Genomic DNA, 46,137 nt, shown 5'->3' with positions numbered 1-46,137 from the left:
CCCCAAAATCGACGGGTAGAAATCTACCGCCCCGGACAAGAAGTCGAAGTTTTGGACAATCCAATAGAACTTCCCGGTGACGATGTATTGCCGGGATTTGTTTTGAGATTAAGTCGGGTTTGGGGATGAGAATTAACTGGCTTTCTAGCAGAGCGATCGCACCCCGATATGCACAAAAATCAAAATTTGTCAACCCCCACCCCGATTTTTGTAAAGTTCTGTAAACCAAACTCGTGCGTCGAAAGCGATGGCAAGACGCGGGGATATGGCTAATTTTGGGAAACTCGATCCGCCTCTCGGCTGCTATTTGGAATGGCGATAACTCGAAGTGCGATCGCGCCTTTTCCTGTTTTGGCGGGGATTTTGGCTTTTGTCGCGGGGGGAAATTCTGGAGGTGCCGGGAATCGCCGGGGCGGGGTGCGATCGCCGACCGACCGATTTCAGATACACCATTGGCAGTGTGAAAATACTACCACAGCCCTCAAAGCCTGTCAACTCGTTTTTAAATAAAAGTAATTCTCAATAAAATTTGAGATTGTGAAGTTTTGTTAAACTTTTGTGTTCGTAAATTTAAAACATTTTTCTTAAAATGATTAGTTTTATTTATATTCAATGTCTTTGGAGACTCGGAAAATTTCACCACAGAGGCACAGAGGACACGGAGAGGTTATTTGTTCTTAGCAACAGGGGGGCGGGCGGATCTGATATTATCTGTTGAGGAAAGTTCCGTCTTTGGGTACTCTCCAAACAGGAAAGCCAATTGGCACCGTCCCAAATTGAGCGACCAGCGATGATCGAAGTCGAGAACTTGTGCAAGGTTTACGGAACCACCCCCGCCCTTCAGGATGTTTCATTTTCCGTGAAAGCGGGGGAAATTTTGGGATTTTTGGGGCCGAATGGGGCCGGGAAGACCACGACGCTGCGGATATTGTCCGGCTACCTGCCCGCGACTTATGGAACTGCCCGCATCGCCGGATATGAAGTGCACGAACAATCGATGGCGGTGCGGGAGCGGATCGGGTACTTGCCGGAGACGCCGCCGCTTTACCCCGACATGACCGTTGAGGGGTTCCTGCATTTTGTCGCCCGGATCAAGCGGGTGGCGGCGGGCGATCGCAAAACCCGGGTGGAGGCGGCGATGCGGCGCTGCGGCATATTGGACCGGCGAAAAAGTTTGATCCGCAAGCTGTCGAAGGGATATCGGCAGCGGGTGGGAATCGCCCAGGCGATCGTCCACGATCCCCCGGTGATCGTCCTCGACGAGCCCACGGTGGGGCTGGACCCGCGGCAGATTATCGAGGTGCGGAACCTGATCAAAAGTCTGGCGGGGGACCATACCATTATCCTCTCGACCCACATCCTGCCGGAAGTGAGCATGACCTGTTCCCAGGTAGCGATCGTCAACCGGGGGCGGATCGTGGCGACGGGAACTCCCGATAACTTGATGGAACAGTTGACTTCGGGCGGGGGGTACGAGATCGAAGTTGCCGGACCGGTAGCCGAAGATGCGGTGCGATCGCTCTCGGAGGTGCCGGGGGTGCGATCGGTGGAACTGTTGTCGGAGTCGGCGGAAGAACCGCGGCAGCGGATACAGGTCATTTGCGAATCCCAACAGGAGCCCGGTCCGGAGTTGATCGCCGCCTGCGTCGCCCAGGGATTCAAAATTTACGAGATGCGGCGCACCCGGGCGAGTTTGGAGGATGTGTTCCTGACCCTCACCGCCCAACAGGAAGCCACCCTCGCCGCCTCCCCCCCCGAGGAGGAATCCGAGACGGCGGAATCAGTTCCCGTGGCGGAAGAGACTCCCGCCGAAGAATCCGAACCCGATGAGGAGAAAGAAACAACTTGAATTCGGAACAATGCCAAGAAACCGGGTTTCTAAGATCGATTCGGGTTTTCATGGCAGATGCGGGTAGAAACCCGGTTTCTCAACCCCACCGAACACACCCCACATCCCACACCCTATAAAAAATGCTTGTAATTTTCAGCAATATCCTCGCCATTTACCGCAAAGAACTGCAAGGTTATTTTGCCTCACCCCTCGCTTACACGATCGCGGGCATTTTTTGGCTGCTGACGGGATATTTTTTCGTCGCCATCCTCCTCGGACCCGAAGGGCTCATCCAACAAGTCGCCTACCGCGATCAGTTGGGACTGACAGATCCCATCGATCTGCCCTACGAATTCCTACAGGTCTTTTTGAGATTAATGGGTACCATGTCCCTGTTCGTGCTCCCGATGCTGTCGATGGGGCTCTATGCGGAGGAACGCAAACGCGGTACCCTGGAACTGCTGGCGACTTCCCCGATTACCAACTGGGGGGTGGCGACGGGGAAATTGTTGGGCGTCCTGACATTTTATATAACAATGGTATTGCCGCTGATGGCGTTGCAGGCGATCGCCCTGAGTGTGGCGACTCCTCCCATGTCCCCGGCGATTTTACTCGTCTCCCACCTGGGGTTAATTTTACTCGCCGCCGGGGTCCTCTCCTTGGGAATGTTCATTTCTTCCCTCACCGACAGCACCCTACTTTCGGCGATTCTCACCTTCGCTGTGGTGCTATTTTTGTGGGTGATGGATCTGATCGGTAGCGTGGTGGGGGGAGTGGTCGGGTCAGCCCTGACTCACCTATCCTTAATTTCCAATTACACCAATTTGGTGCAGGGGGTTATCGATCTGAGCAGTTTGGTGCTATTCGCGAGTTATGTCATTTTGGGGGTATTTTTAACCGCCCAGTCCATCGATGCGTTCCGCTTCCAGCGTTCCTAAGCAGCCGTCCTATGAAAAAAATTGCAAACAGTTGGAAGATCTTAAAATATCTGTTTTGGCTCGGTCCGATGTTGGCGATCGCGGGATTGTCGGCGGGGGTGGTGTCGGGAGTTTGGCAACCCGTGCCCCTGGCGCTGATTATCGCCGGGGCGGTGATCATCGGTCTGTGGTTTGTGCTACAAAATTACCTGCGATCGCAAACTTCGACACCGCTTCGCGATCGCACCCGGTCCGCCGAGGCGGGCACCAACGCCCTCACCGCCACGGTGTCGGTACTGGTGATTTTGGGACTGGTCAATTTTCTCGCCGTCCGCAACCCGGTCCGCATCGATTTGACAGAAAACCAGCAATTCACCCTCGCCCCCCAGACCCAGACGATTTTGGAGAATCTGAACCAACCTGTTAAAGTTTGGATTTTCGATCGCACTCAAAACCCCGAAACCAAAGCCCTCCTCGATCGCTACCGACAACAGGCGTCCGGCAATTTCATGTACGAATTTGTCGATCCGCAGTTGCAACCGGGGGTGGCGGAACAGTTCGGCATCCGGGACTTCGGGGAAATTTATCTGGAGGCGAACGATCGCCGCCAGTCAGTCCCCGTCGAAGGGTTGGAACCCCTGACGGAAGCCAAGCTGACCAACAGCATCGAACAAATTTTCAGCGATCGCACCCCCAAAGTTTACTTCCTGCAGGGGCACGGCGAACGTCCCCTCGGCGAGGGACAGGGGGGCCTGCAAGAGGCGATCGCGAGTTTGGAGGACAAAAACTTCATCGTCGAACCCCTCAACCTGGCAGAGGCGACGGAGGTCCCGGAGGATGCGGACGCGATCGCGATCGCCGGTCCGAGGCAGGAACTCTTCGAGGGGGAAGTCGAGGCATTAACCGCATATCTCAATAACGGCGGCAGCCTGTTTTTGATGATCGACCCGGACACGGACCCCGGCTTGGATAGCTTGCTCGAAGAGTGGGGCGTGAAATTGGACGATCGGGTTGCGATCGACGCCACCGGCAGCGGCCGGTTGGTGGGTTTGGGTCCGACGGTCCCCATCGTCCGCGAATACGGCGACCATCCCATCACCCGCGATTTCGGCAATAATATTTCCATCTATCCTTCCGCACGGCCGGTGGAAACTCGCCCGGTGGAGGGGGTGACGGAGAGCCCGCTGATTTGGACGGACCCGCAAAGCTGGGCGGAAGCTAATCTGGTGGAAGGACGGTTGGAATTCGACCCCCAAGCCGATCGCCAAGGTCCCCTTTCTTTGGGGGTGGCATTGACGCGATCGGTTGCAGAAACGGACACTTCCGAAACTCCGGAAGCCACAGAAACGGAAAATCCAGAAACTCCAGAAGCCGCCGCAACGGAAACTCCGGAATCAGAAACCGCCGACGAAGGGGAAACTTCGGAAACGGAAGAAACTCCGGAAGAAGCGAAATTGGTGGTATTGGGAAATTCTCAATTTGCCACAAACGGCTGGTTCGATCAGCAACTCAACCGGGATGTGTTTATCAATTCCATCACCTGGCTGAGTACGGATCAAGAAACCCTGTCCATCGGCGTCAAACCCGCCACCAGCCGCCGCATCCTGATGACTCCCCCGCTGAGTCGCTTCCTACAGTTGATGGCGATCTTTATTTTCCCCCTGGTTGCATTTGCGATCGCCGGCTTCCTCTGGTGGCGTCGGCGGTAATTGGGGAATCGGGAATCGGGAGTCGGGAATCGGAAATGGGTTATTTTTGACTTTCCCTACACCCTACACCCTACACCCTACACCCTACACCCTACACCCTACACCCTAATTAACAATGTTCAATTTCTCGGAGGTTTGCGTATGAAATTTCAGCGTTCGACGTTAATATTGGCGATCGCCGCCATCATTCTGGCGGGGGGAGTCTACATCTTTGAAATCCGGGGAAAAGCACGACAGGAAGAAATTCAGGCGAAACAGGATCAAATCTTTGATGTCTCCAAAGATGACATCCAATCTCTGACTATCCAAACCGAAGATAAAACCCTAAAAATCGAACGGGTGGGAGAAGACGAAACCGACGCGAAATCCCCCTGGAAATTGATCGAACCCGTCCAATCTCCGGCGAACTTGGCGAGGGTGGACGGGGTGTTAAACCAACTGGTGACGAGTCAAAGTAATCCATCCGATCCCGATTCCGGAGTCCGCAGTCTGACCCTCTCCAAATCCGAGTTATCCGATTACGGCTTAGAAGACTCCAAAAACATCATAGATATCCAACTAAAGGATAACACAAAACATCGATTAATTTTGGGAACATCCGACTTCACCGGCAATTCAATTTACGCGATCGCCGATCCCCCCGAAACCTTCCCCGAACAGGTTGCAATTTTGGTCATTTCCGAGGGTGCGATCGACGCCATCAGTCCCCCCTTAGAAGAGTGGCAACTCGCCGAAGAACCGGAAGAAACCCCCGAACCGGAAGCGGAACAACCCCAAGAATCATCTCCCTCTCCGACACCAGAAACCCCTCAATAAAATTCTCTCTGTGTTCTCTGTGCCTCTGTGGTAAAATTTCCCCATGTCCGCTTATACCGAAATATATGCGATCGTCCGCCAAATCCCCCCCGGAAAAGTCGCCACCTACGGACAAATTGCGGAACTGGCAAACCTAGCCGGAAAAGCCCGCGTAGTGGGATACGCCCTGCACAAAGTCGATTGGGAAACATCCGATATCCCCTGGCATCGCGTCATCAACGCCAAAGGCGAAATTTCCCATTCCCCATTCCGGCGGGGAACCGACTATTTGCAGCGATCGCTATTGGAATCGGAAGGCATCGCATTCAACGCCGAAAACCGAATTTCCCTGAGTCGCTACCGCTGGCAATCGTAACAATAAATCGGCGATCGGTGTTGGGATGGGAGCCCCAGAGTAAGAGGCGCCCAAGCGCTACAACTGATATTAAAACCATCGCTTCCGAAAAACCAGGGGAAACAGAAAGAACCCCAAAACGACGATCGCACTGAGGATAAACGACCAGCGATCGCCCCCCCGCAACGCCCGACTCCCGGCGATACCCAGCCAAGTGTAGGTCAGCGTACCCGGAATGATACCGAAAAACGTGCCGATCGCGTAGGGTTTGAGTCCGACGGGGGTCAAACCGAAGAGAAAATTGGCGAGGTTGAAGGGAAAAATCGGGGCCAGACGCACCGCCAACACGAATTGTAGCGGATTTTTGGCGATCGCCCGGTTGAACCGAATTAACGCCCGGTGGCGCCCGAATTTCCGTTCCGCCCAGTCCCGCATCAGATAGCGGGTTATCCAAAATGCCGCGATCGCCCCCAGCGTCGCCCCCACCACGGACCCAATCGCCCCCCAGGCGAAGCCGAACGCCAACCCCCCCGCCACCGTCAGGGGGACGCCGGGAACCCCCGCCACCGTCAACAGGACGTACACCGCCACGAACCAGACGATCGCCCAATTTCCCAGACTCTCCAACTGTCCCGCCAACGCCGCCCCGGTGAAACGGCCCCGCCAGGGACTCCCGTACACCAGCCACAGGAGGGCGATCGTGGCGAGGAGGAGCCAAAACCGACGTTTTGTCAAAATTCGCCAGAGCGCGTCTCCCAGCGCCATTAAAAGGCCGCTGATGCCCGATTTCCCTCCGATGTCTCTCCTCATCTCCCGACCTCCCCGACCTGCCGTTTACGACTCGCCGGACTCGGCGATTTTTTGGTCCAACGCTTGGCGGGCGATTTTGGTGACGTAGACGGTGACGGCAACCGTCGCCACCAGTCCCACCCCGTACAGGACCCACTCGGCGGGAGTGCGCGATCGCTCCCCGGTGCCCAATGTTGCCAAACTCCCCGCCAGAGAACCGATATAGACGTACATCACCGTCCCCGGCATCATGCCAATCCAGGAGGCGAAGAAATAGTCCCCCAGGGAAACTTGAGTCAAACCGAAGGCGTAGTTGAGTAAATTGAAGGGAAAGACGGGGGACAGGCGGGTGAGCCCGACGATTTTCCACCCTTCTTTGGCAACCGCATCGTCGATGGCTTTAAACCGTTCGTTTCCCGCGATTTTTTTCGCCACCCAATCCCGGGCAAAATATCGCCCCACCAAAAAGGCGGCGGTGGCGCCCAATGTGGAGGCGATGGAAACGTAAATCGAACCCCAAACCACGCCGAACAGAAATCCGGCGCCGAGGGTGAGGATCGAACCGGGGAGAAATAAAACCGTGGCGAGAATGTAAATGGCGATCAACACTCCCGGACCCCAGGCACCCAAACTGTCGATCCAGTCCAGGGCATTTTTGAGCAGATCTTGTATTCCGAGTAATTTTCCGAGCACGATTAAAACGGCGACTCCGATCGCAATTCCGACAAATTTGATGGCTTTCGATAAGCGCATTTTGGGTTTGATTGAAGGTGAGGCTTTCATGGCAGTCAAAATTAAATTAACGAACCGCCGCAACTCGACCCGCACCCCGCCGTGCAGCCGTAGCAGTAAGCTTCGGTGTGGACGGTTTGAATGAGATCTAAGCTGCCGGCATCCAACAGTTTTTTGACGGTCAAAGTTTCCCCCTCGGGGGTTTTGGCGGGTCGGTTTTCCATTTGGTTGAAATCGCAGTCGTAGACGTTGCCCAGATAGTCGATAGACAGCTCGTTCCGACACATCAAATTTTCGACGGTATCGGAATTGTAGTTTTGTTCGAGAAATTCCAGATAGGGGCGGTGGAGGTTCTGCCGTTCCAAAAATTGTTTGGTGCGGCCGATGGGGAGATTTGTGATCGTCAACAAATTGTTAAATTCGATGTCGAATTGATCCCGCAGGTAGACTTTATAATCCTCCTCCAATTGTTCTTGTCGGGGGGGGAGTGAAAAGTTGTTGGAAGTCGGCAAAGTGGGGTTGTAGACGAGATCTAAAATCAGGTTTTCGTCCCGTCCGTAGCCGAGTTGATTGAGTTTTTGGAGGGCGGCGATCGAGTCGTTGTAAACCCCCGAACCCCTCATGCGATCGACGTTATCTTCCAAGTAACAAGGGAGGGATGCGACGATGCGGAGTTGGTGGCGGGCGCAATAGTCGGGGATCTCTTCAAATCCGGCTACGAAATAGATCGTCAAATTCGATCGCACGATGACTTCTTTATGGTGCGATCGCGCCGCCTCCACCAAGGGTTTGAAACCGAAGTTCATTTCCGGCGCGCCCCCGGTCAAATCGACGGTTTTAATTTGCGGAAATCGGCGGATCAATTCGATCAGTTGGTCGCCAATTTCGGGGGTCAACTCCTCCGTCCGCTGCGGCCCCGCTTCCACGTGACAGTGGGTGCAGGCGAGGTTGCACCGCTTCCCCAGGTTGATCTGCAAAACGGTGACGGGACGTTTGGTTAAAGGAGAGCCGATTTTTCGGTGAAAGGGTGTAATGCTGGTTTGAATCATCGTTAAAATTGCGATCGTGTATTATCATTATCAATGATTGTATCAACTTACCTCCGAAAACCTCCCGCCGTCCGAGTCGAATCGGGGAAAATCTCTTTCCCGACTTTCGCCCTCTCCCGTCTATCCAAACTCAGCCAACTGAAATTCTCCTGAGAAGAGACTGAGGAGTTGCTGATGGTTGAGGACGGGGCAGAGGGCGACGGATGTCCGGTTCTTCGACATCGACCTGAAATGCAGTTGCACCTTGTTATTGTGCGGAATCGATCGCTTGTGAGAAGCCCAAATGCGCGTTTTACATCCCGAATCAAAACCGGTTACGCTGTGGGAATTTTTGCTAGTTTTGGCAATTTTATATAATTTCATCGTCGTCCCTTTCCGCATCGCCTTTCACGGAGTCTTGCATCGTTGGTGGATTGGGTTCGATTGTCTGGCGGACTTTATTTTTATTTTCGATATATTTTTGCGATTTCGGATCGCTTACATCGACCAAGGCGAGTGTATTACCGACCGAATACAAATTTCCAGACGTTACCGAAACGGAGATTTAAAATTGAGTTTGATTTCCAGCATTCCCCTGGATTTACTCGCTCAAATTCTTTTGCCCACCTTCTCCATCATGGCCCTGGGAATGTTGAGAATTCCCCGCCTGCTGAGGCTTCCACAATTTTTTAAGATCTTCCGGCGGTGGGAAACCAATGTCAGAGTCAACCCCGCGATCGTCCGCATGAGCGAGTTGGTTTTGATCATTTTTCTAATCGATCACTGGGTCGCCTGCATCTGGTTTTTGATCGGCAGTTCGGCGTTGATGTACGGGGATTCTTGGCTGTCCAATTCCAACTTGGAATCCGCATCGATCACCACCCAATACATGAAATCATTGTACTGGTCAATCACCACCCTGACCACCGTCGGATACGGCGACATCACCCCCACCAGCAATCTGGAAATTGCCTTCACTTTGGTGGTGATGATTTTGGGGGTGTCGATGTATGCGTTTATCATCGGCAACGTCGCCTCGGTGGTCAGCAATTTGGACGCGAGTCAGACCCGATTTCGGGAGAAACTCGACCAAGTGCAGTCCTATATGCGCGATCGCAAAATTCCCCCCAAGCTGCAATCCCGAGTCCGCGACTACTATCAATATCTGTGGGAATGCCACCGAGACACGTCCTTAGATCTCGGTTTTCTCGACGAAATTCCCAACTCCCTCAAAACCGAAATTTATCTGCATCTCTATTGCGAATTGTTGGAAAAAGTTCCCCTATTTAAAGATGCCGACCCCTGTTGTATCGAAGCCTTGGTCGTCAAATTGAAACCCCGCATCCTGCCCCCCGAGGATTACATCATCCGGGAAGAACAAATCGGACATGAGATGTATTTCATCAAGCGGGGGGAGGTGCAGGCCTTTTCCGAGAAGACCGGGAAGGTCTACCGCACCATGTCCGCCGGGACATTTTTCGGCGAAATCGCCCTCCTCTACTCCAGCCGTCGCACCGCCTCGGTGAAAACCCTGACTTACTGCGAATTGTTCGTGCTTTTAAAAGAAGATTTCGACAACGTTTTGGAAAACTACCCTCGCTTTGCTGAAAAGGTCAAGGAAATTGCCGAACAGCGGTACAACTCGAAATAATATCAGATCCAGTTATTGACCAAACAGACTGCGATCGGGTGTAGGGAGGGATTAAGGGAAAGGGGGAAAGGGTGAAAGAAAATTTTCCCGATCGCTGCGGCTACGGATGTTGTGTGGTTAATGATCAGGATTTGATAGAATTACTGCAGGTTTTCTAGGGGTGGATTGCCCGGTTGGGCGTTGATATCGAAACGATTTAAAATGTACAAAACTGCGGCGGCCACAAATAGTCCGACGACCAAACCGACGACGGTCAAAAACAGAAAAGAACGGCGGATTTGTTTGACGACCCGGGGATCTTGTTCCTGAAAGTATTCGTCTTCGATTTCCGAGTCGGAGGGGGCGTTGAGATTTTCCAGGCCGTTGGGGGATTGATAGTCGCGGCGGGAGTTGGGATTATTGTCGGGAAATGGATTCATGGAGTTTCGGGATGAGTTGGTTCTGCGAGTGATTTCATTTTAGCCAATTTTTCGCCTCGGGAAATCGACCGGAAGGCCGGAATTTTTGGAAAAAAAGGCCGCGATTCCCCGAACGCGATCGCATCCGGGCCAACCGGTGATGAAGGTCCAGAGTCTCCGAATCGGTGAGTGGTTGGATGGTTCCATCATCGTCAGATTTTCCGATGCAAGCTGTGACGGCCCGACGAAATTTCCGTGAATCTGGCGATGGATTCGGGTGCGAGCGGTTGGCGTTCCGAGGCGATCGCTTCATCCCCGCAAAAAAAATCCCCCCGGTCGCGGGGAGATTCAAAAATGAATTGAGAAAAACCCGAAATCTTACTCGCCGATTTTCGGGGCGACCATCGAAACGAAGGGGCGATCGCTTTTCGCGACCGGCGTCTCCTTCACCAGGGTCGGCATGGACTGCCGCATCAACGCCGTCAGTTGAGTCGTCGTCGAGTCATACATCTGCGTCACCACCTTCGGATAGAGCCCGATCCCGATCACCGGGACCAACAAACTGGCGATTACGAACACCTCCCGAGGTTCCGCGTCCACCAACTTCTCGTGGGAGACGAGTTCCTTGTTTTCCGGGCCGTAGAGGATTTCCCGCAGCATCGACAGCAGGTAAATCGGCGTCAGGATCACGCCCACCGCGGCCAGGAACACCACCAACACCTTAAACGTGGCGTTGTAGGCGTCGCTGGTGGCGATGCCGATGAACACCATCAACTCGGCCACGAAGCCACTCATCCCCGGCAGGGCCAGGGACGCCATGCTGCAGGTTGTCCACATGGCGAAGACCTTCTTCATCTTCTGGCCGACACCGCCCATCTCGTCGAGCATCAGGGTGTGGGTGCGGTCGTAGGTGCAGCCCACCAGGAAAAACAGACTCGCCCCGATCAGGCCGTGGGAGATCATCTGCAACATCGCGCCGCTGACGCCAATTTCCGTGAACGATCCCATGCCGATGAGCACGAAACCCATGTGGGAAATCGACGAGTAGGCGATTTTCCGCTTCAGGTTCCGCTGGGCGAAAGATGTCAACGCCGCGTAAACGATGTTGATCACCCCCAAAATCACCAAAATGGGGGCGAAGGTAGCGTGGGCATCCGGCAGCATCCCCACGTTCATCCGCAGCAGGGCGTAACCCCCCATTTTCAGAAGGATGCCCGCCAGCAACATATGGGCGGGGGCGGTAGCTTCGCCGTGGGCGTCCGGCAGCCAGGTGTGGAGGGGGAAGATGGGCAACTTCACCCCGTAGGCGATCAGGAAACCGCCGTAGAGCAGCAGTTGCAGCTTGATGGGAAAATCTTTGAGGGCGATCGTCGCCATGTCGAAGGTGACGACATCGCCGTAGAAGGCCATCGTCAGGGCACCGACCAAAATGAACAGCGATCCCCCCGCCGTGTACAGGATGAATTTCGTCGCCGCGTAGAGGCGCTTTTTACCGCCCCAAATGGATAGGATCAGGTAGACCGGGACCAGTTCCAATTCCCACACCAGGAAGAACAGCAGCATATCCTGGACTGCGAACACCGCGATCTGGCCGCCGTACATCACCAGCATCAGGAAGTAGAACAGTTTCGGCTTCAACGTCACCGGCCAGGCGGCTAAAATCGCCAGGGTGGTGATGAATCCGGTCAGGATGATCAGGGGCATCGACAGACCGTCGGCCCCCAGAGACCAACTCAGGCCCACTTGGGGGACCCAGGAATAGCGCTCCACCAACTGCAGGCCGGGGGTGCCGAGTTCGTAGCCGGTGCAGAAAGCGTAAATGATGATCGCAAAGTCGATCAGCCCCACGATCAGGGCGAACCAGCGCACGGTCCGGCCGTCCTTGTCGGGGATCAGCGGGACCAGCAGCGCGGCGACAATTGGAAACAGAATAATGATTGTCAGCCAAGGAAAATTAGCCATTGTCATCTATGTGATTGTCTTGTGTCCGTTGACAAGAGCCGGTTGGCGCGGGTCGGGGGCGAAGGGCGATCGCCGGTGCGATCGCGACCCTTGCCTGTGGGGGAATTAAGCTATATCTGGGACAAAAGGGAAAAACCGATTCCCCCCCGGTTCCAGAACGACCCGCGTCGGGCGATTAGCTGATGCCGGAGAAGACGACAAATCCCAGCACCGCCACGAAGACGATCAGGGCGTAGAACTGGGCGCGGCCGTTCTCTAAGTATTTCAGGCCTTCCCCCGTCACCAGCGTCACCAAACCCGTCAGGTTGACGGCGCCATCGACCACGCGATAGTCCACCTCCATCACCTGGCGGGCGAGACGGCGAGAGCCTTTGACGAATAGGAAATCGTTGATGTCGTCGAGATACCACTTGTTGAGGGAGAACTTGTAGAGGGGTTCGATCCGTTTGGCGATCGCCGCCGGGTCGATTTTCCGGGTCAGGTACATCATCGATGCCAGGGTGATGCCGATCAGGGCGATGCCCACCGAATTCCCCCCCATGATCAGAAATTCCGTCAACTCGAACTCGGACAACTGTTCCATCACCTCGGCTGTAGACTCGCCGGGGGCGTGGACGAACATCTCGAAATAGTTGCCGAAGGGGGTGCCGACGAGTCCGATGAACACCGAGGGGACGGCGAGGGCCATCAGGGCGAACGTCATCGTCCAGGGGGACTCGTGGGGGGTGTCGCTGTGGCCGTGGCCGTGGCTGTGACCGTGGTCTTCCCCTTCGAGTTCCTCGGGATTCATGGCGCCGGGGCCGAAGGCGTAGTTCGGGCCTTCAGCTTCGGCGAGTAACGCCTTCTGAATCGTCGTGTCAGCGCCCCGGAATTGGCCCTCGAAGGTGGTGAAATACATCCGGAACATATAAAAAGCCGTCATCCCGGCGGTGAGCCAGCCCACCAGCCACAGGGCGGGGTTGGCGGCGAAGGCGCTGCCGAGAATTTCGTCCTTGGACCAGAAGCCGGCGAAGGGGGGGATGCCAGAAATCGCCAAAGTCCCGATCAGAAAGCAGGTGCTCGTGATCGGCATATATTTCCGCAGTCCGCCCATCAGCCTCATGTCCTGGGCGAGGACGGGGTCGTGTCCCACCACCCCCTCCATGCCGTGGATGACGGAACCGGAACACAGAAACAGCATCGCCTTGAAGTAGGCGTGGGTCATCAGGTGGAACAGTCCGGCGCTGTAGGCCCCCACGCCCATCGCCATCACCATGTAGCCCAGTTGGGAGATGGTGGAGTAGGCGAGGCCTTTTTTGATGTCGTTTTGGGTGATGGCAATGGTGGCGCCCAAAAAGGCCGTGAAACAGCCCGTCCAGGCGATCGTGTCCATCGCCACGGGCAGGCCCTCGAAGACGGGGTACATCCTGGCGATCAGGAAGACACCGGCGGCCACCATCGTCGCCGCGTGGATGAGGGCGGAGATGGGTGTGGGGCCTTCCATCGCGTCCGGGAGCCAGACGTGGAGGGGGAACTGGGCGGATTTGGCCACCGGGCCGAGGAAGACCAGGACGGCGAACAGAGCCGCCAGGGGACCGGCGATGGAGCCGCTCTCCACGAGCTGTTCGAGGCGATCGCCCATGAGGCCGAAGTCGAAGGTGTTGGTGGCCCAGTAGAGTCCCAACATCCCCAACAGCAGGCCGAAGTCCCCGACGCGGTTGACGATGAAGGCCTTTTGGCAGGCGTCGGCGGAGGGTTTGCGATCGTACCAGAATCCGATCAGCAGGTAGGAACACATCCCCACCAGTTCCCAAAAAATATAGACCTGGATCAGGTTCGGACAGAGTACCAGACCCAGCATGGAGGAGCTAAATAGGCTCAGATAGGCATAAAAGCGAACATATCCCGGATCGTGAGCCATGTAGCCGTCGGTGTAGACCATCACCAACAGCGCGATCGTCGTCACGATCGCCAACATGACGGCGGTGAGGTGATCCACGGTGTAGCCCATGCTGATTTTGAAGTCGCCGGCCGCCGCCCACTCGATCATGCGGGTGTAGGGTTCGTGGCCGTTGATTTGACTCCAGAGCAGGGCGAAGGACAAAACCATCGACAGGCCGAGCAGGGAAATCAAAAAAATCGCGCTTCCCTGTCTGATGCGGTTCGTGGCTTTGTTGAACGTGATCAGCCCTATGCCCACCACCATTGCCCCGATTAAGGGCAACACTGGAATCAACCCGGCATATTGATAAAGGGGTTCCATAACTGATGAGAGCTTTATACTTCTTAACAAATGAGTCAAACGATCCCAATTGTGACACAGAGTCCGGCGCTTCTGATTAAAGTTCCATCTTTTTACAGACTTTTGGCCCGCGACGGGGGGGAGAAGGGGACTCGGGAGTCGGTATTAGGGAGTCGGGAGGCGACCGGAGGCGACCCCTGGAGCTCCAGGGAGCTTCCCCCACGCCCGCACACCCTAATTGACTTTCAGGTATTCGGGGGCCTCGATCGCCCGGACGTCGCCGCCGTTTTGGTAGTCGAGCATGAACGCATTGAGCGATCGCAACAGATCTTCGCGGCCGTGGAACTGTTCGAGTCGGTTCAGAACCCGTCCGTCGTCAAACAGGATCAAGGTGGGCAGCGTTTGCAGCCGGTAGGTGCTGGCCAATTTCAAACTTTGGTCGGCATTGATCCCCACCAACTTCACCTGACCTTTCCACTGGGCCTGAAATTGTCGCAGTTGGGGGACGATGAGTTTGCACAGCCCGCACCACGGCGCCCAGAAGTGAACCAGAACGGGCGTAGAAGCCCCCAAGACCTGTTTGGAAAACTGCTGCTCGCTGACCGATAAAAGCATGATGTGATTTTATTAACGAAGAATTTTATACCTTGGGATCATGCTACCAGCCTACGTTACCCGTGACACGAATTAATAGCGGATGAGCTTTCCAAAGCAGGAGGATGAAAATGGCGACCCCGAGGTAGGCGGGGCGCAAAAATTCCCCCAGGACGAAGGTTTGTCGCCCCTGGAGGATGGCCAAAAACGGAATCACCGAAGTTCGGGCTTTGAGGCGTTCAAAGGAGTCCCCAAACCGGGCCCGCAGCCGCCGGTCGCCGTGCCAGACGCCGAACAGGTGGTGCAGCACCAAACCCACGGATGTGAGCAATGTGAACGTCGTGCCGATCCAGAGGGTGTGAGCGACGCACCAGATCACCTGTCCGACCATTTGGGGGTGGCGGGTGATGCGGATGATGCCGGTTTCGTGCAGGTGGACTTCCGGCTTGGCGATCGCGGCAATTTCGAGCAAATTGAACGTGGAGGGATACAAAAATAAAAACGAGATCGCCGAGAGCACCCAGACGATGGGTTGGATGGCCGGGATGCCCTGGATCTGCCAAAGTTGCAGGCCGTCGTAGCGGTGGTTGAAAAAGTAAATAATCAGGGCTACCGCCAGGGACAGGCTGACGAGGGCGAAGAAAATGCGGTAGAGTCGGGCGCCGAAAACCTTTTCCAGCACGGGTCTGAGGGCGGCCAGACCGCTGTGGGCGATCGCGAAACACAGTAACAACCCCGCCATAATAAAATGGCTAGGACTCAGCCATTGATAAGACATTTTGACCTCTTCACCAGATAATGAAAGTTAACTCAAATACAGATCATCCCGCAGTATGCTGAAAGAAAGCGATCCCCGCTTGTTCGAGGGGCTTCTTTGCAGCCGATGAGGTTAAGCACCATGTCAGATCTTCCGTTCACGCTAGATCAATTACGCATCCTCCAAGCGATCGCGAGCGAAGGAAGCTTCAAGCGAGCAGCCGATCGCCTGTACGTTTCCCAACCGGCTGTCAGCTTGCAGGTGCAGAACCTAGAGCGACAGTTGAACGTGCCCCTGTTCGACCGGGGGGGGCGCCGCGCCCAACTAACGGAGGCCGGCCACCTGCTCCTCGGCTACGGCGAGAAAGTCCTCGCCCTGTGCCAGGAAACCTGCCGCGCCTTGGAAGACCTGCAAAATCTCCGGGGGGGGACGCTGATCGTCGGGGCGTCCCAAACCACCGGCACCTACCTCCTGCCCCCCATGATCGGGATGTTCCGGGCGAAATACCCGGACGTGGCCGTGCAACTCCACGTCCACTCCACCCGGCGCACCGCCTGGAGTGTGGTCAACGGACAGCTCGACCTGGCGATCGTCGGCGGTGAAGTCTCCTCGGAACTGGCCGGGTCCTTGGAGGTGCTCCCCTACGCTGAAGACGAACTGGCTTTGATCGTGGCGGTTTCCCATCCCCTCGCCGGGCGGGAGGTGATCGAACACGAGGATCTCTACGAGTTGCAGTTCATCAGCCTCGACGCCCAATCCACCATCCGCAAGGTGATCGACCAGGTACTCGGCCGCTCCGGGATCGACACCACCCGCCTCAAAATCGAGATGGAACTGAGTTCCATCGAAGCCATCAAGAACGCCGTCCAGTCGGGGTTGGGGGTGGCTTTCGTCTCCACCTCGGCGATCGAGAAGGAGTTGGCGATGGAAGTGCTGCGGACTCCCAAAATTGACCGGGTGACGATCAAGCGGATGCTCTCGGTCATCTACAACCCCAACCGCTACCGGTCGAAGGCGGCCGAAGCCTTTATGGAAGAGATTTTACCTCACTTCGCCAATCCGAAACCAGAGGCCCTCCCCGTGGAGATCGAGGCTTCGGAAGTCGGCGACCCCGCCTCAGAAGAGGTTCCCCTGTAGTCGGAATAGCCGTTCGACCTCTGTCCCCTATCGACGATTTTGTTTCCAACTCATGTCAGACGTTCCATTCACCTTAGATCAACTGCGAATTCTCAAGGCCATCGCCGCCGAGGGAAGTTTCAAACGGGCCGCGGACAGCCTCTATGTCTCCCAACCCGCCATCAGCCTGCAGGTCCAAAATTTGGAGCGACAACTCGACGTCCCCCTGTTCGATCGCGGCGGGAGGCGGGCCACCCTCACCGAGGCCGGACACCTGCTGCTGAGTTACGGCGAAAAGATCCTGTCCCTGTGCCAGGAAACCTGTCGGGCGATCGAAGATCTGCAAAACCTCCAGGGGGGGACGCTGATCGTCGGGGCTTCCCAAACCACGGGAACTTATTTGATGCCGCGCATGATCGGTCGGTTCCGGCAAAAGTATCCCGATGTCGCCGTGCAACTCCACGTCCACTCCACCCGCCGCACCGCCTGGAGCGTTGCCAACGGCCAGATCGACCTGGCCCTGATCGGGGGCGAGCTCCCGCCGGAACTGCAAGATTCTTTGACGGTGGAACCCTACATCGAAGACGAATTGGCTTTGATCTTGCCCAAATTTCACCCCCTGGCCGGCCGGGAGCAAATCGACCGGGAAGACCTCTACCAATTGCAGTTCATCGCCCTTGACTCCCAGTCCACCATCCGCAAGGTGATCGACCAAGTTCTGAGTCGCTACGATATCGATCCGCGGCGGTTGAAAATCGAAATGGAACTCAACTCGATCGAGGCGATCAAAAATACCGTGCAGTCCGGACTCGGGGCGGCGTTCGTCTCCACTTCGGCGATCGAAAAAGAACTCCAGATGGGGATGCTCCACCGGGCTAGAATTGAAGGGATGACGGTGAAGCGGATGTTGTCGGTGATCGTCAATCCCAACCGCTATCAATCCAAGGCGGCCGAAGCCTTCAGTCGCGACATTTTGCCCCGCTTTTCCAGTGCGGATGTCGGGCGGCATTCCGAAAATCCCAACCCGACGGCATCGGATCATTCCTTGCTGCCGACCCACCCATCCCCGGAGTCCTAGACGGTGCCCCGTCGGGTTTGTCGGTCAGAGAATCCCCACAAATGGATTTTGGCGATCGCTATTTTTGGATAAAATTCGGACAGCGCGATATCAAATCTTGCAACAAAAGACGGCAGACAAACTAGAGTTGGCTGGCAGAGCGGGGAGTGTCAAAAACGGCCTTTGAGATCCACTGACCCTATTCCCAAGTCGGATGAAAATTTACTGCACCCGCCCAAATTGTCCCCGGCCCGACAATTCCTACGCCGATCTCGACGATCGCACAACCTTGAAGACGGTCCAACAAAAATACTGTAGCGCCTGCGGGATGCCGCTGATTTTGGACGGGCGCTACCTGTGCGATCGCCTGCTGGGGCGGGGTGGCTTCGGAGCGGCATTTTTGGCCTGCGATCGCCGGTCGCCCACGATGCGGGCCTGCGTGGTGAAGCAGTTTCTCCCCGCCGGGGACCTCGACCCCCAACAACTGGCCACCGCCCAGGGGTTATTTGAACGGGAAGCCCTGGTCCTCGACCGCCTCGGCCACCAACATCCCCTCCTCCCCGACCTGCTGGCCTATTTTCCCCTGGAAGCCCCGGGCTGGCAATCTTCGATCCCCCAACAGTTTTTTTACATTGTCCAGGAATACATCGACGGCCGGGATCTGGAGGCGGAATTGGTCGATCGCGGGCCGTTTTCGGAAGCCGAAGTGGTGGAAGTCCTCGCAGAAATTCTCAAAATTCTGGAGTTCGTCCACGGCCAGGACGTGATCCACCGGGATATCAAACCCTCCAATATCATGCGCGATCGCTCCGGGAGGCTGCACCTGCTCGATTTCGGGGCGGTGAAAGAAGTCACCCAGGCTCCGGGGGGGCGATCGACGGGGATCTATTCGGCTGGGTTCGCCCCCCCCGAACAGATGCGGGGCCGCAGCGTCTACCCCTCGACGGACTTATACGCCCTCGCCGTCACCGCCGTCATGCTATTGACGGGAAAAAACCCCGAGGATCTGTTCGACAGCTACAGCGACACCTGGACTTGGAAAGACCAAGTTTCGATTTCCGACTCCCTGGCCCGAATCCTGGATCGGATGTTGCAGCCGACTCCGAGCGATCGCTTCGGTTCGGCTGCGGAAGTTTTGAGCGTCCTCTCCCCGAAAACGCCCCGTCCGGCCCCGCCCCCGCCCCCGACCCGACCTCCGACATCCGTCCGGCCCCCCCGGGCGGCGACCCAAGTGCAGCAGCAGACCACCCTGCGACGGCCGTTTTCGACTTTAGAAATTCTGAGCGGGGCAGCATTTGCCGGGTTTGAAGGGGGGTTGTTGGCGATCGCCCTCAGCACGATATTTGATTCGATCGCCCTCAGCGTTCTCGTCGGCGCGATCGCTTTGGGGGGATTGATCTATGCCCAACGGCAGCGGTGGATCGAACGGTTCGACCTGTTAATTATCGCCGGCGTTTCCTTCGCGATCGTCTTTTGGATCGCCACGACTCTAGCCGGCGTTCGTGTCGAAATCGCGATCGCCGTCCCCCTGTTCGCCGGTTTGGTGGGAGTCGCAATCACGGCCCTATTTCGATTGATCTACGCCACCCTCCGCCGCCTGCTTTAAACTGGGGTTGGAATTTGGGAAGTTTGTTGCAGCAAGTTCTGCGACGGGTGGAAAAAGCTTTCGTGTCCATGTGGAAAAACAGTCACGGTTTCCCCCGGTTCAAAAAACCCGGAAGGATGCGATCGCTATTGTTCCCCCAACGATGAGGGAAACCAAATAGTCGCGGCTCCCTGGCATTCGCCCTCTCCCGATTTTTATGATGCCACGATCGCCAACCGCTTCAAGGCTGCGATCGCGTGATACCGCACCCCCGGATCGAGATCTTCGACGAGCACTTCCAAAACGCCGACGGCCCTGACGTCCCCCAACTGCCCCAAAGCGTGGGCGAGGGATTGTTTGAGGACGGCGTTGGCTCCGGCGGGATGTCCCGACGCGAAGAAGTCCGCCAGCAAGTCGCCCGCCTGCTTTTTCAAATTCGGGGTTTCCACCCGCCCCACGACTCGAATGGTTTCCAAAATCGCCCTGTCGTCCAAATGGGGGAGGGATTCTCGGAGACAGTCCAGGGCCGGGGCCATTTCCATCCAGGCGAGGCAGCGGACGATCGCAATCTGGAGGGGAACTGGGGTGAACTGCGACCGCAACACCTCCGACAGAACCGCGATCGCATTGTCCGTCCGATATCGCCCGATCGCGATCGCCGTCTGTTTGCAAACGTCCCCGTTCACATCGTAGAGCAGGGGTTTCAGGCGATCAACCACGAATTCCGGATCGCGGACCTGTCCGGCCCGCAATCCCAAGCCGACGGCCGCTTCCTTCCGCACCGCCGCTGTATAATCCCCGAGGGCGTCAATCAATACGGCGAAAATCCGGGGGTCTCGGAAGCTGGCCAAGGCTTCGATCGCGATCGCCCGGATTCGCTCATCGGCATCTTTCGCCACGCCGAGGAGGGGTTCGACCGCGGCCTTTTGGCGAATTTGGGCCAGGGCGCGGACGGCGAAAAGGCGCTTTTCCGAGTCTTCCAGGAGGGTGCAGAGTCCCTCTACGGCCGACGCCCCCAAGTGAGCCAGGGCGCTGGCCGCAATCTCGCGGAGTTCTTCGTCTTCGCTATTGTCGAGCAATTCCAGCAAACTCGCGATCGCCTCCGGGGTGTCGAAATCGCCGAGAATCCGCCCCGCAAACCAGCGATATTCGAGATCCGCATCTTCATCCCGGATAATGTCCGTCAGAGGGAGGTAAGAGCGCGCGCCGAGTTTGGGCAACAGTTTCGCCACGTCCCAGCGGGCCTGAAAATCCCCCCCTTCCAAAACCGTCAAAGCTAAAGCGATCGCCCGTTCGACGGCCTCCGGGTGCGAGGGGGCATCGATCGAAAATTGTTGTAGCGCATCAATGGCATCCGCCCAATCTCTCCGACGGGTGGCGACGGTTGCCCGTTCCAAAAGTTGATTGATCATCGTTATCGTTGAACTTGTTATTGGGGTGACATCATCAGTGGGGGAGAATCGGGGCCGGACGACAACCGGACAAAATATCATTCAATTGCACCACATCGCCGATCACCGCGATCGCCGGGGCTTCAAATTGCGCCCGTTCCACCTGTTCGGCGATGGTTTCCAGGGTGCCGCGCAACTCCTCCTGGTCGGGGCGGGTCCCCCAGCGGATCAGGGCGATGGGCGTCTCCCCGCCGAGTCCCCCGAACCGCAGCGCCGCGACAATATTGGGCAAATTCTGGACGCCCATGTAAATGACGATGGTTTCCGAACCTTGCGCGATCGCTTTCCAGTTCACCTCCGGGCGGTACTTGCCCGTCGCTTCGTGTCCGGTGACGAAGGTGACGGAGGAACTGTAATTCCGGTGCGTCAGGGGAATTCCCGCGTAGGCGGGGGCCGCGATACCGGAGGTGATGCCGGGGACGACTTCCACCGGCACTCCCGCCGCCACCAGGGCCTCCATCTCCTCGCCCCCGCGACCGAACACGAACGGATCGCCGCCCTTCAAGCGGACGACCACGGCGTTAGTTTGCGCTTTTTCAATTAATAATTGGGTCGTTTCTGCCTGGGGAAGGGAATGGCGACCCGGCCGTTTTCCGGCGTGAATTTTTTCCGCCTGGGGGCCGATCATTTCTAAAATTTGGGGGCTGACGAGGGCATCGTAAATCACCACGTCCGCCGATTCGATCAGCACTTTTCCTTTCAATGTCAGCAAACCTGGATCGCCGGGACCCGCGCCAACTAAATAAACTTTACCGATACATCGACTCTGATTCATTTCACATTTCGGGGAAATTGAGGGGGAAAAATTCATGGCTTCATGACTTGTAAAATTGCGCTCCGACCGCCATTTCTTCGGCGACCGAAAAGGATATTTTATCCCGGTCGATATCGCTTCAGTTTGCGGAAATTGGAAGCGGTTCGGCAGGAAAATTTCCGCCTCCGTCAACTTTAACTATATTCGTAGTTTCGGGCATTTTCGTAGTCTCGAATACCAAAATTGACCTCTCATGCCATTTTTGAATATATGATATGCAATTTTATCAAAACAGGTCATTTTATGTATCTTCAATTACAAATCTTCCCGATGCCTGACCCTAACCTACAAAGCATGAGCTTGTTAAACCGGCCGGTGAGCGAGCCCCGTCAACCCGATCTACATCCACCACCCATGACTGTCGCCTCTGAATCTAAAGTCAAACTCAACAAAATCGAAAAAGCGAAGGCCGAAAAAGATGGACTAGCCGTCAAGGACGAGTTGGAGCACTTTGCCCGCATCGGCTGGGAAGCGATGGACAAGACCGATTTGGAGTTGCGTCTGAAATGGCTCGGCATTTTCTTCCGCCCCGTCACGCCCGGTCAATTCATGTTGCGGCTGCGGATGCCCAACGGCCACCTCGACAGCGACAAAATGCGGGTTTTGGCCGAAATCGTGCAGCGCTACGGAGATGACGGCAGCGCCGACATTACCACCCGGCAAAACATCCAACTGCGGGGTATCCGCCTCGAAGACATCCCTGACATTTTCCGCCGGTTGAAGGCGGTGGGTTTGACCACCATGCAATCGGGATTCGATAACGTCCGCAACCTGACGGGTTCTCCGGTGGCGGGTATCGACCCGGAGGAACTGTTCGACACCCGGGAACTGTTGCAAAAGTTGCAAGACGCGATCACCAATAACGGCGAGGGCAACTCCACCTTTAGCAACCTGCCCCGCAAGTTCAACATTGCGATCGAAGGGGGACGGGATAATTCCGTCCACGCCGAAATCAACGATATCGCCTTCGTCCCCGCCTACCGGGAGGGGGAATTGGGGTTCAACGTCCTCGTCGGCGGTTATCTATCGGCCCAACGTCAGGTCGAGGCCGTCCCCATGGATGTCTGGGTTCCGCCGAATGAGGATGTCATCCGCCTATCCCTGGCGATTCTAACAGTTTACACCGAAAACGGTCTGGCGGAAGGGCTGCGGGAAAGTCGCCAGCGGGCCCGGCTGATGTGGCTGATCGACAAGTGGGGGATCGATCGCTTCCGGGCCGAAGTGGAACAGGAATTCGGGGCCGAACTCCAAACCGCCGCCCCGGAAGATGAAATGACCCAGGATAAAAAAGATTATCTCGGCGTTCACCCCCAGAAGCAAGCCGGGTACAGTTTCGTGGGACTGCACGTCCCCGTTGGGCGGCTCTCGGCGGAGACAATGTTCGAGTTGGCGCGGCTGGCGGAGGTTTACGGCAATGGCGAGATCCGCGCCACCGTGGAGCAGAATATGATCATCCCCCACATCGCCGATGACAAGTTGGAGGCGTTTCTGGCCGAACCGCTGCTGGAGGAGTTTTCCGTCGCCCCCGCACCCCTGACGCGATCGCTCGTCTCCTGCACCGGAAGCCGCTACTGCAATTTCGCCCTGATCGAAACCAAACAGCGGGCCCTGGAATTGGCCCGGGAACTGGATGCCGAGTTGGACATCCCCTCCCGCGTCCGGGTGCACTGGACCGGATGCCCCAATTCCTGCGGACAGCCCCAGGTCGCCGATATCGGCCTGATCGGGACGAAGGCCCGCAAGGACGGCCAGGTGGTCGAGGGAGTCGATATTTACACCGGTGGCACAGTCGGCCATGAAGCCCGGTTGGGCACGCGCCTCGAAAAGGCTGTCCCCTGCGACGATCTCAAATCCGTGATGTGGAACCTGTTGATCGAAAAGTTCGGCGCGAGCCCCAAGGAAACCGTCTGATCGGCTTCCCCTTCTATCTGTCGGTCTGATTCAACACTGCATACGTTAAGGAGTCTTTAGCAACAATGGATTACGCGGCACCTCCCGAACTGGCGGCGACGATGATCGCGGCAGGCGAGTCCAAAACCCGCCTCTCGATCAAAGATATGGTGATCCGGGGTTTTTACTCCGGCGGTTTGCTGTCGATGGCGACCACGATGGCTGTGACGATGATGGTGCAGACCAAAATTCCGATTTTGGGTGCGATCATCTTCCCCTGGGGGTTCGTTTCGATCGTCATGTTCGGCATGGAGTTGGTGACGGGAAATTTCGCCCTGATGACCGCCGCGATGTTGGCCGGCCGGGTGCGGTTTTCGATGGCGTTGCGAAATTGGCTGTGGGTGTATTTTGCCAATTTCCTCGGCTGTCTCATCGTCGGCGGTTTGATCGCCTATTCCCTCACCGACGCGGGGACGATCGCCCCCAATGCCGTCGGCGAGAAAATTATGGCGATCGCTGTATCTAAATCCGTCGCCGTCCGGGAAATGGGCGCTAACGGCTTCCTGTTATTTATCGTCCGGGCCATCCTCTGCAACTGGCTGGTTTGCCTCGCCGTGATGTTCGGTTTGGTGAGCAAGTCGGTCCCCGGCAAGATCCTGGGCTGCTGGCTGCCGATTATGGCCTTCGTCGCCCTCGGACTCGAACACATCGTGGTCAATATGTTCTTCATCACCGTGGGCATGATGCTCGGCGCCCCCATCACCGGGGTGGATATGGTGCTGTGGGATTTCATCCCCGTCACCATCGGCAACCTGATCGGCGGCGGATTCTTCGTGGGGACGCTCATTTACTTCACCCACGCCCAAAAACAGCCGTCGCCACCTCAAAAACTTGAGGATATCGTCACCCGGACTCCGGTTCGCCGCTAAATGCCAACGTTGTTGCGCTTTAGCGCCTCTCAATGGGGGTCTAAAGCCGGACAACGGGTTTTTTAACTGAGATTTAGCAACAATTCGGGTTTTTCAAGATAGGCGGGGGTATTGGTTTGGCTCTCATCCATCCGCGTGGACAGGTTTTGAGAGCTAGACCAGGCGAGGAAGAAGCCCACAGCTATCAGCATCCCCCAAAATAGGGAATTGTTGTCGAGGTTTTTCGTCACCAGCCCATTTTGGGAAAAGGAGAAAACCTGTACCGGGCGGGGTTTGGGATTGAGCCTCACCCAGGTTCCCTCGATCGCGATCAGCCGCAGTTTGGCGAGTTGGGATAGGGAAGCGTTGATTTCCGCCCAACTCGCGGCTTTTTCCAGATATTCCCCCGTCCAAATCCGAAAGCTTTCTAAGTCCAGTTTGATGGCGCGATCGCCCCGGCTGACGTGCGCTCGAATCCACTCGTAGAGGAGGCTGGCGCAGGGGGACAATTTCGCTTTGAGCATCGATGATTACCTCCATCGGTCGATTTACAGACTCGGCGATCGCAATTCCGAAAATTTGTTTTGTGTATCATGATATACCCAATTTATTTTCTGTATTGCAAAATACACAATTTGTAAATGAATGGCGATCGGCCGACTGACATCTCGCCCCAACGGAAGAGATATCAGCACTTTCAACCCCCATCTGTTTGTGGATGGCGGACCCTGTACTGACCCGTATTATAGTCTTAAATAAAAGTAAAATTCAATATCGATTGACAAAAATCAATGCAACTGCCAGCCCGAGGGGCCGGGTCTTAAGAACCCAGCCCCGGCCCGTCAGTTCATATACGGCGATCGGCTTTCGGTCAACCGTCCGCCGTTGGGAGGTTTCGGGATTTTCGGATGTCCGGACTCTCCGTCGGGTTCTATCCTTTTTCCTGCATCGGATTGGCGACATAGCGGAAGTCGGAGTCGGAATTCCACGGCCCGCGCTGGTCTTTGCCGTCGCTCGACAAATTGTAGTAAATATCCACGGTTTCATCGGGCTGGATATTCCCGAAGAACGGGTCGGTCAATTTCCCCAGAGATTCCAGGGCTTTCATAAACATTTTGGTGTGGGACACTTCCCGGGTCAGCAGGTGAACCAGGGTTTGCTTCGACCCATCGTCGGGCGCTATTTTAATCAAATCTTCGTAAGTTTGCCGCGCCCCCGCTTCGGCGGCGATATCGGCGCGTAAATCCCGCACCACGTCGCCCCCTTCGTTCAGGTAGGCGGCGGTCCAGTTTTGTCCGTTGGAGTCCAAGAAATGGGGACCCTTTCCGCGCACGGCGAACAGCGTACTCTTGTAGGCTTCGTCCTGTTTGGGGGACTTGTCGGTATGCTGTTCGATGAGTTTGCCGATCATTTCCAGGTGGCCGAACTCTTCCACGGCAATATCTTGCAGCATATCTTTGATGCCGGGATGCTCGACGTGGAACGACTGCACCCAGTATTGCAGGGCGGCGGAGAGTTCTCCGGTGGCACCGCCGAATTGTTCCAGCAGCAGTTGGGCGAACCGGGGATTCGGAGCGTCGATACTAACGGGTTTTTCGATGAGTTCTTTTTTGTGAAAAAACATGGGCGATATTATTTTTCGAGCGTCAGTCTCACTAAGCTCCAGTGTAGAAATGCGATCGCCCCGTTTCCTCCGTCAAAAGTTGGAAGCGATCGCCCTCCGGATGGCTGAATTGTCATTCCGAGTTATTTCTCCTCGTTTGATCGGCCCTCTCCACCGCAGTCGGCCACTTCTTGCCTCGAGGATGGGTCGTTTCGATGATATCCGAAAGAATCCCAAATAACTCATCCAAATCTCCGATAAAATGTTCTCCCGCTTCAATATCCACTCGTTTTTCAACCAACCTCAAAAATTTCCAATTGCTTCCCGTCGTAATCGCGCCGTAGATGCAGGGAATTTGATTTTCCCTTCGCTCATTAAACACTTGAGCCGCCACCATCTCCGCAATACACTGGGCAATCCCCGACTTGATATTATCATTCTTGGCTTCCACCAACGCCACCACCGGAGCCGTCACCTCCAATTGTTTGGGCGAATAACTGATCAGAAAATCGCACCGACCCGCCAATCCCTTCGACTTGTCAACGCTAAAATCGATGCCCGAAAAAAAGCTGATTTGACGGTTAAAGTGTTTTCTCAGATCGACCATAATCGGCGCGATAATCAACTCCGATCGCGCCTTCTCCGTATCAATCTCCAATGCTAACGGTATATTTTCCTCCAAAATTTCCCTCAATAAAGGGCTTGGCGTGATGGGTTTGATGTCTGGAAATATTTCGACCCGCTCTCGCAGTAACAAGCCAAACTCGGACTCCAATTGTGAGAGAGTAAATTCGCCGTAAGACATCGTTGAAACCCCGCCCAAAGTATTTTTTATAGCCGATAGATGGCGATCGCTCAAAAAACTTCCGCCCCCTCAAACTGCTTCGCCTTTTGCAGGTTCGCGGATTCGCCGCAGGTGCGGGGCGTCGGGAACATTTTCCCCGGATTCGCCAATCCCTTGGTATTGAAAACCGATCGCACCCACTGCATGGTTTCCAAATCCGTCTCGTCAAACATCTGGTTCATGTAGCATTTTTTATCCTCCCCGATGCCGTGTTCCCCGGACAGACTGCCGCCAACTTTGACGCAAATCTTGAGGATTTCCCCGCCGATTTCCTCGACGGTTTCCAACGCCCCTTCCACAGAATTATCGTAAAGGATCAAAGGGTGCAAATTCCCGTCCCCCGCGTGGAAAACGTTGGCGATGCGGTAGCCGTATTTTTCACTCAACGCCTCGATTTCTTTCAAAACATAAGCCATCTGGGTGCGGGGAATCACCCCATCTTGGACGTAGTAATCGGGGCTGATGTGACCCGCCGCCGCGAACGCCGCCTTCCGGCCCTTCCACATTTTCAGGCGTTTTTCCGGGTCGCTGGCGGTGGTGATATTACGGGCGCCGTTTTGTTTGCACAGGTCCGCCACCCGCTGTTTATTCGTATCCACTTCCACTTGCAAACCGTCCAACTCCACCAACAAAATCGCCCCGGCATCGCGGGGATATAATCCGGTTTTCGCCACGTCTTCGACGGCGTTGATGCTGAGGTTGTCCATAATTTCCATACCGCCGGGGATGATTCCCGCCCCGATGATGTCGGACACCGACTGTCCGGCGGCTTCGATGGTGGGGAAGTCGGCGAGGAGGACGCAGATGGATTCCGGGGCCTTGAGGATTCGCAGGGTGATTTCCGTGGCGATGCCGAGGGTGCCTTCGGACCCGACGAATAACCCGGTCAGGTCGTATCCCGGCATTTCGGGGACGGAACCGCCCAAATCGACAATAGAACCCTCGGGGGTGACGACTTTTAAGCCGAGGACGTGGTTGGTGGTGACGCCGTATTTGAGGCAGTGGACGCCGCCGGAGTTTTCGGCGACGTTGCCGCCGATGGAACAGATGATCTGGCTGGAGGGGTCGGGGGCGTAGTAGAATCCGGAACCGCTGACGGTTTGCGTGACCCAGTTGTTGATGACGCCGGGTTGGACGACGACCCGCTGATTTTCGAGATCGACGTCGAGGATTTTCCGCATCAGGGCGGTGACGATGAGGACGCAATCTTCGACGGGGAGGGCGCCGCCGGAGAGTCCGGTTCCGGCGCCGCGGGCCACCCAGGGGATATGGTTGCGATCGCAGATTTTGACGGCTTCGGCGACTTCTTCGGTGGTGCGGGGGAGGACGACTAGGGCGGGGCGTTTGCGGTAGCTGGCGAGTCCGTCGCATTCGTAAACCAGCAATTCTTCTTTCCGCCGGACGACGCCGCGCCGCCCGACGACGGCTTCAAATTGTTTGATGATGGGTTTCCAGTTCCGGGTCTGGGTTCGCGGTTGAGTTGGCATGGGTCGTGCGATCGCTCTTCTTTAAGATTATGATATAGCGCTTGGGGGGGGTGTGGGGAGATCCGCAGATTTCGCAGATGATCGCAGATTTGAGAGAACAGGGCATTCTAATAAATTAAAAAGGAGGTCGGTTGTGGGATTTTCAACCGACCTCGATTCAAAAGATTGTGAAATTGAAGGGTGTCAGCGCGCGCCCGAACTTTTTTTGTATTCCGAAATGGACTGGTAGCAACGGTTTTCGTCGTACAGGTGGCAGCGATCGACGATTTCGGACATCATTCCCCAGGAAAAGTTGGATTCGGGGTAGAGGTATTCGCCCCAATTTTCCTGTAAGCTGGCGTAGGCTTTCCGCAGGTTGTACCAGGGGATGGCGCTGGAGATGTGGTGGGGGATGTGCACGTTGATATCGTGGCAGAGGAATTCCACCCAGCGGGGGTAGTTACAGTGGACGGTCCCGGTGAGTTGGGATTCGGCTTCGTGCCATGCCTCGGGTTCTTTGAACTGAATGTCGGGGGCGGTGTGGTGGACAATGGTGAAGGTGCTCATCCAGAAGTGATACACCAGCCAGGGCAGCAGCCAGAATTTGACGAATCCCCAAACGCCCAAAGTGGCGATTAAGGTGGGGAAGGCGATGGCGGCAAATGCGACGACCAACAGGGCGGAAAATCTCACTTGTTCCCGCTGTTTGCCCTGGAATTTTCGCCAGTCAAAGTGCAGGTTTGCCCAGTGGAGAATTGAGGCCATCCACCACATCCGACCCCGGACGAGGTGGTAGATCGATCGCATCACGGGGCCGAAGTTGTCGTATTCTTCTTTCCGCCAGGGTTCCCAGGCGTTATCGTCCCCCATTTTGTTGGTGTATTTGTGGTGTTGGTTGTGGCCGATACGCCAACTGTGGAAGGGATAAATGATGGGGAGGAAGCAGAGGTGACCGACCCAATCGTTGACCCACTTCTGGTTGGAAAATGAGCGGTGGCCGCAGTCGTGGCCGATGACGAAAAAGCCGGTGAGGGCGGTTCCGGTCCACACCCAAAAGATCGGGAGTAAAAATCCGGGGGCAAGTGCGATTCCCACGTAACCTAAAATGACCATCAAAACGTTGACGGCCACGGTCGTCCAAGCTTGGCGTCGATCTTGGACGAACACATCACGGGGGAGGGTATTTAAAATGTCCCTCAAGCGCAAGTCGGAGGGAATTGCGGATGAGGAGGAATCCTCGGGTTTTACAATTGATAATGTCATAGATAATGCGGCATGGGAAGCCCCCCGCCTGACGGTCGAGCTGGCTTCTGGGTAAGGTGCTTGTTAAACTTTCGAGGAACTCCGACGGCGGTCAACAGTTCCCGGAAATTTTTCAAACTTGACGGGTCAAAACTGCGCTTTCAACGGATCACTTTGGAATTGTTCTCCGGCTGCAAATGAACGGGAGATTTGCCGATTCAAGAAGGTAGAATCAGCCCGTCAAAAGCGTCGGTTTAGCCTTACCCTTTATAGCATACCGATGGAGTGGCGATCGCAAGTTTTAGATTTTTTTACGATTGCCCGAGGCGGGCAGAATTGGCCCCCGCAGGTTCCGAAAAAGCTGCGGTCATCCGCTGTTGCTTGAGGGTTTGCAACTGCAACAATAGGGTGTCCACCTCGGCTTGCAGGTGCAAAAATTTGACTTGCTGATCGACGTTGTAGGGGGACTTCATGTGGTCTCCCTTGAGAGATTGGGACGGGGACGAGTCCGATCGCGATCGCGGGGGGACTTCCGATTTTTGCGGGCGGGACAGGGTGGATGAATGAGTTGGCATCAGCAATTGACTGGATATCGAAACTGAACTCAACAAATCTTAACTTTATCGTAACCCAATGTTAAACGGTTTTGAAAAAAAACATCACAATTCACGAATTGACGTGACCCGATGTTGACAAAAGGAGTAAACTGAGTTAAGGGTTACTCTGCGCCACCGTTTCAACCGCCACCGGCTGCAACGGCACACTCAGCGATTAGCCCAGAGTTATTTACCACGAACACTCAACCAAGTCAAGCCACCCGAGCGAGACCTCACAAACTTTTAACATCGAAATGACCCTGACTGTCCCCCCAACTCAACGGAAACTGAACACCTGGCCCGGTTTGATCGAAGCTTATCGGGAATACCTTCCGGTCAGCGACGCGACCCCGGTCGTCACCCTCCAGGAAGGCAATACCCCCCTGATCCCGGTCCGGTCTGTCGCCGAACGGATCGGAAAACAGGTGCAGGTTTACGTCAAATACGACGGCCTCAACCCCACCGGATCGTTCAAAGACCGGGGAATGACAATGGCGATCTCCAAAGCCAAGGAAGAAGGGTCAAAAGCGGTGATTTGCGCGAGTACGGGCAACACCTCGGCGTCCGCCGCCGCCTACGCCCGCCGCGCCGGTTTGAAGGCCTTCGTGCTGATTCCCGAGGGGTACGTCGCCCTGGGCAAACTCGCCCAAGCCCTGGTCTACGGCGCGGAGGTTTTGGCGATCAAAGGCAACTTCGACGAGGCCCTGACCATCGTGCGGGATGTCTCGTCCCACTATCCCGTCACGCTGGTGAACTCCGTCAACCCCTACCGCCTCGAAGGCCAGAAAACCGGTGCCTTCGAGGTGGCCGATGCCCTGGGCGACGCCCCAGACTGGCTGTGCATCCCCGTGGGCAATGCGGGGAACATCACGGCCTACTGGATGGGATTTTGCCAGTACCACTCCCTGGGACGGTGCGATCGCCTGCCCCAAATGATGGGTTTCCAGGCCGCCGGGGCGTCCCCCCTGGTGAACGGCGCCCCCGTCGCCCACCCCGAAACCCTCGCCACGGCCATCCGCATCGGCAACCCCGCCAGTTGGAAAATGGCTGTAGCCGCCCAGGAAGCCAGCCAGGGCAGTTTCACCGCTGTCACCGACGAAGAGATCCTGGAGGCCTACCGGCTGCTGGCGTCCCAAGAGGGCGTCTTCTGCGAACCCGCCAGCGCCTCCTCTGTGGCCGGCCTGCTGAAAGTCAAAGACCAGGTTCCGGCCGGGGCAACGGTCGTCTGCGTGTTGACGGGTAACGGTTTGAAAGATCCGGGGGTGGCGATCGACCACTGCAACAACCCCTGCCAAGAAGGGATCGAGGCCAACCTGGAGGCCGTCGCCCGGGCGATGGGGTTTTGATAATTGATAATTGATAATTGATAATTGATAATTATCAATTGATTGTCTTCCCCGACTCCCGACTCCCGACTCCCGACTCCCTCAATTCGGCGGTAGGGGGGGGAGTTGGCTTTGGGGTTGAGATTCTGGGGAGTCCCGTTTCGGTGCCCCGGTTTTTCCGGCGCCTTGGGCTTTAGCCAGCAGGTCCATCGTGTCCCCGAGGGCGGTGGTGAGGCTGTTGCGGGTTTCGAGGTGGGCGGCTTTTTCGGTTTCCAGGGCTTCCGTGAGTTGCCGGAGCTGTTCCCGGGCGCGATCGCGCTCCAGGGTGACATCCACCACCCGGGCTCTCAATTCTTCGGCGGTGTGCAGTCCTTCCACCTCCCGCCGCGCCGTCACCCGAGTCACGATCTCGTTTTTGGGGAGTCCGAATTTTTCCTGTAGCCGTTCGAGTTCGGCTTTCAGTTGGGCGATGGTTTCCCGGTTGCGGCGGGCGTCCTCCCGACGCTGCTGGGCTTCGGTGTTGTAGCGTTCCCGCCACTGGTCCGCGCTCTCGATCGCCGTGTCGCGATCGCGCTGCAGTTGCCCCAACTCCTCCCGGAGCCGTTTGATTTCATCCAACCATTGCCTGACGTTTCCGGTCATATCAATTGGGTTCGCGATTTTTAAAATAGAAGACGGTTCAATTTCCGATTTTAGCGGTTCGATGGGTCAGTTCCCGTTTGGGTGGTGTCGCCCCCGTACTTGTTATAACGGAAAGTATCAACCCACCCCACCACAATAGGATAATGCTACTCGCCCGCCCCTTTAAATTTTTATCTCATCTCCACAGGGCGGTATTACACCACCTGTTCGACTGGCGAAATCTGGAGCGGCTGATTGAAGATGCCTCCGAAGGACTCGCCACCCTTTTATTTAATGTGCTTCGATTTTTGTGGGGGAGCGTGCAAACCCTGTTCCGGGGAGCGAAACTCGGACAGATTTTGCATCCCGAACGGCTGTACCGCCGGTTCGAGTGGGGTGCTGAAAAAGTCGCCGACGGAGTGGTTATACTTCTCAAAAGCCTGTGGTGGATCGGCCGCCAGATCAAAAAGCGAATTGTCCATTTCTTTTTATTCTTTACTTACCTGAACTGGACAACGATTCACCGCCTGGGAGTTTACGTTCTCCGGCATCGCTTGCCCGGTTTGTCGGCGGAAATGGCGTTCAATTCGACCCTGGCATTGGTGCCGGCAGTCCTGGCTGTTTTTGCGGCGATCGGTGCCTACGAATCCCTACAATCGACGCTGTTGGAAATGGCGAGTTTGTTGGGAGAAGTCGTCCCCGAAGAGGTGCAGAAACTGATCGGAACCACCCTGGATCAGGCGGGGACGGGCATGAGTTCCAAAGCGTTTTCCTTTAGTTTTATCATTTCGGTTTGGCTATTTTCCGGGGTGATCGGTTCGGCGATGGCGGCTTTGAATCAGATCCACCAAGTCCCCCCCAATCGCCGCCGGCCGTTTTGGAAAGCGAAACTGATCGCGATCGCCCTGACATTCGGCACGTTATTTTTATTAATTATGGCCTGTGCGGCGATATTTATCAGCGACGCAATGATGGAAATTTTGGCTCGCAAAAGCTGCATTTTGGAGACGGTGGGAAACTGTCCCCTCGACCAAATTAACACCTGTCTCTACAAGCCGCCCGTCCAAGATTGTCTGTTGCGATCGACCTTGCTCGACACCTGGAAGCGCCTCCGGTGGCCGATCACCCTCGGCATCGTCTCCACCAACTTCGCCCTCATTTACCGCTACGGCCCGAGTTTCCGAAAACCCAACACCCCATTAATTCCCGGTGCGATTCTCGCCGCCATTTTTTGGGCGTTAATTTCCAATTTATTTCGATGGTACGTCTATCAAACGGAATACTATAATATCTACGGGGCACTCGGCACGTTTATCGTTCTTTTGTTGTGGTTGAATATCAGTTGTTTGGTGATGCTCTTCGGCGCCCAACTGAATTTCACCGTGGGAGAAGAAATCCGCCATAAAGAGGCGTTGCTACTCGCCGAACGGGTCGAAAAATCACGCTTGGGTAATTCTTGATCGCCTTTGAATTCGCCGCCAGATTTGATAACCGTAACCCAGACAATAGAATCCGTTGACGAGTACCATCAATCCCTGTCCGACGGGCGATCGCACTTGGGAAAAGATGGAAACCGTCGCGAATAATACTAAAAGAATTTCGACGAATGCCACGATCGCGCCGTATTGTCTGGGGTTCCAGTAAGAAACGGGGCTGATCAATCGGTAATTGCTCACGGGGAAAAAATGCCGGTGTGCGTCGTCGTTGTGAACGGGAAGATCGAATAAAGAATGCAGGATCAGGCTGAGACACAATAACTGGGGAATTTGCCATTCAAATTGGAACGCGATCGCCCATCCCAAAGCCGCGATGGGGATGGAATGAAACGCGGCGACGACGGTTTGCATCGGCGGAGAATAGTAAGCCTCCGACCAAATTTGACGTTCGGGCATTTTGGCGATCACCTTCGTCCACCCGTAGAAAATAAAGATGGGAATGTCGGGTACCATTGCCCCGAAAACGATCATTAAATTTGCCTCGGGTCGCCCCGAACCGGCGAGGAGGGCGAGGTTGATGATGGCGTGGCTGGGAGTATTCATGGCGATCGAGTTTATCACACAATCCGGCGGATTTTCAATCTCCCGAATGGCAGGGCCGCAAGCCACCAGCTTTCGGGGGCTAGGTTCTGTCAAATTCCTACCCATCAGAGTTGGGGGAGTTCGGCTCCGTCCGAACCGACTCTCGCAGTGCTACAAATGCCCCTCCATTATTTCGAGTTTGACAACCAACGGTGGCACTTGATAAACTAAAATTAGGCGGTACTTTTGCGACAAATAAGATATCCCAAAAATCTTAAAAAAAATCAAGATTTTATACATTTTGTAAATCTTATCATCGGTAAGCAAATATACTTACTATCGTGTGAAATGCTTTCATATCAGACAATAGAGGGTGAATTAACCCAAAAAATTGTTGGTTTTCTTGCCCGCGTCCAATATCGGCTTGGAGTATAATATGGCTGATGACAGGGTCATGGTTTTTTAACAATTAAAATTTTTGCGAACGTTCGACCGACCGGCGGCATCGAGGCGCCGGGTTTGTCGGCCCGATTGCCGTCGCGGCCGGACGGGACTTTCCATCCATTCAATCCATTTAAAATCGGGGAGAAACTTCTGATGTCACAAGCAACCATCGAGTCGATCCTGCACGAGAAGCGGCTGTTCCATCCGTCCGAGGACTTTTCCAACCGGGCTCACATCAAGAATTTGGACGAATATCGCCAATTGTACGACCGGGCAAAAACCGACCCGGAGGGATTTTGGGAAGAACTGGCCGAGACGGAATTGCACTGGTTCAAAAAGTGGGAGCGGGTGTTGGACTGGCAGCCGCCCTTCGCTCAGTGGTTCGCGGGGGGAAAAATTAACATTTCTTACAACTGCCTCGATCGCCACCTGAACGGCGATCGCAAAGACAAACCCGCCCTGATTTGGGAGGGGGAACCGGGGGATTCTCGGATTTTCACCTACGCCGAATTGCACCGGGAAGTCTGCCAGATGGCGAACGCCATCAAAGAGTTGGGGGTGAAAAAAGGCGATCGCGTCGGGATTTATATGCCCATGATTCCGTCCGCGGCGATCGCGATGTTGGCCTGCGCCCGCATCGGCGCGCCCCACACGGTGGTATTTGGTGGCTTCAGCGCCGAGGCCCTCAAAGATCGCCTGGAAGACGCGGAAGCCAAACTGGTGATTACCGCTGACGGCGGGTGGCGAAAAGATGCGATCGTCCCCCTCAAAGATCAGGTGGATAAAGCCCTGGAAGCCGGCGCCCCCGGGGTGGAAAACGTGTTGGTCGTCAAACGCACCCAACAGGAGATCTCGATGCAACCGGGGCGGGATCACTGGTGGCACGACCTGCAAACCCGAGTCTCCGCCGACTGCCCCGCCGAAGAAATGGACAGCGAGGATATGCTGTTCATCCTCTACACCAGTGGCACCACCGGCAAACCCAAGGGCGTCGTCCACACCACGGGGGGTTACAACCTCTACACCCACGTCACCAGCAAATGGATTTTCGACCTCCGGGATGATGACGTCTACTGGTGTACCGCCGATGTGGGCTGGATCACGGGCCACAGCTATATCGTCTACGGCCCCCTGTCCAACGGCGCCACGACCCTGATGTACGAGGGCGCGCCCCGGGCGTCCAACCCGGGCTGTCTGTGGGACGTGGTGCAAAAATACGGGGTGACGATCTTTTATACCGCCCCCACCGCCATCCGCGCTTTGATGAAACTGGGGGAACAGCACCCCGACGCCCGCGACCTCTCGTCCCTGCGGCTGTTGGGCACGGTGGGCGAACCCATCAACCCCGAGGCGTGGATGTGGTATCACCGCGTCATCGGCGGCGGGAAATGCCCCATCGTCGATACCTGGTGGCAGACGGAAACCGGCGGGGTGATGATTACGCCCCTCCCCGGCGCGACGCCCACCAAACCGGGGTCTTGCACCCTGCCCTTTCCCGGCATCGTCGCCGACGTGGTGGATGCGGAGGGGGAACCCGTCACGGACGAAAGTGGCGGCTATCTGGTGGTGCGGCAGCCCTGGCCGGGAATGATGCGGACGGTGTACGGCGACCCCGATCGCTTCCGTCGCACCTATTGGGAATATTTGCGCCCGCAGGATGGGAATCCCATCTATTTTGCCGGGGACGGCGCCCGCAAAGATGAGGAGGGCTATTTTTGGGTGATGGGCCGGGTCGATGACGTGATCAACGTGGCCGGACACCGCCTGGGGACGATGGAGGTGGAGTCGGCGTTGGTATCCCACCCGGCGGTTGCCGAGGCGGCGGTGGTGGGCTGTCCCCACGAAGTTAAGGGCGAGGAGATCGTGGCTTTTGTCACGCTGAAAGAGGATCTCGACGCCAGCGAGGAGTTGGAAAATGAATTGAAGCAGCACGTCGTCAACGAGATCGGTGCCCTGGCCCGCCCGAAGGAAATTCGGTTCACGGAGGAATTGCCGAAAACCCGTTCCGGCAAGATTATGCGCCGCCTGCTGCGATCGCTCGCTTCCGGCGAGGAGATTTCCGGCGACACGTCCACGCTGCAAGATCGCGGCGTGTTGGAGAAATTGCGCGGCGGGTGAAGGGTGAAGGGTGTGGGGAGTCGGGAGTCGGGAGTCGGGAGTCGGGAATTTTAGATTTTAGATTTTAGATTTTAGATTTGTTCCCACTCCTTCGCTCCCCTGCCTCCTCCGCCCGCGTTTCTCGGCATTCGTTGAAGAGAATGAAATCGCCCTTGAATTTTGGCGGATTTTAACCATTTGCCTTTTGGATTCGTTTCGGGCAACAATACAGATGAGTTGGCCGATCGCCTCTCAGTTTTTGCATTGGTGCATTGCCGAATTTGGGTCTGCAAAATGAACGAGACTACACCTTTTAAACTCTTCGGACTGCCGCCGTCTCAAGGTCGGTGGCTGTTCGTCCCCCTGGGAATTGCGGTCATGTTGTGTTTGGGGACCGTTTATTCCTGGAGTATTTTTAGAAAGCCGTTGGAACAATTGTTTGACTTGAGCGCCACCCAAAGCCTGCTGCCGTTTACAATTTTGTTGGTGACGTTCGCCGTTTTGATGCCGATCGCCGGGTTTTACCTGCGCCGGTTCGGGGTGCGGCGGGTCGTCGCCTGTGGCGGTGTGGTGATGGGAATCGGCTACATTTTGTCGGGGTTCGCCCCCAACCTGTTCGTCCTGATTTTGGCTTACGGGATTATCGCCGGGGCTGGTGTGGGCATCGCCTACGGGGTGCCGCTGGCGGTCTGCGCGAGTTGGTTCCCCGATCGCAAAGGGTTGGCCGTGGGGCTGACGGTGGTGGGATTCGGGCTGTCTCCCCTGGTGACGGCGCCGCTGGCGACCCGCCTGATTGCGGCTTACGGGGTTTTGCCGACGTTCATCATTTTGGGGGTGGTTTTTACTGTCATTGTGGCGGCGATCGCGACCCAGTTGAAATTGGCGCCCGAGGGGTGGAATCCTTCCCAACCGAATGTTAAAAAGCCGGAATTCACGACAGCAATTTCGGAAACGCCGATGCTGCGATCGCCCTCTTTTTACGGCCTGTGGCTGTGCTACACCATCGGCACGTTCGTGGGGCTCTCGGCGATCGGGATCGGTGCCCCTGTCGGCCAGGAAATTATCAAACTCGACGCCGGGACGGCGGCGATCGCGGTTTCGATTTTCGCCATTTTTAACGGCGTCGGACGGCCGCTATTCGGGTGGCTGACCGATCGCTTGAAGCCGAAAGGGGCGGCGATGGTTTCCTACGTCGCGATCTTGATCGGCTCGATTTTGATGTTGAATGCCTCCGAAGGTCAAGTCCTGACTTACATGGTCGCCTTCGCCCTGTTTTGGATGTCGTTGGGCGGCTGGCTGGCGATCGCGCCCACGGCAACTTTGACGTTTTTTAAACCGGAAAATTACGCCCAGAATTACGGCATCGTCTTCACCGCCTACGGCGTGGGGGCGCTGCTGGGAACCCTGGTCGCCGGACGAATTCGCGACATTTTCGGCAGCTACACCTACGCTTTTTATCCGATGGCGGGGTTGGCGATCGTCGGGATTATTTTAGCTCAATTTATGTTGCGTCCGACCCGTTCAAAAGTTACCGAAACTGCCAGTCCATCCGAAAACGGATAGCCGAAAAATATCCCGCCCCCGGGGCGGGATACCGTCCCAAAGAGCGATCGCGAAAATCGTGTTTTCTGATACACCATAGAAATCGCGGGGCGTTTATGGTGGTCGCCGGGACAGTCAAAACGGTTTTCACCGATTGTCCGCCATAAACCCCCGACGAATCTGATTGAAACTGACGGATCTGGCGATTATGAACTCACCCGCTCTGAATGCCAACCTCGATCGTCTGAAAGCAGAATATCGCAAAAAGTTCGCCACCCAGGAGCAAATTTTCGGCCACATCCACCGGGGCGATCGCATCTTTATCGGGACGGGTTGTGGCGAACCGCAATATTTGGTTGACGCTTTGAGTCAATATGTCAAATCCCACCCCAAAGCCTTTTTTGATGCGGAAGTGTTCCAGGTGTGGACCCTGGGAGTCGCCCCCTACGCCGACGAAAAATTGAAAGACAATTTCCGCCATAATTCGTTTTTCGTCGGACACAATACCCGGGCATCTGTCAACCAAGGTTTGGCCGACTATACCCCAATTTTTCTATCGCAAATTCCCGGCATTTTCGAGCGGGGACTCGTCCCCATCGATGTCGCACTGATCCAGACTTCTCTACCGGATATGCACGGTTACATGAGTTTGGGAATTAGCGTCGATATCGTCAAAATGGCGACTGAAAAAGCCAAGTTGGTCATCGCCCAAGTCAATTCTCATATGCCCCGGGTTCACGGGGATGGATTCATTCACATCGAGGATGTGGACTTTATCATTCACCACGACGAACCGATTTTAGAATATGATGCCGGAGGCGACAGCGAAATTGCCGAGCGGACTGGAAAATATGTCGCCCGCCTCATCGGTGACGGGGATACGATTCAGGTGGGATACGGCAGCATCCCCAATGCCATCTTGTCGAATTTGAAGGACAAAAAAAATTTAGGTGTCCACACCGAATTGCTCTCCGATGGCATCGTCGATTTGATGAGAATCGGCGTAATTAATAACAGCAAAAAGACGATCAACCGGGGCAAAACGGTGGCGACGTTCTGCATGGGAAAAACATCGACCTACGACTTTATACACGATAATCCCGCTATCCAATTTAGAAGCGTTGACTATACGAATAATCCCCTGAATATCGCCCAGCACGATCGCATGGTTGCCATCAACAGTGCCCTGGAAATTGACCTGACGGGACAGGCGACGGCGGAATCCCTGGGGCGAGTTTTTTACAGCGGCATCGGCGGACAGGCGGACTTCATGCGGGGGGCCGTTTTGTCCCGCCACGGCAAAACGATTTTGACGCTACAGGCGACGGCGGAAAATGGGCAAGTGTCCCGCATCGTCCCCTTTTTGACGGAGGGTTCGGGGGTGACTTTGAACCGGGGAGATTTGCACTATGTCGTCACCGAATACGGCATCGCCTATTTGGCTGGAAAAAATATCCGGGAACGGGCGATGGCTCTGATCGCGATCGCCCACCCCAAGTTTCAGCCCTGGTTGATTGAGGAGGCGAAAAAACTGAATCTGATTTACAAAGATCAGGCGTTTATTTCAGGGGAAAAAGGGGCATATCCGGAAGAGTTGGAAACCTACAGAACCACGGAAACCGGGCTGGAAATTTTGCTGCGTCCCGTCAAAATCAGCGACGAACCTTTGTTGAAAGATTTCTTCTATTCCCTCTCCGACGAAAGCCTCTATCGGCGGTTCATGTCGGCCCGCAAAGATATGCCCCACGAACGGTTGCAGAAATTTGCGATCGTCGATTTTAGCCAGGAAATGATCGTTCTCGCCCTCCGCCAGGATGAACAAAAGGAAGAAATTTTGGGCTTGGGACAGTATGGAATTGACGAAACGAGTCACACGGCGGAAGCGGCGTTTGTCGTCCGCGACGAGTATCACAATCAGGGCATCGGGATGCAGTTGCTTTCTTACCTGACTTATTTGGCAAAAAAACGCGGTCTGCTGGGATTTACGGCGGAGGTTTTGTTTGAAAATAAACCGATGTTGCACCTATTTGAAAAGATGGGTTTCGAGTTGGACAAAAAGATTGAGGAAGGGGTTTACGAATTGAAAATGGCTTTTAAATAATATCGAATCCGCTTGTTTAACCGTCTCTCCCTCGCCCTCCCAGCAACCCGTGGGGGCAACCGTCTCGGGTTGCCCGTGGGGGGGACTCGAACTACAGATAATGCAAGGTTTTGACGGCTTCGACCATTTTTTCGACGCGATCGCGGAGGCGTTCTGATTCCAGTTTTGGGGGCATCATATCCCGCAGAAATTCGCCGCCGTATTTGAGTTTGTAGTTGAGGGGCAAGTGGTTGTCAAAGTTTTGGCCGGACATCGCCCCAAAAGCCAGGGTCCAAGCCCGGGGGACGACATCCAAATTGTAGCCACCGCCGCCCAATGCCAGCCAGGGTATCGACAATTCCGATAGTTTTTGATAGAGTTTTTCGTAGGCTCTCGTCGTTAGTGACAGTTCCGCCAGCGGATCGCTGTAGTGGGTATCGACCCCCAGTTGGGTGACGATGAGATCGGCTTGAAAGCGTTCTAATAAAGGCGGTACGATTTCGGAAAATGCCCACAGATAAGAGCGGTTCGTTGTCCCCGGCGGGAAGGGCAAATTGACGCTGTATCCGATGCCTTTTTCCCGGCCAATTTCGGCGATCGCCCCGGTTCCGGGAAATAGGGTGCGTCCGTCTTGGTGGAGGGAAATGGTCAGGACGCGATCGCTCTCATAAAAGGCTTGCTGCACGCCGTCCCCGTGGTGTACGTCGAGGTCGAGATAGGCGACTTTCAAGTTTTTTTCGACCAGCCATTGGATGGCGATCGCTGCATCGTTGAAAATGCAAAAACCGGAGGCAAAATTGGGGAAGCCGTGGTGCATTCCGCCGCCGTAGCTAAAGGCGATCTCGGCTTCTTTTTTCCACAGCAGTTCCGCCGCCTGCAACGCACCGCCCACCTTCAACGATTCCGCCTCTTTCATCCCCTCGAAAATCGGGTTGTCCGTCGTCCCCAAACCGAATTGTATGGCATCGGGAACGGCTTTCCCCCAACTCAATTGGTTCACCACCTCGATATAAACTGAGGTGTGAAATTGGGCGATTTCTTCGTCAGTGGCGACTCTGGGGGGAATCACCTCAATATTGGCAGCATCAAACGCCCCGTAGTCAGACAGCAACTCAAAAGTTTGCCGCAACCGTTGAGGCTTCAGGGGATGTCCGATGTCGGGTTGAACCGACCAGAGTTCGGGGGAGGAGAGAAAAATAACAGTTCCCATGACACCGGGGGCAACAGATTATTTCTCAGCGGAACTGCCTGATAAGTTTTTTAAATCATAATTTGCAGCATTTAGGGAAATAACCCATCGTCTTAAACGATGAAATAATTATAACATAAAACGAGGCGAAAAATACGAATTTAATCAAAAATTTAATTCCCGAGAGGTCATGCTGTGGGGGTTGGCGATTTATATTCAGATCCGCTTGTCGAACCGCCATCCCTGACCCCCGGTGGTGGCAACCGTCTCGGGTTGCCTGTCAGGGGGGAGTTCGATTTTTGAGTATTGAATCGGATGTGATATTGCGATCGATACGATCGCCCAATCATTTATCAAGATTTGCTCATATTTGAGAGCGATCGGGATCTTTTAAGGATTAACTGAGGAGGCAAAATATTTGACAAGACTCAACCAATTCGCTAATAGTTATGAAAAAGATTGCCTCGTACATCCAAGGTCGTCGCATTGCCACATGGGGTCTCAAAAATGAACGAAACCACACCATTTAAACTGTTCGGACTGCCCCCGTCTCGCGGGAGGTGGCTGTTTATCCCTCTGGGAATTACGATCATGCTGTGTTTGGGAACGGTTTATTCCTGGAGTATTTTTAGGAAGCCACTAGAAGAGTTGTTCGATCTGAATGCCACCCAAAGTTTATTGCCATTCACATTTTTGTTGGTGATGTACGCCGTCGGGATGCCCATTACCGGGTTTTATCTGCATCGCTTCGGCGTTCGGCGGGTCGCAACTTTCGGGGGTGCGGTGATGGGAATCGGCTACATTTTGTCGGGATTTGCCGTCAATTTGCCGATGTTGATTTTAACTTACGGAGTCATCGCCGGGGCGGGGGTGGGCATCGCCTACGGGGTGCCGCTGGCGGTCTGTGCGAAGTGGTTTCCGGACCGCAAAGGATTAGCCGTGGGGTTGACGGTGATCGGGTTCGGTTTATCTCCTTTAATTACGGCACCGCTGGCAACTTACCTGCTTTCGATTTACGGAGTTTTAACCACTTTCATTATTTTAGGAGTTCTTTTTACCGTCATTGTGGCGATCCTCGCCACTCAATTGAAATGGCCCCCCGAGGGGTGGACGCCTCCGATACCGAATGCAAACGCGCCCGAATTGGCGAGGGCATATGCGGAGACGCCGATGCTGCGATCGCGCTCATTTTACGGCCTGTGGCTGTGCTACGTTATCGGCACATTTGTCGGACTTTCTGCGATCGGAATCGGTTCCCCGGTCGGCCAAGAAATTATTCAACTCGAACCCGAAACGGCGGCGATCGCGGTTTCTATCTTCGCCATTTTTAACGGCCTCGGACGGCCGTTATTCGGGTGGCTGACCGACCGATTGAAGCCGAAAGGGGCGGCATTTGTCTCCTACATTTTAATCCTGATCGGCTCGATTTTAATGTTGAACGCCTCCGAAGGTCAAGTCCTCACTTACATGGTCGCCTTCGCCCTATTTTGGATGTCTCTGGGGGGCTGGCTGGCGATCGCGCCCACGACAACATTGACATTTTTCAACCCGGACAATTACGCCCAAAATTACGGCTTGGTATTCACCGCCTACGGCACCGGGGCATTACTGGGAACCCTCGTCGCCGGACAAATTCGCGACATTTTCGGCAGCTACACCTACGCCTTTTATCCGATGGCGGGGTTGGCGATCGTCGGGATTATCATCGCCCAATTTATGTTGCGTCCAGCCCGTCCCAAAGTTCCCGAAACTTTGAGTCAATCCGAAAGCGGATAATCGAAAATATCCCGTCCCGGGACGGAAAAATTGGGACAGGGGCGGGATAGCAGGATCATTATCAGCTCCGCTTATTTGACCGGATTTGCCGGGGAATATTCCTCGAACTCCCACCGCATCGGACAGGCGTGGGAGATTTCTAATACGCGATCGATTTTTGGAAAATTCAACCACAGAGGCACAGAGAACACGGAGAGTTTTTTTGTCATTCAAAAAAGTGGGGAGGGAGATGCTCCCACTGGATTGAGATGCGCCCTGATTCTGAGCTTAGAAGATGAAATTTTCGGGATTTTCTAACTCCTCGGGAGTGACATTTTCCACCATCAGCAGCGGTTGCAGTCCGCTGCCGCCGTCCGGGCCGTCGCGATCGATTTCCACCATCGTGCCGGCGTCCATTTCCGCCAGAACAACGATGCCGTCGGCGATCGCATCCTCCCCGGACAGAGAACCGCCGCCCAAAGCCTCCAAGTCCGCCGCCACGTCACCTTGGGCGACAAATTGCACCCGGGTGATTTCCGTGGCCCGTTCCTCCAGGGACAGATCCCCCGCGGCGATGGCATCGATTCGCCGGTTGCCCTCGGCGATGATGGTGGCGGCAGTCTCGGCCGTTTCGCCCAAATCCGCCGCGACTGCCTCCAAAACTGCCCGCAATTGGTTCGGATCGGCTAGATCCACGGAACCGGACCCGATCCGGCCCGCGATCGCTCAAAAAGAACCCGTCCAGAACCCGGAACGCCTCGGAGGCGGCAAAATCGTTATTTGCCCACTGGGTCAGGCCGGAGGTATCGTAGCCGAATCCGTCGAACCCTTCCAAGACATAAGAACCGCGCTCGATGACGATATTTTCCCCCTCCTGCAATTGTGCCGCCAATTGGATCACTTCGTCGATCGCCACCACCGCATCGAAAAAGGCCGTGTTGAAACTTCCCACCCCGCTCAATTCCAATTCCCCTTGGGTGAGGTCGCGGGCGGTGACGATGCGGTTGACGACGGTGTTGCGGAACCGTTCGATAAAGGCGGGGGCGAAGTCGTCGATTTCCCCCACAATCGGCAGGGCGATCGCGTGCAGTTCCCGTTCCAGAACCTCTTGCAGCCGGTCGAAGGCGACTCCCAAACCCTCGGCGGTGGTGCGGGGGTCGAAACTGCGATCGCGGATATTGGCGGTGAAGTCGCGGATTTCGATGCCCTCGTAGTCGGCATCGGCGCTGGCGGCGGCGTGGGTTATAAAACTGGAATGAACGTCTTCCACAATCCCATCGTCCACCGCAGACACCGTGATCGCGTCATTGACCGGATTGACAAATACATTCGCCCCGAATTCCCCCTCCGGAATTAATACCGTCCCCGATAGCGGCCTGTAGTCCGCCACCGGTTGGGCCTCCCCGTCCAGGCTGTAGGCCACTTCCACGCCCCCCGCCGGGGCCCGATCGCTCAAAAACAGGCTGAAAATGCCCGGAATCGCGCTCTGTTCGCTGCCGTCGCCGCCGGAGGCCACCGTCACCGTCGGCCTGTCGTCGTCGGCAATTTGGACGGCAATTTCGGCGATCGCGATCCCGTCGTAGTCGGCATCGGCACTGTCGGCGGCGTGGGTGATGAAGTCGATGCGGTATTGTCGGCCGCGATCGCGTAATTTTCCCCCGCTTCCAGGGTCAATTCGACGGTTTCCTCCCCTTCCGCCAAAAAATCACGGTTTCATCGGGGTCGATAAATACGTCGTCGAAGGTGGCGACCTCGATGGTGCCCCGGTTCGCCCCGGCGGGAATCAAAATATTGCCCGTCAGGGGTTCGTCATCGTCTCCGGGTGTCGCCGTCCTCTCCACTTCGTAATCCACCACCAGTCCCCCGGCGGGGGCGGGTTGTGTCAGCGTCAGATCGAAGGTTCCGGGAATTTCCCCCTCTTCCTGGGGGGTCACACCCGGCGCGATCGCGACCAGGGGCTCGTTGTCGGCGATCGGGGTTGTCACACTGCGGGTTCAAAAAGTCGTCCGATAATTGCGGCCCGAATTGAGGGTGACGATAACCGTTTCGTCGGGATCGTAAATCGTATCGTCGAGCACCCCCAGATCGAGGATCGCCGAAGTCTGACCCGCCGGGATCGCGATCGTACCGCCGAAGAGGGCGTGATCTTGGCCGGGAGTCGCCGTCCCGCCCACACTATAATTGACCTCGATATCCACGGGGAAGGAATTGGACAAATTGACGACAAACTGACCCGATCCGGGCCGACTTTCTTGGAGAGTTTGGCGGGGTGCGATCGTGGCCAGGGGAATGGTGAGATTGCCCAAAGTTCCGGAAACATCGCGATCGCCGTTAAAGGCAATATTGCTGTTGAAACTCAATCCCGTCCCCGCCGCCGTCGCCCCACCGAGGACAAAAATCGCCCCGCCGCCACCCTGGGCACCGCCGCCGTTGGCGGTGGCAAAGTTGTTGTTGAAACGGCTGTCAATTAAAGCCAAATTGCCGCCGGAGTTGACGAAAATCGCGCCGCCCAAACCCGCACCATTGCCACCGTCGCCGCCGATACCGCCGTTGCCGGGACTGTTGCCCGAAAACGTCGATCGCCCGTCCGTTCCGGACGCCCCCGACTGACCGAACCCGCCGAATACACCGGGAAAACCGGGCGATCGGCCCACACCGCCGTCACCCGTAGAACCCAAGCAGTATCGATCCCCCATTATCCCCCTTGCCAAGGGGGAGTTTGAGAAATTCTCCCCCCTTACAAAGGGGGGCTGGG

42 protein-coding genes and 1 pseudogene are annotated in these 46,137 nt (G+C 55.7%); 20 read left to right on the top strand and 23 right to left on the bottom strand.

What is annotated here, in order from left to right:
* From LKE08_RS18365 to LKE08_RS18335, 7 genes and pseudogenes are all read left to right on the top strand, one after another.
* Nucleotides 1-129, top strand: a pseudogene (locus LKE08_RS18365) (Uma2 family endonuclease); the annotation flags it as partial.
* Nucleotides 130-312: 183 nt separating this feature from the next.
* Entirely contained in the window at nt 313-510 is a 198-nt protein-coding gene (locus LKE08_RS18360; protein WP_324705702.1) for a hypothetical protein, read from the top strand.
* A gap of 280 nt (nt 511-790) precedes the next feature.
* Entirely contained in the window at nt 791-1,849 is a 1,059-nt protein-coding gene (locus LKE08_RS18355; RefSeq protein WP_324705701.1) for an ABC transporter ATP-binding protein, read from the top strand.
* 122 nt (nt 1,850-1,971) lie between these two features.
* Nucleotides 1,972-2,769, top strand: coding sequence for an ABC transporter permease (locus tag LKE08_RS18350; RefSeq protein ID WP_324705700.1), 798 nt, complete (start codon nt 1,972-1,974; stop codon nt 2,767-2,769).
* An 11-nt stretch (nt 2,770-2,780) separates the two neighbouring features.
* On the top strand, nt 2,781-4,457 hold the full coding sequence (locus tag LKE08_RS18345) for a Gldg family protein (RefSeq protein ID WP_324705699.1): 1,677 nt from the start codon (nt 2,781-2,783) through the stop codon (nt 4,455-4,457).
* A 141-nt stretch (nt 4,458-4,598) separates the two neighbouring features.
* Nucleotides 4,599-5,273 carry a DUF4340 domain-containing protein gene (locus tag LKE08_RS18340; RefSeq protein WP_324705698.1) on the top strand — a complete coding sequence of 225 codons (675 nt, stop codon included), beginning with the start codon at nt 4,599-4,601 and terminating at the stop codon, nt 5,271-5,273.
* Nucleotides 5,274-5,316: 43 nt separating this feature from the next.
* Nucleotides 5,317-5,628, top strand: coding sequence for an MGMT family protein (locus LKE08_RS18335; RefSeq protein ID WP_324705697.1), 312 nt, complete (start codon nt 5,317-5,319; stop codon nt 5,626-5,628).
* A 69-nt stretch (nt 5,629-5,697) separates the two neighbouring features.
* Here LKE08_RS18335 and LKE08_RS18330 read toward each other — a convergent pair whose 3' ends face one another.
* The 3 genes from LKE08_RS18330 to arsS are packed head-to-tail and all read right to left on the bottom strand — an operon-like array spanning nt 5,698 to nt 8,177.
* Nucleotides 5,698-6,417: a TVP38/TMEM64 family protein gene (locus tag LKE08_RS18330; protein ID WP_324705696.1), complete on the bottom strand. Its 720-nt coding sequence runs from the start codon at nt 6,415-6,417 to the stop codon at nt 5,698-5,700.
* 24 nt (nt 6,418-6,441) lie between these two features.
* The gene (locus tag LKE08_RS18325) at nt 6,442-7,179 is read right to left on the bottom strand and encodes a TVP38/TMEM64 family protein (protein WP_375341441.1); all 738 of its coding nucleotides are present in this window, start codon (nt 7,177-7,179) and stop codon (nt 6,442-6,444) included.
* A gap of 11 nt (nt 7,180-7,190) precedes the next feature.
* Nucleotides 7,191-8,177, bottom strand: a complete 987-nt coding sequence (arsS, locus tag LKE08_RS18320) for an arsenosugar biosynthesis radical SAM (seleno)protein ArsS (RefSeq protein ID WP_324705695.1) — start codon at nt 8,175-8,177, stop codon at nt 7,191-7,193.
* 283 nt (nt 8,178-8,460) lie between these two features.
* Between arsS and LKE08_RS18315 the strand changes: the two genes are divergently transcribed.
* A complete protein-coding gene (locus LKE08_RS18315; protein WP_324705694.1) occupies nt 8,461-9,807 on the top strand; it encodes an ion transporter in 1,347 nt (448 codons plus the stop codon).
* A gap of 140 nt (nt 9,808-9,947) precedes the next feature.
* Here the strand turns inward: LKE08_RS18315 and LKE08_RS18310 are convergent, their stop codons facing one another.
* The 5 genes from LKE08_RS18310 to LKE08_RS18290 form a co-directional block, all read right to left on the bottom strand.
* The gene (locus tag LKE08_RS18310; protein ID WP_324705693.1) at nt 9,948-10,226 is read right to left on the bottom strand and encodes a hypothetical protein; all 279 of its coding nucleotides are present in this window, start codon (nt 10,224-10,226) and stop codon (nt 9,948-9,950) included.
* A 357-nt stretch (nt 10,227-10,583) separates the two neighbouring features.
* A complete protein-coding gene (locus tag LKE08_RS18305) occupies nt 10,584-12,167 on the bottom strand; it encodes an NAD(P)H-quinone oxidoreductase subunit 4 (protein ID WP_324705692.1) in 1,584 nt (527 codons plus the stop codon).
* Between the two features lie 175 nt (nt 12,168-12,342).
* Nucleotides 12,343-14,409, bottom strand: a complete 2,067-nt coding sequence (locus LKE08_RS18300) for an NAD(P)H-quinone oxidoreductase subunit 5 (protein ID WP_324705691.1) — start codon at nt 14,407-14,409, stop codon at nt 12,343-12,345.
* A 213-nt stretch (nt 14,410-14,622) separates the two neighbouring features.
* Complete coding sequence (locus tag LKE08_RS18295) at nt 14,623-15,003, bottom strand: thioredoxin domain-containing protein (protein WP_324705690.1); 381 nt, start codon at nt 15,001-15,003, stop codon at nt 14,623-14,625.
* A gap of 43 nt (nt 15,004-15,046) precedes the next feature.
* Nucleotides 15,047-15,760 (bottom strand): NnrU family protein, encoded by a 714-nt coding sequence (locus LKE08_RS18290; RefSeq protein WP_324705689.1) that lies wholly within the window; start codon nt 15,758-15,760, stop codon nt 15,047-15,049.
* A 120-nt stretch (nt 15,761-15,880) separates the two neighbouring features.
* Here LKE08_RS18290 and LKE08_RS18285 point away from each other — a divergent pair, with 120 nt between their 5' ends.
* From LKE08_RS18285 to LKE08_RS18275, 3 genes are all read left to right on the top strand, one after another.
* A complete protein-coding gene (locus tag LKE08_RS18285; protein WP_324705688.1) occupies nt 15,881-16,876 on the top strand; it encodes a LysR family transcriptional regulator in 996 nt (331 codons plus the stop codon).
* Between the two features lie 52 nt (nt 16,877-16,928).
* Nucleotides 16,929-17,933, top strand: coding sequence for a LysR family transcriptional regulator (locus LKE08_RS18280; protein ID WP_324705687.1), 1,005 nt, complete (start codon nt 16,929-16,931; stop codon nt 17,931-17,933).
* A gap of 193 nt (nt 17,934-18,126) precedes the next feature.
* Complete coding sequence (locus LKE08_RS18275) at nt 18,127-19,518, top strand: serine/threonine-protein kinase (protein ID WP_324705686.1); 1,392 nt, start codon at nt 18,127-18,129, stop codon at nt 19,516-19,518.
* 194 nt (nt 19,519-19,712) lie between these two features.
* Here the strand turns inward: LKE08_RS18275 and LKE08_RS18270 are convergent, their stop codons facing one another.
* Nucleotides 19,713-20,909 (bottom strand): HEAT repeat domain-containing protein, encoded by a 1,197-nt coding sequence (locus LKE08_RS18270; RefSeq protein WP_324705685.1) that lies wholly within the window; start codon nt 20,907-20,909, stop codon nt 19,713-19,715.
* 34 nt (nt 20,910-20,943) lie between these two features.
* Nucleotides 20,944-21,723 (bottom strand): uroporphyrinogen-III C-methyltransferase, encoded by a 780-nt coding sequence (gene cobA, locus LKE08_RS18265; RefSeq protein WP_324705684.1) that lies wholly within the window; start codon nt 21,721-21,723, stop codon nt 20,944-20,946.
* Nucleotides 21,724-22,116: 393 nt separating this feature from the next.
* On the opposite strand from cobA, the gene LKE08_RS18260 reads away from it, so the two are divergent.
* Nucleotides 22,117-23,673, top strand: a complete 1,557-nt coding sequence (locus LKE08_RS18260; protein ID WP_324705683.1) for a ferredoxin--nitrite reductase — start codon at nt 22,117-22,119, stop codon at nt 23,671-23,673.
* Nucleotides 23,674-23,738: 65 nt separating this feature from the next.
* A complete protein-coding gene (locus LKE08_RS18255; protein ID WP_324705682.1) occupies nt 23,739-24,581 on the top strand; it encodes a formate/nitrite transporter family protein in 843 nt (280 codons plus the stop codon).
* A gap of 62 nt (nt 24,582-24,643) precedes the next feature.
* Here LKE08_RS18255 and LKE08_RS18250 read toward each other — a convergent pair whose 3' ends face one another.
* The 5 genes from LKE08_RS18250 to LKE08_RS18230 all read right to left on the bottom strand — a co-directional run bounded on the left by LKE08_RS18250 (nt 24,644) and on the right by LKE08_RS18230 (nt 29,640).
* A complete protein-coding gene (locus LKE08_RS18250; protein ID WP_324705681.1) occupies nt 24,644-25,084 on the bottom strand; it encodes a hypothetical protein in 441 nt (146 codons plus the stop codon).
* Between the two features lie 407 nt (nt 25,085-25,491).
* Entirely contained in the window at nt 25,492-26,184 is a 693-nt protein-coding gene (locus tag LKE08_RS18245) for a manganese catalase family protein (protein ID WP_324705680.1), read from the bottom strand.
* Nucleotides 26,185-26,296: 112 nt separating this feature from the next.
* Nucleotides 26,297-26,968 (bottom strand): hypothetical protein, encoded by a 672-nt coding sequence (locus LKE08_RS18240; RefSeq protein WP_324705679.1) that lies wholly within the window; start codon nt 26,966-26,968, stop codon nt 26,297-26,299.
* Between the two features lie 50 nt (nt 26,969-27,018).
* Nucleotides 27,019-28,494 carry a glycolate oxidase subunit GlcD gene (gene glcD / locus LKE08_RS18235; RefSeq protein ID WP_324705678.1) on the bottom strand — a complete coding sequence of 492 codons (1,476 nt, stop codon included), beginning with the start codon at nt 28,492-28,494 and terminating at the stop codon, nt 27,019-27,021.
* A 183-nt stretch (nt 28,495-28,677) separates the two neighbouring features.
* A complete protein-coding gene (locus LKE08_RS18230; protein WP_324705677.1) occupies nt 28,678-29,640 on the bottom strand; it encodes a fatty acid desaturase in 963 nt (320 codons plus the stop codon).
* Nucleotides 29,641-29,662: 22 nt separating this feature from the next.
* Between LKE08_RS18230 and LKE08_RS18225 the strand changes: the two genes are divergently transcribed.
* On the top strand, nt 29,663-29,791 hold the full coding sequence (locus LKE08_RS18225; protein WP_324705676.1) for a hypothetical protein: 129 nt from the start codon (nt 29,663-29,665) through the stop codon (nt 29,789-29,791).
* A gap of 235 nt (nt 29,792-30,026) precedes the next feature.
* Here LKE08_RS18225 and LKE08_RS18220 read toward each other — a convergent pair whose 3' ends face one another.
* Nucleotides 30,027-30,290 (bottom strand): hypothetical protein, encoded by a 264-nt coding sequence (locus LKE08_RS18220; RefSeq protein WP_324705675.1) that lies wholly within the window; start codon nt 30,288-30,290, stop codon nt 30,027-30,029.
* Between the two features lie 275 nt (nt 30,291-30,565).
* On the opposite strand from LKE08_RS18220, the gene thrC reads away from it, so the two are divergent.
* Nucleotides 30,566-31,657 carry a threonine synthase gene (gene thrC, locus LKE08_RS18215; RefSeq protein ID WP_324705674.1) on the top strand — a complete coding sequence of 364 codons (1,092 nt, stop codon included), beginning with the start codon at nt 30,566-30,568 and terminating at the stop codon, nt 31,655-31,657.
* Between the two features lie 81 nt (nt 31,658-31,738).
* On the opposite strand, the gene LKE08_RS18210 is transcribed toward thrC, so the two are convergent.
* Nucleotides 31,739-32,278 (bottom strand): hypothetical protein, encoded by a 540-nt coding sequence (locus LKE08_RS18210; protein ID WP_324705673.1) that lies wholly within the window; start codon nt 32,276-32,278, stop codon nt 31,739-31,741.
* Between the two features lie 143 nt (nt 32,279-32,421).
* On the opposite strand from LKE08_RS18210, the gene LKE08_RS18205 reads away from it, so the two are divergent.
* A complete protein-coding gene (locus tag LKE08_RS18205) occupies nt 32,422-33,717 on the top strand; it encodes a YihY/virulence factor BrkB family protein (RefSeq protein ID WP_324705672.1) in 1,296 nt (431 codons plus the stop codon).
* On the opposite strand, the gene LKE08_RS18200 is transcribed toward LKE08_RS18205, so the two are convergent.
* Nucleotides 33,697-34,296, bottom strand: a complete 600-nt coding sequence (locus LKE08_RS18200; RefSeq protein ID WP_324705671.1) for a hypothetical protein — start codon at nt 34,294-34,296, stop codon at nt 33,697-33,699. The genes LKE08_RS18205 and LKE08_RS18200 overlap by 21 nt on opposite strands.
* A gap of 576 nt (nt 34,297-34,872) precedes the next feature.
* On the opposite strand from LKE08_RS18200, the gene acs reads away from it, so the two are divergent.
* The 3 genes from acs (at nt 34,873) to LKE08_RS18185 (ending at nt 40,459) form a co-directional block, all read left to right on the top strand.
* Nucleotides 34,873-36,837 (top strand): acetate--CoA ligase, encoded by a 1,965-nt coding sequence (gene acs, locus LKE08_RS18195; RefSeq protein WP_324705670.1) that lies wholly within the window; start codon nt 34,873-34,875, stop codon nt 36,835-36,837.
* Nucleotides 36,838-37,110: 273 nt separating this feature from the next.
* Complete coding sequence (locus LKE08_RS18190) at nt 37,111-38,379, top strand: OFA family MFS transporter (RefSeq protein WP_324705669.1); 1,269 nt, start codon at nt 37,111-37,113, stop codon at nt 38,377-38,379.
* Nucleotides 38,380-38,566: 187 nt separating this feature from the next.
* On the top strand, nt 38,567-40,459 hold the full coding sequence (locus tag LKE08_RS18185) for a GNAT family N-acetyltransferase (protein ID WP_324705668.1): 1,893 nt from the start codon (nt 38,567-38,569) through the stop codon (nt 40,457-40,459).
* A gap of 91 nt (nt 40,460-40,550) precedes the next feature.
* Here LKE08_RS18185 and LKE08_RS18180 read toward each other — a convergent pair whose 3' ends face one another.
* Nucleotides 40,551-41,648, bottom strand: a complete 1,098-nt coding sequence (locus tag LKE08_RS18180) for an acetoin utilization protein AcuC (protein WP_324705667.1) — start codon at nt 41,646-41,648, stop codon at nt 40,551-40,553.
* Nucleotides 41,649-42,134: 486 nt separating this feature from the next.
* Here LKE08_RS18180 and LKE08_RS18175 point away from each other — a divergent pair, with 486 nt between their 5' ends.
* The gene (locus tag LKE08_RS18175) at nt 42,135-43,403 is read left to right on the top strand and encodes an OFA family MFS transporter (protein WP_324705666.1); all 1,269 of its coding nucleotides are present in this window, start codon (nt 42,135-42,137) and stop codon (nt 43,401-43,403) included.
* A 267-nt stretch (nt 43,404-43,670) separates the two neighbouring features.
* Here the strand turns inward: LKE08_RS18175 and LKE08_RS18170 are convergent, their stop codons facing one another.
* The 4 genes from LKE08_RS18170 to LKE08_RS18155 form a co-directional block, all read right to left on the bottom strand.
* A complete protein-coding gene (locus LKE08_RS18170) occupies nt 43,671-43,907 on the bottom strand; it encodes a hypothetical protein (RefSeq protein ID WP_324705665.1) in 237 nt (78 codons plus the stop codon).
* On the bottom strand, nt 43,885-44,904 hold the full coding sequence (locus LKE08_RS18165) for a hypothetical protein (protein ID WP_324705664.1): 1,020 nt from the start codon (nt 44,902-44,904) through the stop codon (nt 43,885-43,887). The genes LKE08_RS18170 and LKE08_RS18165 overlap by 23 nt, the downstream gene beginning before the upstream one ends.
* 148 nt (nt 44,905-45,052) lie before the next feature.
* Entirely contained in the window at nt 45,053-45,367 is a 315-nt protein-coding gene (locus LKE08_RS18160; protein WP_324705663.1) for a hypothetical protein, read from the bottom strand.
* 9 nt (nt 45,368-45,376) lie between these two features.
* Entirely contained in the window at nt 45,377-46,078 is a 702-nt protein-coding gene (locus LKE08_RS18155; protein WP_324705662.1) for a hypothetical protein, read from the bottom strand.
* Nucleotides 46,079-46,137: the final 59 nt, after the last annotated feature.

It is taken from the genome of Lyngbya sp. CCY1209 (assembly GCF_035615495.1).
GTDB lineage: Bacteria > Cyanobacteriota > Cyanobacteriia > Cyanobacteriales > Microcoleaceae > Limnospira.
The sequence above is the reverse complement of the archived record's forward strand: the minus strand, read 5'-3'. Positions and strand labels throughout refer to the sequence as shown.

Bases quoted from the DNA above. Each gene is read 5' to 3' on its own strand.
- LKE08_RS18175 (WP_324705666.1), top strand. From the start codon at position 42,135: ATGAACGAAACCACACCATTTAAACTGTTCGGACTGCCCCCGTCTCGC.
- LKE08_RS18355 (WP_324705701.1), top strand. From the start codon at position 791: ATGATCGAAGTCGAGAACTTGTGCAAGGTTTACGGAACCACCCCCGCC.
- LKE08_RS18270 (WP_324705685.1), bottom strand. From the start codon at position 20,909: ATGATCAATCAACTTTTGGAACGGGCAACCGTCGCCACCCGTCGGAGA.
- LKE08_RS18205 (WP_324705672.1), top strand. From the start codon at position 32,422: ATGCTACTCGCCCGCCCCTTTAAATTTTTATCTCATCTCCACAGGGCG.
- arsS (WP_324705695.1), bottom strand. From the start codon at position 8,177: ATGATTCAAACCAGCATTACACCCTTTCACCGAAAAATCGGCTCTCCT.
- LKE08_RS18240 (WP_324705679.1), bottom strand. From the start codon at position 26,968: ATGTCTTACGGCGAATTTACTCTCTCACAATTGGAGTCCGAGTTTGGC.
- LKE08_RS18285 (WP_324705688.1), top strand. From the start codon at position 15,881: ATGTCAGATCTTCCGTTCACGCTAGATCAATTACGCATCCTCCAAGCG.
- LKE08_RS18250 (WP_324705681.1), bottom strand. From the start codon at position 25,084: ATGCTCAAAGCGAAATTGTCCCCCTGCGCCAGCCTCCTCTACGAGTGG.
- LKE08_RS18325 (WP_375341441.1), bottom strand. From the start codon at position 7,179: ATGAAAGCCTCACCTTCAATCAAACCCAAAATGCGCTTATCGAAAGCC.
- LKE08_RS18330 (WP_324705696.1), bottom strand. From the start codon at position 6,417: ATGAGGAGAGACATCGGAGGGAAATCGGGCATCAGCGGCCTTTTAATG.
- LKE08_RS18190 (WP_324705669.1), top strand. From the start codon at position 37,111: ATGAACGAGACTACACCTTTTAAACTCTTCGGACTGCCGCCGTCTCAA.
- LKE08_RS18350 (WP_324705700.1), top strand. From the start codon at position 1,972: ATGCTTGTAATTTTCAGCAATATCCTCGCCATTTACCGCAAAGAACTG.
- LKE08_RS18220 (WP_324705675.1), bottom strand. From the start codon at position 30,290: ATGCCAACTCATTCATCCACCCTGTCCCGCCCGCAAAAATCGGAAGTC.
- LKE08_RS18340 (WP_324705698.1), top strand. From the start codon at position 4,599: ATGAAATTTCAGCGTTCGACGTTAATATTGGCGATCGCCGCCATCATT.
- LKE08_RS18315 (WP_324705694.1), top strand. From the start codon at position 8,461: ATGCGCGTTTTACATCCCGAATCAAAACCGGTTACGCTGTGGGAATTT.
- LKE08_RS18245 (WP_324705680.1), bottom strand. From the start codon at position 26,184: ATGTTTTTTCACAAAAAAGAACTCATCGAAAAACCCGTTAGTATCGAC.
- LKE08_RS18155 (WP_324705662.1), bottom strand. From the start codon at position 46,078: ATGGGGGATCGATACTGCTTGGGTTCTACGGGTGACGGCGGTGTGGGC.
- LKE08_RS18275 (WP_324705686.1), top strand. From the start codon at position 18,127: ATGAAAATTTACTGCACCCGCCCAAATTGTCCCCGGCCCGACAATTCC.
- LKE08_RS18295 (WP_324705690.1), bottom strand. From the start codon at position 15,003: ATGCTTTTATCGGTCAGCGAGCAGCAGTTTTCCAAACAGGTCTTGGGG.
- LKE08_RS18360 (WP_324705702.1), top strand. From the start codon at position 313: ATGGCGATAACTCGAAGTGCGATCGCGCCTTTTCCTGTTTTGGCGGGG.
- LKE08_RS18210 (WP_324705673.1), bottom strand. From the start codon at position 32,278: ATGACCGGAAACGTCAGGCAATGGTTGGATGAAATCAAACGGCTCCGG.
- LKE08_RS18180 (WP_324705667.1), bottom strand. From the start codon at position 41,648: ATGGGAACTGTTATTTTTCTCTCCTCCCCCGAACTCTGGTCGGTTCAA.
- LKE08_RS18310 (WP_324705693.1), bottom strand. From the start codon at position 10,226: ATGAATCCATTTCCCGACAATAATCCCAACTCCCGCCGCGACTATCAA.
- LKE08_RS18225 (WP_324705676.1), top strand. From the start codon at position 29,663: ATGTCCCTCAAGCGCAAGTCGGAGGGAATTGCGGATGAGGAGGAATCC.
- LKE08_RS18260 (WP_324705683.1), top strand. From the start codon at position 22,117: ATGACTGTCGCCTCTGAATCTAAAGTCAAACTCAACAAAATCGAAAAA.
- LKE08_RS18345 (WP_324705699.1), top strand. From the start codon at position 2,781: ATGAAAAAAATTGCAAACAGTTGGAAGATCTTAAAATATCTGTTTTGG.
- thrC (WP_324705674.1), top strand. From the start codon at position 30,566: ATGACCCTGACTGTCCCCCCAACTCAACGGAAACTGAACACCTGGCCC.
- LKE08_RS18290 (WP_324705689.1), bottom strand. From the start codon at position 15,760: ATGTCTTATCAATGGCTGAGTCCTAGCCATTTTATTATGGCGGGGTTG.
- LKE08_RS18280 (WP_324705687.1), top strand. From the start codon at position 16,929: ATGTCAGACGTTCCATTCACCTTAGATCAACTGCGAATTCTCAAGGCC.
- LKE08_RS18305 (WP_324705692.1), bottom strand. From the start codon at position 12,167: ATGGCTAATTTTCCTTGGCTGACAATCATTATTCTGTTTCCAATTGTC.
- acs (WP_324705670.1), top strand. From the start codon at position 34,873: ATGTCACAAGCAACCATCGAGTCGATCCTGCACGAGAAGCGGCTGTTC.
- LKE08_RS18200 (WP_324705671.1), bottom strand. From the start codon at position 34,296: ATGAATACTCCCAGCCACGCCATCATCAACCTCGCCCTCCTCGCCGGT.
- LKE08_RS18255 (WP_324705682.1), top strand. From the start codon at position 23,739: ATGGATTACGCGGCACCTCCCGAACTGGCGGCGACGATGATCGCGGCA.
- LKE08_RS18300 (WP_324705691.1), bottom strand. From the start codon at position 14,409: ATGGAACCCCTTTATCAATATGCCGGGTTGATTCCAGTGTTGCCCTTA.
- LKE08_RS18185 (WP_324705668.1), top strand. From the start codon at position 38,567: ATGAACTCACCCGCTCTGAATGCCAACCTCGATCGTCTGAAAGCAGAA.
- LKE08_RS18335 (WP_324705697.1), top strand. From the start codon at position 5,317: ATGTCCGCTTATACCGAAATATATGCGATCGTCCGCCAAATCCCCCCC.
- glcD (WP_324705678.1), bottom strand. From the start codon at position 28,494: ATGCCAACTCAACCGCGAACCCAGACCCGGAACTGGAAACCCATCATC.
- cobA (WP_324705684.1), bottom strand. From the start codon at position 21,723: ATGAATCAGAGTCGATGTATCGGTAAAGTTTATTTAGTTGGCGCGGGT.